Genomic DNA, 56,227 nt, shown 5'->3' on the forward strand with positions numbered 1-56,227 from the left:
TGACGTGCTCCCCAGAAACTCTGCCAATTTGAGCTAGAGTCCGCCTTCGCGAGGAGACGGAAGTGAAGAAGACGAGGTTCAGCGAGGAGCAGATCATCGCGGTGTTGCGCGAGCAGGAGGCGGGGATGAAAACGGCCGATGTGTGTCGCAAGCACGGGATCAGCAGCGCGACGCTGTATGCGTGGAAGGCCAAGTACGGCGGTATGGACGTGTCGCAGGCGCGCAAGCTGAAGGTGCTCGAGGAGGAGAACGGCCGGCTCAAACGGCTGCTGGCGGACGCCATGCTCGACAATGCCGTGTTGAAGGAAGTCGCGGCAAAAAACTGGTGAAGCCCGCCGCTCAGCGGAAGGCTGTCGAGCATGCCCGGCAGCTGTTCGGCATCAGCGAGCGTCGGGCATGTACCATCTTCGGCGTAGATCGAACGTCGGTGCGCTACGCGCCCCGGCGTAGTGATGATGGCGACCTGCGGTCGCGGCTGCGCGAGATCGCGGCTGAACGTCGGCGCTTCGGCTACCGGCGGCTGGGGATCATGCTGGCCCGCGAGGGGCTGGTCATGAACCACAAGAAGCTGCTGCGGCTCTATCGCGAGGAGAACCTGCGGGTCAGGCGCCGGCGTGGCCGCAAGCGAGCGATGGGCACCCGGGCGCCGATGACGCTGCCGCAGGGTCCGAACCAGCGCTGGAGCCTCGACTTCGTCAGCGACACGCTGATCAGCGGCCGGCGCATCCGCATCCTTGCGGTGGTCGACGACTTCACGCGCGAATGCCTGACGCTGGTGGTCGACACCTCATTGTCAGGCGCGCGTGTCGCCCGCGAGCTCGACGCCATCATCGCGGCCAGGGGCGTTCCGCCGCTGATGATTGTCAGCGACAACGGCACCGAACTGACCAGCCTGGCGATCCTGAGATGGACGCAGGAACGACCCGTCGAGTGGCACTACATCGCGCCGGGCAAGCCGCAGCAGAACGGCTACGTCGAGAGCTTCAACGGCCGCCTGCGCGACGAATGTCTCAACGAGACGCTGTTCGTGTCGCTCGGCCATGCCCGCTCGGTGCTGCGGCTCTGGCGCGACGACTACAACCATGTGCGGCCGCATAGTGGTGTTGGCGGGCTGACGCCCGCCGATGCTGCCAGGCGGGTTGTGCAACACCGCCCCGAGGGGCACCATACTAACCCCGGACTCCAGTTATGACTGGTAGAGCTTTGGGGAACACGTCANCCCGCCGATGCTGCCAGGCGGGTTGTGCAACACCGCCCCGAGGGGCACCATACTAACCCCGGACTCCAGTTATGACTGGTAGAGCTTTGGGGAACACGTCACCTTCACCGTCAGCGTGAAGCGGGAAAGACCCTGGTCATACTGGTAATAGGGCAGGTCGAACGTCGCGCCGTCCTTCAGCGGCAACGCGCCAAAGGCCACGCCCCACAGATTGCCCTCCCACACGGGCGCAGGCGCAGTCACGTCGATCGGGATCGCGACGCCCTTGTCCGTGCGTGTGCCCGTGATACGGCCGTCGGCGTACCGTAACCGGACATGCTCCTCGCCGTTGCGGCGATTGTCGAAGCTGATCGGCAGCAGGTCCTTCCGCGACAGCACGAAATGATCGCGCATGTCGAATTTGCCGTCGCCGATGCGCTGATGAACGACCACGTCCCAGGCCGGCTTGCCGCCTGCGGTCGTCGCCTTGATCGTCTGCCGGGTCAGACCCATCGCCTGTCCGCCGCGCGCGATGACGAAACACTGGTCGGCCGGCTTCAGCTTGTGCCCGTCCGGCTTCACCACCATCGGGGCCGCCGCCTGTGCCGCCGCCAGCGCCATCATCATCGCGATCATCCACGTCCCTCCCGAAATACCGGAAGGGACGTGTGTGAGTTACATAGGGCAGTCAAGCGTCAGCGCGTCAGCTTCTTGTACGCCAGTCGCGTCGGACGATCGGCGGCGTCGCCCAGGCGGCGGCGCTTGTCCTCTTCGTAGCTTTCGTAATTGCCCTCGAACCATTCGACGTGGCTGTCGCCCTCGAACGCGAGGATGTGCGTGCAGAGGCGATCGAGGAAGAAGCGATCGTGGCTGATGACGACGGCGCAGCCCGCGAACGTCTCCAGCGCCTCTTCCAGCGCGCGCAGCGTCTCGACGTCGAGATCGTTGGTCGGCTCGTCGAGCAGCAGGACGTTGCCGCCCTCCTTCAGCATCTTGGCCATGTGGACGCGGTTGCGCTCACCGCCCGATAGCTGGCCGACCTTCTTCTGCTGGTCCGCTCCGCGGAAGTTGAACGCGCCGACATAGGCCCGCGTCCCCATCTCCTGCTTGCCGAAGCGGAAGATCTCCAGTTCGTCGGAGATTTCCTGCCAGACGTTCTTGTTGGGATCGAGATCGTCGCGGCTCTGGTCGACATAGCCGAGCTTGACGGTCGAGCCGACCTCGATGGTGCCCTCGTCCGGTGTTTCCTGACCGGTGATGAGCTTGAACAGCGTCGACTTGCCCGCGCCGTTCGGCCCGATCACGCCGACGATACCGCCCGGCGGCAGGGTGAAGTCGAGATTGTCGAACAGCAGCTTGTCGCCATAGGACTTGGTCAGCCCCTTGGCCTCGATCACCTTGCCGCCCAGCCGCGACGGAAGCTGGATCAGGATCGCGGCCTTGCCGGCGACGCGGCTCTCCTGCTTTTCCATCAGCTCGTCGAACGCGCGGATACGCGCCTTGCTCTTGGTCTGCCGCGCCTTGGGGGTCTGGCGCATCCACGCCAGTTCGTCGGCGATCGCCTTCTGCTTGCCGGCCTCCTCGCGCTCTTCCTGTTCAAGGCGCTTGGCCTTCTTTTCGAGATAGCCGGAATAGTTGGACTCGTAGGTGTAGTAACGGCCGCGATCCAGTTCGAGCACCCAGTTGACGACGTTATCGAGGAAGTAGCGGTCGTGCGTCACGAGGATGACGTTGCCGGTATATTCCTTCAGGTAATTTTCCAGCCACGACACGCTTTCGGCGTCCAGATGGTTGGTCGGCTCGTCGAGCAGCAGGATGTCCGGCTTCTCCAGCAGCAGCTTGCACAGCGCCACGCGGCGCTTCTCGCCGCCCGACAGGTTGGTCACCGGCGAATCGCCCGGTGGGCAGCGCAACGCCTCCATCGCCTGTTCCAGCTGGCTGTCGAGCGACCAGCCGTCGACCGCGTCGATCTTGGCCTGAAGCTCGCCCATCTCCTCCATCAGCGCGTCGAAGTCGGTGTCGTCCTGCGGATCGCCCATCTCGGCCGAGATCGCGTTGAACCGGTCGACCAGATCCGCGACCGGGCGGACGCCGTCCTTGACGTTGCCCATCACGTCCTTGGTCGGATCGAGCTGCGGCTCCTGCGCCAGATAGCCGACACGGATACCCTCTGCGGCCCAGGCCTCGCCGACGAAATCGGGGTCCATGCCGGCCATGATCTTCATCAGCGTCGACTTGCCCGATCCGTTCGGGCCGATGATCGCGATCTTGGCCGACGGGATGAACTGCAGGTGGATGTTGTTCAGGACGGGCTTGTTCGCGCCCGGGAAGGTCTTGGTCAGACCCTTCATGACGTAGGTGTACTGGACGGCCATGCTGGCACGCGCTCCGTATTCGAGAAGTGGCGGAAGTGTTGCCCGCGAGATAGCGACGACGCGGGTTTTTGGCAACGCGGGGCGGGTTCGCCCGCCCTACCGCACGCGTTTCACGAACAGCCGTCCACCCTCCCGCGATTCCGACTGGAAGTTCGGCACCGCCTTGATGAGATCGGCGAGGTTCCGGTACCCGTAATTCCGCGCGTCGAAGCTGGACCGGTTGGCGGCCAGCTGCCCCATTGCCGACAGGCTGACGAAACCCTTCTCGTCGCGCTTGGTCGCGTCATAGGCGTCGATCAGGAGTTTGAGCAGGTCCTCGCCCACCGGCGCCTTCGCCTTGGGCGCTGCCCGACCGGCGATGGCGGGGGGCAGGGACTGCTCGATCGGCACGTCCTCCGACGTCGGCAAGGCGGCCGCCGCCGGAGCGGGGCGCTCGGTCAGCAGCGCGCCGACGTCGATGAAGCGCGTGCACGCCTGCCGGAACCCCTCCGGCGTCTTCGATCCGCCAAAACCGTAGACGGGAAGCCCGTCCTGCCGGATCCGCATGGCGAGGGGCATGAAGTCGCTGTCCGACGACATGATTCCGAACCCCTCGACCCGGCCCCGGAACAGCAGGTCCATCGCGTCGATCGTCATCTTCATGTCGGTGGCGTTCTTGCCCTTGGTCAGGTCGAACTGCTGCTGCGGTTCGATGCCATGGCGGATCGCCATGTCCTGCCACGGCTTCAGCCCGGACTTGGTCCAGTTGCCGTAGACGCGCCGGACGTTGACGGTGCCGAGCTCCGCCAGCACCGTCAGCACGGGGTCGAGCGTGGCGGCGGACGCGTTGTCGGCGTCGATCAGCAGGGCGATGTTGCGGGTGGAGGTGTCTTCCATGCCCCCCTTGTCGCCGACCCGGCCCGCCCCGGCAAGCGCAGCCTAACCGGCGTCGCCGCGCCGGTCGGAGGGTCGGGCGACGCCCGCATCGATGTCGTTCTGCCTGGTGGCGCGGGTATGGGTGTCCGCGTCGCCGACATCGTGCGCCAGATCGTCCGCGCTGCCGACGTCACGGGCCAGTGCGCCGCTGCCCTTGCCGCCGGCGGTCGTGCCGCTCGCGGTGCCGCCGCCATCGGAGTCCGCGACAGCCTGTTCGATCAGTTCGTGGTCGTCGGTGTCGCGCGCGGTCGTGGCACGGGGATTCTCGGCCATTTCTCGTCTCCTTCTAGGGAGTCAACGGCCACATCTGTCGCACCGTTCCTCATCCGGACGGATAGGAGAGGGCGATCACCTCATATTCGCGGACGCCCGCGGGCAGCTCGACGCGGCGCAGATCGCCCACCGCCGCACCCCGCAGCGCGAGGGCGAGAGGCGCGTTCCACCCGATGCGGCCCGCCCCCGCATCCGTCTCGTCGTCTCCGACCAGCGTCAGGACGCGTTCGATATCATCCTCGTCCGCGATCGTGATCGTCGCGCCGAACCACGCGCGGCTGCGGTCCTCCTGTCGCGCGGGATCGACGACCTTCGCCGCCTTCATCCGCTTCGCCAGCCAGCCGAGCCGCCGGTCGATCTCGCGCAGACGCTTGCGGCCATAGATATAGTCGCCATTCTCCGACCGGTCCCCATTGCCCGCCGCCCAGCTGATCGTCTCCACCAGCGCCGGGCGTTCGGTCGCGAACAGCTGCTCGTATTCCACGCGCAGGGCGGCGTAGCCGGCGGGTGTGATGTAATTGGGGCGGTCCATGCCGCGTTCCTACGCGGACCGCCGCATTCATCAACCCGGGCGGTTCTTGCCCAGATACCAGCTCAGCCGCGTCGCCCCCCGGCTCTGCGCGCGGGCGGGGTTCATCAGGTCGTACACGACCGCATTCTCCAGCACGCGCTGCACGTAATTGCGCGTCTCGGTATAAGGGATCGCTTCCACCCAATCGACCCACTCGACCGCGCCCGTGCGCGGGTCGCCGAACTGGCGCAGCCACTTGTTCACGTTGCCGCCGCCCGCATTGTACGCGGCGATCGCCAGCGGGTAGCTGCCGTAATTATTGAAGACGCGCTGGAAATAGCTCGATCCCAGCATGATCGACAGGTTCGGGTCGGTCGTCAGTTGGTCGGGCGAATAGCTCAGCCCCATCTTAACGGCCTGCTCACGCGCAGTGGCCGGCATCAACTGCATCAGCCCGCGCGCACCCGCGCCACTGATCGCCGCGCGGTCGAACTGGCTCTCCTGCCGCGCGATGGCGTGGATCAACGTCCACTGACCCTCGTACCCGTTCGGCACCGGCACCGTCGGAAAGCCCGCCGCGGAATATTCCGTCAGCCCATTCTGCATCGCGCTGCGCCCGACCATCACCGCCAGATCGGGGCGCGCGATCTGCCGCGCCAGATCGGCGGCCAGCCAGTGATCGGTGTCGCTGGTCGCGTCCGCCGCGATCTGCCGGACGAAGGCGGTCTGGTCCTTCCAGTCGCCGATCTGGCCCAGGAAGCGCACCGCCTGCACCGTCTCGCGCGCGGCAAAGGCGTTCCGCTCGGCCTGCGCGATCAGCGGCACGGGCGGGGGCGGCGGCGCGACCAGCGACTGGCCGGTCCGCTCCAGCGCCAGTTGCCCGTAATATTGGTCCCGGTACCCCGCCGCCTGCGCGTAGAACCCCGCTGCCTGCGTCGCCAGCCCGGCTGCCTCCGCCGCGCGGCCCGCCCAGTAGAAGCCCTTGGCGCGCGTCTGCGGCGCCATGCTGCCGCGGCCGTACCGCTCGAACAGCGGCATCGCGTCGGCGGGGCGGCCGAGCTGCTTCATCGCCGTCTGCCCGGCGAGCCACACGAGCGAAGTATAGTCGTCGCGCTCGCCATACGGCTTCTTCGACACGTCGGTGCCGGCCGGATAGGCGTCGTCGACCTGCCGCGCGATGTCGTAGGCGACCTGCCACTGATTGTCCGCCGCCGCCCCGCGGGCGTTGACCAGCAGCACCTCGTACCATTTCTCGACATTGCCGGGCCGGGCCGCTAGTGCCGGCCGGGATGCGAGCCAGGGCCGCACGCTGGGGCTCAACGTGTTGCGCAGCCACGTCGCCCGATCCGCGACATAGCCCGGATCGTTGGCGTACAGCGCCTGCGTCGCCGCGGAGATCGCCGCCGCATCGGGAGCCCTGGTCCGGAACGCCAGCCTTGCCGCGAAGATCGGGCGTTTCGCAGCGCTGGTATAGCCGAGCTGTCGCTGCGCCGTGCCGGTCGCGTCCTGCCACAGCAGCGCATCCATCCGCGCGTCGTGATCGTCCGGCGTCAGCGCGCCGGCGAACTGGGTCAGCACCAGCCCCTCGTCCTGCGTCGACAGCGATCCCATCCGCCACGCCGCCTTCGCCGCGGCATTCGCCCCGGCGATATCGCCGCTCGCCGCCAGTGCGCGGGCGAGCGCGACATGGCCCGTCGCCGATTGCGGCGGATAACGACGGAAGAAGGCGACGACATTGCCCGGCGCGGCGTTCTGCGCCTGACGCTCCGCCGCACGGCGGTTCGCCGCCTCGCCGGGCCAGCCCGGATGCGCGGTCAGGAAACTGGCGTAGCTGTCGAACGGCAGTGCATCGGTCTGTTGCAACGCGCGCCACTGGGCCAGCGCCGAGGCAAGGGCGGGGCTGCCGATCGCGGGCCCAACCGGACTTCCCAGCTGTCGCGAAGTGGATGTTGCGCCGGTCGCGGCGGCGGCGCGGTTCGCCGCCTCCACGCTGGCGCGTTCGATCTGTTCCTGCGTCTGGGGCAGGCCGGCGGTGCCGGCGAAAAGGGCGAGGAGGACGGTCGACTTCAGGGATGCGATCATGTGGACAATCTAGTCCCGCAACCCGTATCTGTCCTGAACGAATTGACGCCCCGTGGCGCGAACAAGGTTATTTTCGCATGTTTTCCGGATCGATCCCCGCCCTCGTCACGCCGTTCGATCCGACCGGCGCGTTCGACGACGCGGCATTCCGCGATCTGGTGGAATGGCAGATCGCCGAGGGATCGTCGGGCCTCGTCGCCTGCGGCACGACCGGGGAGGCGGCGACGCTGACCAAGGACGAGCATTTCGAGGTCGTGCGAGTCTGCGTCGATCAGGCGAGGGGCCGCGTGCCGGTGATCGCCGGCGCGGGATCGAACGATACGCGCGTCGCCGCCGCCAACCTGATCGCCGCCAGGGATGCGGGTGCCGACGCCGCGCTGATGGTCCCGCCCTATTACAACCGGCCGGGGCAGGAGGGCATCTTCCGCCATTTCGAGGCGCTGGCGCACGACGTGCCGCTGCCGATCATCCTCTACAACGTCCCCGGCCGCACCGTGACCGACATCCTGCCTGCCACCGTGATCCGCATCGTGCAGGCTTTCCCGACCGTGTTCGTCGGGATCAAGGACGCCAGCGGCGTGTTGCCGCGCGTCACCCAGCACCGGCTCGCGCTCGGGGACGGCTTCGCCCAGCTGTCGGGCAACGACGATCTGGCGCTGCCATACAACACGCTGGGCGGGGTCGGCTGCATCTCGGTCACCGCGAATGCCGCGCCGCGCCTGTGCGCGGAGTTCCAGACGGCCTGCGCCGGGGGCGATCATGCCGCCGCGCTGGCGCTGCACGACCGGCTCTATGCGCTGCACGACGCGATGTTCGTCGATGCGTCTCCCGGCCCGGTCAAGTACGCGATGACGCGGGTGCGCTCCGGCTTCCCGCCGCATCTGCGCCTGCCGATGACCCCGGCGGGCGAGGCGGCCCGATCCGCGATCGATGCCGGGCTGGCCGCGGCCGGGCTCGCATAGTCGAACTCGCCCGGCCGGTCCGCGGACGCCATAACGGCGCGGCACCGGGCCGGAGCGTGCGATCGCCGCTTCCCAGCGGGGCAGGGGCTGCCTACATCGGGACGACATGTCCCGCCCCAAACCCGCCACCTTCGACAAGAAGAAGATCGTCGCCGAGAATCGCAAGGCGCGGTTCGAATACAGCATCGAACAGGTGTTCGAGGCCGGCATCGCGTTGACCGGCACAGAGGTGAAGTCGCTCCGCTTCGGCGAGGGGTCGATCGCCGAAAGCTATGCCGAGGTGAAGGAATCGGAGATCTGGCTGGTCAACGCCAACGTCCCCGAATTCAGCCACGGCAACCGCTTCAACCACGAGGCGAAGCGACCCCGTAAATTGCTCCTTCATGAGCGCGAGATAAACAAGCTCCACGGTGCGGTCGCGCGGGAGGGCATGACGCTCGTCCCGCTCTCCGTCTACTTCAACAGCCGGGGGAGAGCGAAGGTGGAGCTGGCGCTGGCCAAGGGCCGCAAGGATCACGACAAGCGCGCCGCCATCAAGGAGCGCGAGTGGAAGCGAGAGGCCGGGCGCATCATGCGCGAGCGCGGGTGATGGCTCCGCGGCCGGACATGGCTGTTCCGCCCACCATCTGGCAGCGTTCGGCCGCATGGTGCCGCCGCAACCTGCCGACGCGCGAGTCGATGGAGCGCAACCGGATGCTGCGGCCCGTCGCGCACCGGGTCCTCGCGCCGGAGCTCTGGCGCTTCACCCGCCGTTCGGTTCCGCGCGGCGTCGCGCTGGGGATGGTCGCCGGATTTCTGTTCCCGGTCGCGCAGATCGCGATCGCCGCCGTCTTCGCGCTGCCGTTCCGCGCCAATGTGCCCGTCGCGGCGCTGACGACGTTCATCACCAATCCGCTGACCACCCCGATCCTGTGGATCATGGCGTACCAGATCGGCGCGTGGCTGTTGCGGACCGACGTCCCGATCCTGACGCAGCCGGCGGCGGAGGCGGCGACCGGCTGGCTGCAATGGGCGACACAGGCGCTGCACTGGCTGTGGGACAAGGGACCGGCGTTCGGCGTCGGCCTGATCGTGATGACGGCGGGGGCGTCGATCCTTGGCTATGCGCTGTCGGCGCTCGGGTGGCGGCTGTGGATCGCGCGCAAATGGCGGCATCGGCACGACGGCCGCGCGGCGATGTGATTCCCGCCGTTTGACGCGCCGTCATGGAAGAGTAAGACACCGCACATCCACAGCCTTTAAAGGATGTTAGATGCGTAAGCCGTTTGCTGGTTTCGTACTGTTTGCTTCCACGGTGTCTTCCCTCGCCATCGCCCAGACCACGCCGGCCCGTCAGGCCGAGCAGACCCGCACCGTCGCCAGGGCGGCGCAGGGCCCCGTCACCCCCGCCACCGCCGACAAGCCGCAACTCGGCACGTTCGGGTTCGACATGGCCGGCCGCGACCTGTCGGTGCAGCCGGGCGTCGACTTTTTCGATTATGCCAGCGGAACATGGTACAAGAACACCGCCATCCCGGCCGATCGGTCGACCTACGGCATGTTCCACGTCCTGCAGGACCTGTCGCTGAGCCGCACGCGCGGCATCCTGGAAGACGCATCGAAGCGTCCCGGCGACAAGATCGGCGACTATTACGCCAGCTTCATGGATCAGGCGGCGGCCGATACGAAGGGCGTCACCCCCGTCAAGCCGTGGCTGGCCGCCGTCAAGGCCGCGCCGACCAGGGAAGCGCTGCTGCTGGAGATGGCGAAGCTCCAGCGTCAGGGCGTCGGCGGCTTCTTCGGCATGGGCGTCGGCCCGGATGACAAGGACCCGAACACTTACGCGGTCAGCTTCGGACAGGCCGGCCTCGGCCTGCCGGATCGCGATTACTATCTGAAGGATGACGCGAAGCTCGCCGCCGTCCGCACCGCCTATCAGGCGTATGTCGCCAGGATGCTGGGCTTCGCGGGCGAACCGGGGGCGGAAGCGCGCGCGGCTGCGGTCGTGAACCTCGAAAAGGCGATCGCGACCGCGCACTGGACGCGGATCGAAAGCCGCGATGCGGACAAGACGTACAACCGCTGGACCGCCGCCGATTTCGCCGCGAAGGCTCCGGGCATCGCCTGGGGTCCGTACATGACCGCCCTCGGCGTCGCCGGTCGCCCCTATTACATCGTGTCGCAGCCGAGCGCGGTGACGGGGGAGGCGAAGGTCTTCGCCGATGCGCCGCTGCCGGTGCTGCGCGACTACGCCGCGCTGCGCGTCATGCGGGCGTTCGCGCCCTATCTGTCGAACGAGATCGAAAAGGCGAACTTCGCCTTCTACGGAACGACCCTGTCGGGCGCCCCGCAGCAGCAGGATCGGTGGAAGCGCGGCGTCGGCACCGTCTCCGGTGGTCTGGGCGAGGCGATCGGCCAGCAATATGTCGCGAAGTATTTCCCGCCCGAATCCAAGGCGGCGATCGACGCGCTGGTGAAGAACGTGATCGTCGCGATGGGCGATCGCCTCGACAAGCTGGAATGGATGGCCCCCGAGACCAAGGCGAAGGCGCGCCGGAAGCTGGCCGCGTTCACGCCCAAGATCGGCTATCCCGACACGTGGCGCGATTATTCGACGCTTCAGGTCAGGCGCGACGACCTCGTCGGCAACGTCGCCCGCGCCAACGCCTTCGAATATCAGCGCGAACTGGGCAAGCTCGGCCAGCCGATCGATCGCGGCGAGTGGTTCATGACGCCCATGACGATCAACGCCTACGCCAACCCGGTGATGAACGAGATCGTGTTCCCCGCCGCGATCCTCCAGCCGCCCTTCTTCGATCCGAAGGCCGATCCGGCGGTGAACTATGGCGGCATCGGCGCGGTGATCGGGCATGAGATCAGCCACCATTTCGACGATCAGGGCCGCAAATATGACGAGACCGGCAAACTGACCGACTGGTGGACGCCACAGGACGTAAGCCGCTTCAAGGCGTTCACCGACGCACTGGTGGCGCAGTACGACGCCTACGAACCGCTGCCCGGCCAGCACATCCAGGGTGGCCTGACGCTCGGGGAGAATATCGCCGATCTCGCCGGACTGACAGTGGCGCTCGACGCATACCACCGCTCGCTCGGTGGCAAGCCCGCGCCGGTGATCGACGGGACCACGGGCGACCAGCGTTTCTATTACGGCTGGGCGCAGGTTTGGCGCATCAAGTTCCGCGAGCAGGCGCTGCAGCAGACGTTGCTCTCCGATCCGCACTCGCCGGGCCATTACCGCGCGTGGACGGTTCGCAACCTCGATCCGTGGTATGCGGCCTTCGGTGCGAAGCCGGGGCAGGCGATGTACCTGCCGCCGGCCCAGCGTATCCGCATCTGGTGATGGCTCGATCCCCTCCCGCGGGCGTCCGTGGGAGGGGATATGCTTGACGAGTCCCGCACTCCCGCCCGAAGGCTGGTGCAATGACAACCCTCGGCCTGTCTCCCGTTCGTCTTGCGGCCCTGATCGCGGTCGCCGCCGGTATCGCGGCGGCGGTGCTGGTCCTGCTGCTGACCGGAAGCTGGATCGCGGCGGCGGGGTTTCTGGGCGGTGCGGTCGTGCTGGTCGGCATCGTCGCGGCGTGGCGGCTGCTGGCTCCGGTGCGCGAGCCGGACGGCAGGGCGGTCGACTGGAACGTCACGCGCGCGGTGGCCGCCGCCAGCGCCGATGCCGTCGCGGTCACCGACCGGGCCGGGCGTCTGGTCTGCGCCAACGACGCCTACGAATATATCTTCGGCGACTTTCCGACCCCGCCGGCGCTGCCGATCGGGGAAACCGGCGTCGCCGCGCTCAGCCAGGCGGGTCGGCTGGCATGGCGTGACGGCACGGCCACGATCGACCGGCTGGTCGTGGAGGGCAGCGTCCTGATCGCCACCGTGACGCGGGCCGGCGAAGAGGCCGACATGCTCGTCTGGCGCTTCGCGGCGGCACCGGAGCAGGACGTCACGACGACGGCGGAGTCGCTGATCGGTGGCGACACCGGCGACCGTCTCGGCCAGTCGGGGATCATGGCGGCGCTCCTTCACAGCGACGGCCGCGTCCGGGCCGCCAACCGCGCGCTGACGCTGCGCGCGACCGGGGGCGACGCCACGATCCGCCACCGCGATTTCGCGCATTTCCTCATCACCGACAGCCGCGGGCTGCTCCGGTTCGAACGTGAGGGGCTGGAGGGGACACCGCTCCGCCTGTTGCAGGTCCCGTTTCTGGAGGGGGAGGACTCTCCCATCCTGATCGTCCTGCTCGACGATCGCGAGGATGCGCCCGCGATCGGTGCGTCGGCGTCCGCGCATGTGCGCAGTCTGGTGTCGCTGATGCCGTTCGGCATGGCGTTGGTCGATCGCGACGGGCGCTTCCTGCAAATGAACGACTCGTTCGTCCGTGCCGCGTCGGTCGATCCGCAGGCACCGCCGCTGTATCCGGGCGACCTCGTCGTGCGCGAGGACAAGGCTGCGGTGGCCGACGCGATCCGTCGCTTTGCGGGCGGCGCGACGCACTCGGCCGATATGGCGGTGCGGCTGAAGGATCATCCCGACGAACCGGTCGCGCTGACGATCGCCGGCGCGCGGGGGCTGGGCGATGCGGCGGTGTTGCTGAGCCTGAAGGACAATAGCGAGGAAAGCCGCCTGAAGCGCGAGGTGGCGCAGGCGACCAAGATGCAGGCGGTCGGCCAGCTCGCCGGCGGCGTCGCGCATGATTTCAACAACATCCTGACCGCGATCCTCGGCCATTGCGACCTGATGCTGATGCGCCATTCGCCGGGCGACAGCGATTACGACGACATCCAGCAGATCCGCACCAATTCCAACCGCGCCGCCGGCCTGACCCGCCAGCTGCTCGCCTTCAGCCGGCAGCAGACGCTGCGTCCGCAGATCCTGCAATTGCCCGACGTCGTGTCGGAGGTGTCGAACCTTCTGAAGCGTCTGATGGGCGAGACGGTGAAGCTCGACGTGACGCACGGTCGCAATCTCGGGCCGGTGCGCGCCGATCCGGGGCAGCTGGAGCAGGTCGTCGTCAACCTCGCGGTCAATGCGCGGGACGCGATCATGACGGCGCACCCCCGCGGCGGCGGCACGCTGACGATCCAGACGCGGTCGGTGACGGCGGCGGAGGTGCGGGCGATGGGGTCCGACATCCTGCCCGCCGCCGACTACACGGCGCTGTCCGTGACCGATACCGGCACCGGCATCCCCGCCGATATCCTGCCCAAGATCTTCGAACCGTTCTTCACCACCAAGGAACTGGGCAAGGGTACCGGGCTCGGCCTCTCCACCGTCTATGGCATCGTCAAACAGTCGGGCGGCTGGATCTTTGCGGATTCCCGGCCGGGGCAGGGCGCCACTTTCACGATGTACCTGCCCGTCCACACCGCCCCCGAAACCCCGGTGCTGCCCGCCAAGCCGACGCTGCGCGAGACGCCGAAGGGCGAGACATGGGCGCAGGGGACCGTGCTGCTGGTCGAGGACGAGGATATGGTTCGCGCCGTCGCCGAGCGCGCGCTGGCACGGCAGGGCTATACCGTCGTTACCGCCGACAACGGCGAGGTGGCGCTGGAGGTGCTGGCGCGGATCGAGCGGCCGGACCTGCTCATCTCCGACGTCGTCATGCCGACGATGGACGGGCCGACGATGGTCCGTCATGCCCGCGAACGCTATCCGGACCTGCCGGTGCTGTTCATGTCGGGCTATGCCGAGGAGCAATTGCGCAAATCGATCGACCTCGACAACGTCGCCTTCCTGCCGAAACCGTTTTCCGTTCAGCAATTGTGGGAAGCCGCGCGGGACGCGCTCGCTCCGCGTTGACGTGCGTTAATCGGGATTGGGCAAACCATTGCGTCTCCGTCCCGATCGGGGCTAAGGCATCAGGCGATGACTGCCCCGAAGCACATCCTCATCGTTGAGGACGAACCCCTGATCGCCATGATGCTCGAGGATTTCCTCGAGGTGCTGGACCAGAGCGTCGCCGGCAGCTGCGACAGCGTGACCGCGGCACTGGGGCGGATCGACGGGGGCGGCATCGACGCCGCGATCCTCGATGTCAACCTGCGGGGCGGCGAGAAGAGCACACCCGTCGCCGAAGCGCTGGCTGCGGCCGGGATACCGTTCGTATTCGCGACCGGCGGCAGCGACGACAGCGTCGACCAACGCTTCCGCGACCGTCCGGTCCTGCAAAAGCCGTTCACCATGGACGGCGTCGAAAAGGCACTTGCGGCGCTCTGAGGCGATCTGACGGCCGAGGTCGAAACGCCTTCCGCGCTCCGCCCGTACGGCAAAAAGTTCGGCCTCCGGCCGCAAAGGTGCTGGTCGCGAGGTCAGCCGTCGCTCGGGGGAACGGCGACGTCGCGCTATGGCGGGCTTCGGCGGCCGCCCTGCGCGACCGCCCGATTCGTCAAGCTCGCCGCAAGCTGTCGGCCGGCACGATCGTCGTCGCGCCGTCGCCGGTCGTGACCGCGTAGGTGAAGCCGGGTTGCAGCGCGAAGGCGCCCACATCGCCATCGCGGCCGATCGCCAGGAAGCCGACCTGCGCATCCTTCACCGCATCGCCGCGCAGGCGGACGATATGCTCCACCGCCTCGCGACAGGCCGCCGCCGCGCTCATCCCACCGCGCATCGATGCCACCACCCGGGCGGTTCCCGCGATCCGCGTGACCTCCTCGCCGACACCCGTCGCGGTGGCGGCCCCCACGCCCGCCTCCACGAACAGGCCCGAGCCGACCTGCGGACTGTCGCCGACGCGGCCGCGTATCTTGAACGCCATGCCGGACGTGGTGCACGCACCGGCGAACCGGCCGTCCGCGCCGCGCCCGATGATGCCGATCGTGTCGTGGTCCAGCGCCGATCCGCGCGTGCCGCCGATCCGGTTCTCGACGTTCGCTTCGGGCTTGTAACGCGCGGTCTTCAGCCACTCGCGCCAGGCCTTTTCCGATTCCGGAGTCAGCAGGGTCCGGGTCGGAAAGCCCTGTGCCAGCGCGAACTGGCGCGCGCCGGTGCCGACCAGGAACGTGTGCGGCGTCTTGTCCATCACCGCACGGGCGACGGAGACGGCGTGCATCACGTCCTCCAGCGCCGCGACCGCGCCGACATTGCCACGATCGTCCATGATGACCGCGTCGAGCGTCACGTGCCCGTCGCGATCGGGATATCCGCTATAGCCCACGGAATGGTTGGCGGGGTCCGCCTCCGGCACTCTGGCCCCGGCTTCGATCGCGTCCAGCAAGGTCCCGCCGGTCCGCAGTCGCGCGATCGCCGCCGCATTCGCCGCAGCGCCGAAGTCCCATGTCGATACGATCAAGGGGCCGACCGGCGGCATCATGACCGCTCCCGCCCGCGTACCCCCCAGCGTGGCGACCGGGAGCGTACCGGCCGCCGCGACGCCGAACAGGACGCGACGGCGGGCGAACCCGTTCACGGCCGCACGGCCGTCGCTGATACCCTCGAACGGTTCATGACCCCTGTTGTCCCGACCCGTCCTGCTGGTTCGAACCTTGATATCCATCGGCGCTGTCTTTCAAAATAAGGGTTCACTTTACAACAAACTCGGGAAGTTGGGCCACGGTCTGTTGCAGGTGGCAGACGAAAGAAGCTTGCGCGGATCGCCCTCCCGGCGACATAGGCTGTCGCCATGACTCAGTTCGATAAAGCCCGGCTGCCCAGCCGTCACGTCTCCGTCGGCCCGGAACGTGCGCCGCACCGTTCCTATTACTACGCAATGGGAATCACGGAGGACGAGATCGCCCGCCCGTTCGTGGCGCTCGCCTCCGCCGGCAACAACTCCGCACCCTGCAACACCACGCTCGACGCGCAGGCCGATGCCGCGCAGGCAGGGGTGATCCAGGGCGGCGGTCTGCCGCGCCGGTTCAACACGATCACCGTCACCGACGGAATCGCCATGGGCCATCAGGGGATGAAGGCGTCGCTGGTCAGCCGTGAGGTGATCGCGGACTCGGTCGAATTGTCGGTGCGCGGCCACTGTTACGATGCGCTGGTCGGCTTCGCCGGATGCGACAAGTCCCTGCCGGGCATGATGATGGCGATGCTGCGCCTGAATATTCCGTCGATCTTCGTCTATGGCGGCTCGATCCTGCCCGGCCGGTACAAGGACCGCGACGTCACCGTGGTCGACGTGTTCGAGGTCGTCGGCAAATACGCCGCCGGTGCCTGCCCGATCGAGGAAGTCCACGCCCTGGAGAAAGTAGCATGCCCCGGCCACGGCGCATGCGGGGGCCAGTTCACCGCGAACACGATGGCCTGCGTGGGCGAGGCGATCGGCCTGTCGCTGCCGAACAGCAACATGGTGCCCGCACCCTATACCACGCGCGAGCAGATCGCCGTCGCGGCGGGTGCGCAGGTCATGGAACTGGTCGCCCGCAATCTCCGCCCGCGCGACATCTGCACGCGCGAGGCGTTCATCAACGCCGCCCGCGTGGTCGCGGCGACCGGCGGCTCGACCAACGCCGCGCTGCACCTGCCGGCGATGGCCAGTGAGGCGGGGATCGACTTCGACCTGTTCGACGTCGCGGAGGCGTTCAAATCGACGCCCTACATCGCCGACCTGAAACCCGGCGGGCAGTATGTGGCGAAGGACATGTACGAGGCGGGCGGCGTCTATATGCTGATGAAGACGATGCTGGCCGGCGGACTGCTGAACGGCGACTGCGTCACGGTGACCGGCAGGACGCTGAGCGAGAACATCGATCAGGTGACGTGGAACCCCGACCAGAAGGTCATCTATGACGTTAGGACGCCGCTCAGCCCCACCGGCGGTGTCGTCGGCCTGCGCGGCAGCCTCGCCCCCGACGGCGCGATCGTGAAGGTCGCGGGCATGCACCGCCTCCAGTTCGAGGGGCCGGCGCGCTGCTTCGACTGCGAGGAGGACGCCTTCGCCGCGGTCGAGGCCCGCTCGATCGTCGAGGGCGAAGTCGTCATCATCCGCTACGAAGGGCCAAAGGGGGGACCCGGCATGCGCGAGATGCTGTCGACCACCGCCGCGCTCTACGGATTGGGCATGGGCGAGAAGGTGGCGCTCATCACCGATGGCCGGTTCTCGGGCGCGACACGTGGCTTCTGCATCGGCCATGTCGGTCCCGAAGCCGCGGAGGGCGGTCCGATCGCGCTGGTCGAGAATGGCGATACGATCCGCATCGATGCGGACGCGGGCACGATCGACCTGCTCGTCGAGGATGCCATCCTCGCCGAACGCCGCGCGAAGTGGCAACCGCGGGCCAACGACTATCAATCGGGCGTGCTGTGGCGCTACGCCCGCAACGTCGGCCCGGCGTACAAGGGCGCGCTGACCCATCCGGGCGCGCAGGCGGAGACCCATGTCTATGCGGATATCTGACCGCAGCGTCGCAGGAAGTGTCGCCGCACTCCTGCTCACCGCCTGCAGCCAGGGCAGCACCACCGACACGGAGGTACTGGCGAACGCGGAGGCGCAGCAGGGCGTCGCGGCGGCGGAGGACGGCCGTATCCTGTGTGCGCGCGGCGATGCGCCGCTCGCGCGCAGTTGCACGGTCGAACAGACGCAAGGGGAGGCGGGGAAGGATGGAACGGTCCTGACGCTCCGCCACCCCGACGGTGCCTTCCGGCGCTTCACCGTCACGACCGACGGTCGTGGCGTCATTCCGGCGGACGGTGCCGAGGGGGCCAGGGTGACGATCGTCGAGCCCGGCGTGATCGAGGTGAACGTCGCCGGTGACCGCTATCGCCTGCCGGCCACGGTGAAGGCGAACCCGTGATCCCGCTCGCCGGGCGACCGATCCTGACCGCGGCGCAGATGCGCGCAGCGGAGGCGGCGCACGGCGACCTCGCTGGATTGATGGAGCGGGCCGGGGAGGGGATAGCGGCCGTCGTCCACCGGCTCGCCGCCGGTGCGGAGGTGCTTATCCTCTGCGGACCCGGCAACAATGGCGGCGACGGCTATGTCGCGGCGCGCTCGCTGGCGGAGCAGGGGCATGCGGTCCGCGTGGCCGCCGCCGCACGGCCAAATACCGACCTCGCCCGCGCCGCCGCCGATCGCTGGACCGGCGCGGTCGAACGGCTGGCCGATGTCGCGCCGGCACCGATCCTGATCGACGCACTGTTCGGCACCGGCCTGTCGCGCCCGCTGGCCAATGACGTGGCGCATCATCTCCATCGGCTCGCAGCCCCCGCGCGGCTGGCGATCGCCGTCGACCTGCCGAGCGGCGTCGCCACTGACGACGGCGGCGTTCTGAGCAAGCCGCCCTTCGCCGACCTGACGCTGGCGCTGGGCCACGCCAAGCCCGCTCACCTCCTGCAACCCGCCGCGCGCTACAGCCGCAATGTCCGTATCATCGACATCCTCCCTCCCTCGCCCGCTGGCAGGGCGAAGGATGAGGACGGCCGGACGACGGTCCTGTCGCGCCCCGATCTCCCCGACCCCGGCCCCGATTCGCACAAGTTCACCCGCGGCATGGTCGCGGTCGTCGCCGGCGCGATGCCCGGCGCATCCGACCTCGCCAGCCTCGCCGCGATGCGCGCCGGCGCTGGCTATGTCCTCCATCTCGGCGACGCCACGGGCACTCCGCACGCGCTCGTCCGCAAATCGTACAGCGACGCCGCGCTCCACGATCCCCGCATCGGTACGGTCGTCATCGGCCCCGGCCTCGGCCGCGACGACACCGCCCGCGCCCGCCTCGCCGCCGCGCTCGCCAGCGGTCGTCCCCTCGTGGTCGACGGCGACGCTCTCCACCTGTTCGACCCCGACGCACCCCGCCGCGCGCCGGCGATCCTCACGCCGCACGGGGGCGAGTTCGAGGCGCTGTTCGGCCACACCCACGGCAGCAAGATCGACCGCGCCCGCGCCGCCGCCGCCCGTGCCGGCGCCGTCGTCATCTACAAAGGCCCCGACACCGTCATCGCAGCACCGGACGGTCGCGTCGTGGTCGGCGGCGATGCCAGCGACTGGCTGTCCACCGCAGGCACCGGCGACGTCCTGGCCGGCGCGACCGGGGCGATGCTGGCGAGCGGCCTTGATCCGTTCGCTGCCGCCTGCGCCGCGGTGTGGCTGCACGGAGAGGCCGCGCGCCTCTGCGGACGGTCCTTCATTGCCGACGACCTCGCCGCCGCGCTATCGCGCGTCCGATGAGCATCATTCTCCGCGTCGCCGCGCCCGGTGACGGCGTCGCCGACGACGGCCGCCACGCCCCCTTCGCCGCCCCCGGCGACACGCTGACCGATAGTTTCGAGGTCATTCCCGGCCCGCATCATCAGGTGCCGCCATGCCGTCATTTCCCGCAATGCGGCGGGTGCCAGCTCCAGCATCTGGACGAGGAGAGCTATGCCGGCTTCGTCACCGACCGTATCGCGTCGGCGCTGGACGGGCAGGGGCTGAGCGCACCGATCCGCCCCGCGATCGTCTCGCCCCCCAACACCCGCCGCCGCGCGACGCTCCACGCGGAACGCGGCGTGCTCGGCTTCACCGCGGAGGGCAGTCACCGCGTCGTCGACATGCGCGAATGCCATATCCTCGCGCCCGAACTCTTCGCGCTCGTCGCTCCCTTGCGCGCGCTGTTCCAGAAGCTGGGCCTGAAACGCCGCGCCGACGTTCACCTGACGCTCTCCGATCAGGGGCCTGACGTCCTTGTCAACGGCTTCGCGCCGGAAGGGCTGGCCGCCGCCGAGGCGCTCACCGGCTTTTGCGAGCGTCACGGCGTCGCGCGCTTCTGCGTCGATGACGGCCCGGGTGCCGAAGCGCGCTGGGAGCCGCAGCCGGTGACGATCACGCTCGGCGGCATCCCCGTCGCGCTGCCGCCCGGATCGTTCCTGCAAGCCACGCGCGAGGGGGAGGACGCGCTGGTCGCCGCCGTCCGTGAAGCGACGCAGGGTGCGCGGACCGTCGCCGACCTGTTCGCCGGGCTCGGCACCTTCGCGCTCGCACTCCCCGCGAAGGTCTATGCGGCGGAGGGCGCACGCGACGCGGTGATGGGGCTGAAGGCCGCCGCACATGCCCGTCAGCTGCCGGTCTTCACCGAACATCGCGACCTCTATCGCCGGCCGCTGACGGTGGCGGAACTCGACCGGTTCGACGCGATCGTCATCGACCCGCCCCGTGCCGGTGCCCGCGAGCAGGCCGCGGCGCTGGCCGCCTGCAAGACGCCGCGTCTCGCCTATGTCTCCTGCAACCCGGTCACCTTCGCCCGCGACGCGAAGGCGATGGTCGCGGAGGGCTGGCGGATCGACTGGGTCCAGCCGGTCGGCCAGTTCCGCTGGTCCACCCATGTCGAACTCGCGGCCTGCCTGAGCCGCTGATCCGCACCGACAGAGCGCGATCAATGTGTTCGCGCAGACGACTCTACGGGTACACCGCCCCGACGAAGAACAACCCGTCGGGCGGAGCATTCAGCCCCAGCCGCGCCCGGTCCCGCGCTGCCAGCGCCGCTCCGACGTCGTCCGCCGACCACCGCCCCATGCCGACCAGCGCGAGGCATCCGACCATCGACCGTACCTGATGATGCAGGAACGACCGCGCCGCCGCTTGCACCGCCAGCCGCTCGCCGGTCCGCCCGACCGTCAGCACGTCCAGCGTCCGCACCGGGCTGTCCGCCTGACAATGCGCCGAGCGGAACGTGGTGAAGTCATGCCGCCCCACCAGCATCGCCGCCGCCGCGGCCATCGCCCGCTCGTTCAGCGGCTGCGGCACCTGCCACGCCAGCCCGGCCTCCCATGTCAGCGGCGCACGCCGGTTGACGATCCGGTATTCATACGACCGCCCGACGCACGAAAACCGCGCATGCCAGTCGTCCGCGACCTCTTCGCAGGCGAGCACCGCCACCGGATGCGGTCGCAACCGCGCGTTCAACGCTTCCATCAGCCGGAACGCCGCGAACGGCTTCGCGATGTCACAATGCGCACGCATCGCCAGCCCATGCACCCCGGCGTCGGTCCGCCCGGCGGCATGCACCGCCACCGCCTCACCCGTCACCGCGAACGCCGCCGCCTCCAGCGCGCCCTGCACCGACGGCCCATGCGACTGCCGCTGCCACCCCATGAACGGCCGCCCGTCATACTCCACCGTCAGCGCGAACCGCGTCAAAGCCGCGTCCCGGCGGGGACCGGAAATCCGCGCAGCATATCCTCGGCAGAGGTAACGCCACGCCCAGCCCGTTGTACCAGCGTCGGCCGGATCGCACCGGAGCCGCAGGCGATCGTCAGCGCATCGTCCAGTATCGTACCCGGCGTTCCGTGCGACGGGTTCGACACCGCAGCGGCCAGCACCTTGACCCGCTCGCCCGCCACCTCGAACCACGCCCCCGGCGCCGGGTTCATCGCCCGGACCAGCCGCTCGACGTCTACCGCAGGCCGCGCAAAGTCGATCCGCGCCTCCGCCTTGTCGATCTTCGCGGCATAGGTCACGCCGTCCTCCGGCTGCGGCACGGGCGGATGACCGGCAAGGTCGCCCAGCACCGCGATCATCAGCTCCGCGCCCAGCGCCGCCAGCTCCACCGTCAACTCGCCCGCCGTCTTGCCATCGACCGGGGTCCGCCCCTCCAGCCGCACCGGGCCGGTATCCAGCCCGGCCTCCATCTGCATGATCCCGACCCCGGTTTCGCTATCGCCGGCCATGATCGCCCGCTGTACCGGGGCCGCCCCGCGCCAGCGCGGCAGCAGCGATCCGTGCACGTTCAAACAGCCATGCACCGGCGCATCCAGCACCGCGCGCGGCAGGATCAGGCCGTAAGCGGCCACCACCGCGACATCGGCGTTCAGGGCCGCGAATGCCGCCTGTTCCTCCGCACCCTTAAGGCTGGCAGGAGTGAACACGGGCACTGCCGAGCCCTCGGCACGCACGTGTACGGGGGAGGGCACCGCCTGCCGTCCACGACGTCCGCCTGGGCGGGGCGGCTGGCTATAGACGGCAATCACCTCGTGCTCGGGCGCCAGCAACAGCGCGTCGAGGACGATCCGGGCAAAGTCCGGCGTTCCCATGAAAACGATCCGCATGGGCACGCTCTCGACACGCTGGCGGAGGCGGACGCAACCCCCTATCTGTTCCCGACATGGCCTCTCCCGAGATCGAAGCATTGACCCAGGCGCTCGCCCGCCTGCCCGGGCTCGGCCCCCGGTCCGCCCGTCGCGCGGTGCTGCATCTGCTGAAAAAGCGGGAGGCGGCGCTGGGACCGCTGCTGACCGCGCTGACGGCCGTGGAGGAACGGCTGGCGACCTGCTCCACCTGCGGCAACGTCGACACCACCGATCCGTGTACGATCTGCGCCGATCCCCGTCGCGATGCCCGCGCCCTGTGCGTGGTGGAGGAGGTCGCGGACCTTTGGGCGCTCGACCGCTCGCGGCTGTTCCCCGGCCGCTTCCACGTGTTGGGCGGACGCCTCTCCGCGCTGGAGGGTGTCCGCCCCGAGGATCTGTCGATCGACGCGCTCGTCCGCCGGATCGAGGTCGGCGGCATCGACGAGGTCGTGCTGGCGATGAACGCGACGCTGGAGGGGCAGACGACCGCCCACTACCTCGCCGAACGCATCGAGCGCTTCCCCGTCCGCGTCACGCAGCTCGCCCACGGCCTGCCGGTGGGCGGCGAACTCGATTATCTCGACGAAGGGACGCTCGCACAGGCATTGCGGGCCAGACGACCGGTCACCTCCTGAATCCTCCCCGGTACGGGGAGGGGGACCAGCGGAGCTGGTGGAGGGGTAGCTCCAAGCAACTCCGCAGGTGGCTGTGCGTCCACGGATCGCACCGGCACACCTTGACCGGAATCGCACCCCCGAATACCCGCACCGGATGACCGTCCTCACCATTCTCGAAGTCCCCGATTCCGGCCTCCGCGCCATCGCCGCGCCGGTGGAAACCGTCGATGACACCGTCCGCACCCTCGTCGCCGACATGACGGAGACGATGTACGCCGCGCACGGCATCGGCCTCGCCGCGACGCAGGTCGGGATCGAGCGCCGCGTCGTCGTTATCGATCTCCAGTCGGAGGAGGACGAGCAGGGCAAGCCGGTCCGCGACCCCCACGCCTATATCAACCCGGAACTCCTGTCGGTCAGCGACGAGGTCGCCCGCTACAATGAGGGCTGCCTGTCGATCCCCGAACAATATGCCGAGGTCGAACGCCCCGCCCGCTGCCGCGTCCGCTGGCTCGATCTCGACGGCCAGACACATGAGGAGGATCTGGACGGCCTGCTCTCCACCTGCATGCAGCACGAGATCGATCATCTCGACGGCATCCTCTTCATCGACCACATCTCCCGCCTGAAGCGCGACATGCTGATGAAGAAGCTGACGAAGATGCGCCGCAACGGCTGACGCGCTTTTGCGCTGTCGTGGCGTTGGCGTTCCTGCTACGTTCCGATAATGCAGTCTGGCCTTGATCGTGCCGAGCGCGTTCGCAGCAAAGGCTTGTCGGGATGAAAGAAGAGACGATGCGCCGGACCCTCCACTTCCTCCACTTCGGGGCCTGATACGTGACCGCGGACATTCTGATCGTCGGCATCCTCGCCGCGCTCGTCGGCCTCGCGATCGGCTGGATCGTCGCCAGCCGCAGCGTCGCGAAGCTCGCCAGCGACCTCGCCGTCGCCAACACGCGTGCCGCCGATCTCGATATCGTCCGGCAGGCGCGCGACGCGGTGGAGCGGGAGCGGAACGACGCCATGCAGGAACTCGCCTGGCATCGCGCGCAGGCCGCCGAACGCATCGCCGCGCACGAAGCGGTGGTCGAGCAACTGGAGGCGGCGCGCGGCGCGATGCAGGACCTCGCGTCGCTGCGCGCCCAGAGCGAGGAGCGCCAGGCCGCCGCCGAGCAGACGATCCGCCATCTGGTCGAGGCGCGCGAGGCGATGACCGCACAGTTCGGCGCCGCCGCCGCCCGCGCGCTGGAGGGCGCACAGGCGCAGTTCCTCGAACGCGCGCAGGCTCGCTTCACCGAGTCCGAGCACACGTCCGGTCAGCGGCTCGCGGCGTTGCTCCAACCGGTCCACGACCGCCTGCAACGCTATGAGGAGGGCGTCGGCAAGGCGGAGGCGGAGCGGCGCGACGCGTTCGGCAACCTCACCGGCCTGATGGAATCGATGCGCGTCGGGCAGGAAACCGTCCGCAACGAGGCGTCGAAGCTGGTCAACGCCCTGCGCAACGCTCCCAAGGCACGCGGTCGCTGGGGCGAGCAGCAGCTTCGCAACGTGCTGGAGAATTGCGGCCTCGCCGAACATACCGACTTCCAGACCGAGGTGAGCGTATCGGACGGGGAGGGCGGTCGCCTCCGCCCCGACGCGATCGTCCGCGTGCCCGGTGGCAAGTCGCTGGTGATCGACGCCAAGGTGTCGCTCAACGACTATCAGGATGCGTTCGGAGCGGTCGACGACGCCGAGCGGCAACTCGGGCTGGCACGTCACGCCGCCTCGATGCGCGCGCACGTCAACGGTCTGGGCAACAAGAGCTACTGGAACCAGTTCGACGACGCGCCCGATTATGTCGTGATGTTCGTCCCCGGCGAGCATTTCCTGTCCGCCGCGCTGGAGCATGACCCGACTCTGTGGGACTTCGCCTTCGACAAGCGTGTCCTGCTTGCGACGCCGACCAACCTCATCGCCATCGCCCGCACCGTATCGGCCGTCTGGCGGCAGGAGAAGCTGGCCAAGCAGGCGCAGGAGATCGGCGCGCTGGGCAAGGAACTTTACATCCGCCTGTCCAAGATGGGCGAGCATATCACCAAGCTCGGCCGCAATCTCGAAACCGCGAACACCGCCTACAACGCGTTCGTCGGCAGCCTCGAAAGCCAGGTCCTGACCTCCGCCAAGCGGTTCGAGGCGCTGAACATCGACACCGCCGGCAAGACGATCGAACCGTTGCCGCTGGTCGAGAGCAGCCCGCGCCCGCTCGCCAAGCTCATCAGCACGGTGGAATAGGATGGCACGGGGCCGTCACACCACGCTCCCGCCACCTTATCTGAAACGCGTCTGGATCGACCCGGAGGCTCCGGTCGATCGCGCCGCCTACCCGTTCTGTTTGCCGCTGTTCGCGCGCGAAGCGTTCGAATTGCGGTTCGATGCCCCGGTCACGATCCTCGTCGGCGAGAATGGCGTCGGCAAATCGACACTGCTCGAAGGGATCGCGGTCGTTGCAGGGTTCGACGAGGGCGGCGGCGGTCCCGGCTATCGCGCCGTCGACCACAGCACCGCGATCGAACGCGGCGGCGGCGACCTCTCCCGTGCGTTGAAGGCCGCATGGCTGCCCCGGATCGGGCAGGGCTGGTTCTTCCGCGCCGAGAGTTTCTTCACCGTCGCCCGATATCTGGACGATGCGGCACGAGGTAACGGTGCGCCGCCCGACTTCCTGTCCCATTCGCATGGCGAGGGCTTCCTGCGCTTCTTCCAGGAACGCTGCACCCGCCCCGGCCTCTTCATCTTCGACGAACCCGAGTCCGCGCTGTCGCCCAAGCGCCAGTTCGACTTTCTCAAGCTGCTGCGGATCATGCAGTCGCAGGGTCAAACGCAGGTCATCATGGCGACCCACTCGCCCATCCTGATGGCGCTGCCGGACGCCGTCCTGCTCCAGATGTCGCGCGGCGGCCTGGCGCCGGTGCTGCTGGAGGAAACCGACCACTACCGCCTGACCCGGGAGTTCATACTCGACCCGCACGGCATCACCGCGGCGATGCTGGACGAATGAGCCACTACGCTGTTGTTGGACCACGCAGTCATCGCGCGTCAGGCCGGGCTCGTCCCGGCATCCACGTGACCGCAGCTTCACAACCTTGTATGTGTCGGCAGCGATGTACGCCGGGCCAGCCCCGAAATGACCCGCGTTCCGAAACACCACCCCGGCCGGCTACTCACCCTCGCTGCTGCGCCAGCACTTCATATGCCATCACCGCCGTCGCCACCGCCGCGTTCAGGCTGTCCGCCTTGCCCAGCATCGGGATCTTGACCAGCAGGTCGCACGCCGCGGCATAGCCGTCGGGCATCCCCTGAGCCTCGTTGCCCGTCAGCAGAAAGGTCGGCGCTGCATAGCTCGCGGCGCGGTAATCATGTTCGGTGTCGAGGCTCAGCCCGACCAGTTGTCCAAGACCCTTGCGCAACCAGACGAGGAAGTCGCCCCATTCGCACCGCACGACGGGGACCGTGAACAGTGCGCCCATGCTCGCGCGCACCGCCTCGACCGAGAACGGATCGACGCACTCGCCGATCAGGATCAACCCGCCCGCGCCGACCGCATCGCCGGTCCGCAGGATCGTACCCAGATTGCCCGGATCGCGCAGCCGTTCCGCAACCAGCCAGATGCCCGCCCCGGATCGATCCAGATCGGCCAGCCCGATCTCGAACTCGTCGAACACACCGACCACGGCCTGTGGATTGTCCTTGCCCGACAGTTTCGACAGGATGTCCGGCGTCGTCTCGATCGCGTCGCCGCCCGCACGCTCGACCTCCTCGACCAGCGTCCGGACCAGCGGATGCCCCGCGCTCGCCGCGGCGAAGAACAGCATCACCGGCAACCGCCCGGCCTCCCGCGCTTCGGTCAGGATGCGCAGTCCCTCTGCCAAAAAGCGCCGCTGCTCACGCCGATGGCGCTTGTCGCGCAGGTCGCGGACGCTTTTGACGAGCGGGTTGGAATAGGCGGTGATCTGACGCGGCATGACGGTGACGAACGGAGAGGTCAGTCCTCGCCGAACTTGGCCTCGACCAGCTCGGCGAGCTTGCTCACCGATTCCTCGGCACCGTCGCCGGTCGCGCGGATCGTGATGCTGTCGCCCATCGCGGCCCCCAGCATCATCAGGCCCATGATCGACGTTCCGGTCACGGACCCGTCGTCCTTGCAGACATGCACCTCGCATGGCAGCGCCGACGCCAGCGTCACGAACTTCGCGGATGCGCGCGCATGGAGCCCGCGCCGGTTGGTGATCTGCACGGTCCGCTGCACGCTCACGCCGCCGCCTCGCCCAAAACCTCGGAGGCGACCGAAATATATTTCCGCCCCGCCTCGCGCGCCGCGGCGACCGCATCGACCACCTTCATGGATTTACGCGCGGAGCCCAGCCGGATCAGCATCGGCAGGTTCATGCCCGCGATCACCTCGACCCGCCCGCGTTCCATCAAACTGATCGCAAGGTTGGAGGGGGTGCCGCCGAACAGGTCGGTCAACACGATCACGCCCCGGCCAGTATCGACCGCGCCGATCGCCGCGGCGATGTCCGCGCGACGTTCTTCCATGTCGTCGTCCGGGCCGATCGCGATCGTCGCCACGCGCTCCTGCGGACCGACGACGTGCACCATCGCGGTCACGAACTCGTCCGCGAGTCGCCCGTGGGTCACAAGAACCAACCCGATCATAAACTGGCTATTCTATCCTTGCCGACGGACCTTGGACCCTCCAGCGAGTCCTGCGATGCCGCCTCCAAATCACGATGGCGGACCGTGGGCGAAAATCCCCGTCCGCGCAAGAAGCCGCCGATCCGTTCGGCGACATGGACCGACCGGTGTCTCCCTCCGGTACATCCGATCGCGACGGTGACATAGGCTTTCCCCTCCGCCCGGTACCGTGGAATCAGCAGCGCCAGCAGCGCCTCGATGCGCGACATCGCTTCCTCATACGCCGGATCGCCCGCGACATATTCCGCCACCGCCGGGTCCAGCCCGGTGCCCGGCCTGAGCTCCGGCACCCAGTGCGGATTGCGCAGGAACCGCATGTCGAACACCAGATCGGCATCGCGCGGCAACCCGCGCGAAAAGCCGAACGACACCACCGACAGCACCGGCTCGCCGCCCCGCTCGTCGCCGAACAGCCGCCGCACCTGCAATCCCAGCGCATGCGCGTTCAGGCTGGTGGTGTCGATCAGCCGGTTGGCGAAATCGCGCAGCGGCGCGAGCAATTCCCGCTCCTGCGCGATCCCGTCCGATGCCGGCCGGTCCAGCGCCAGCGGATGCCGCCGCCGCGTCTCCGAATAGCGCCGCTCCAGTTCCGCACCGGCGCAGTCGAGGAACAGCATCCCGATTTCCAGCCCGTGATCCTCGCGCATCCGCCCGATCCGGTCGACGATCCGCGCCGGATCGAAATCCCGCGTCCGCGCCCCGATCCCCAGCGCCAGCCGCTGGCGTCGCCCGTCCACCCCCGCGGGCAGCGGCGCGTCGAGCAGCCGGTCGAGCAGCACCAGCGGCAGGTTGTCGACGACTTCCCAGCCGAGATCCTCCAGCGTCTTCAACACCGTGGACTTGCCGGCCCCCGACAGGCCGGTGACGAGCAGCACCTCCTGGCTCATGCCTTCGTACCCCCGCGCAAGGCCATTTCGAGCTTGATCGGCGCACTCGCCTCGAACGGAGCGAGCGCCAGTTCGGGGACCTCGACATCCGCCAGCCTTCGCACCCGCCGCTCCGGCATCCGCAAAACCTCGCCGTCGACCCGGACGATCAGCGCGACCGGCACGTCCTCGACATGCGGCATCGGCACGATGCCCAGCCCGCGCACCTCGATCCGTCCCGCGATCGTCGCCGGTGGCCGCGCCATCAGGCGACCGTCGCGTCGAACGAGAACCGTGTAGTCATCGCTGACCAGCACCGCGCCACGATCAATCAGCCGCAGCGCGAGATCGGACTTGCCGCTGCCCGACCGCCCCTCGATCAGGACGGCGCGGCCGTCGATGGCGACGCTCGTCGCGTGCAGCGTCTCGGACGAGAGCGAAGTCATGGCGGCGTCCCTCAATTCGGCTCGGCGAGCGGCAGGCGGACGACGAAGCACGCTCCGCCGGTACCGTCACCGCGCGCCTCTACCGCGATCGTCCCGCCATGCCCATCGACGATCGCCCGGGCGATGGCGAGGCCCAGTCCCGAATGCTGGCCGAACGCCTCGCTCGGGGGGCGGATCGACTGGAACCGGCGAAAGATCGCCTCGCGCTCCTCCTCCGGCACGCCCGGGCCTTCGTCCTCGACGGTGACGATCATGTCGTCGCCGTCGGCCGCGGCCGCGATCGTGACCAGCCCGTCGTCCGGCGAAAAGGATACGGCATTGTCGAGCAGGTTCTCGAACACCCGTTCCAGCCGCATACCTTCGCCCAGCGCCACCAGCGGTTCGTCGTGATCGTCGAAGCGGAACCGGATGCCGCGCTCCGCGCCGCGCGCCGCGCGCTGGTCGAGCAGGCCGGCGATCATCCGGCCGATATCGACCGGTTCGAACTTCGCACGGCTGAGCTGTGCGTCGAGGCGGGACGCTTCCGAGATATCGGTGATGAGCCGGTCGAGCCGGCGCACGTCGTCCTGCACGATCGCCAGCAACTGCGCCTGCAACGCCGGGTCTCTGACGCTCGCCAGTCCGTCCACCGCGGAACGCAGGCTGGCGAGCGGATTCTTGAGTTCATGCGTGACGTCCGCCGCAAAGGCCTCCGTGGCGTCGATCCTCGCTCTCAGGGCGCTGCTCATGTCCGACAGCGCCCGCGCCAGCATCCCCAGCTCGTCGCGGCGGGAGGGCAGGCGCGGCACCACGACCTCGCGCGCCCGCCCGCGCCGCACGCGCACCGCCGCCCGCGCCAGCCGTCGCAACGGCCGCACGATCGTTCGCGCCAGAAACAGCGACAGCAGCACCGAAACGAGCGTCACCACCAGCAGCACGACACTCAACCGGAACCGCTCGATCCGCACCGTCTGGGTGATGTCGCGTGCGTTGACCGTGGTCAGGACGGCGGTGCCGCGCGTCAACGGCGCGGCGGCGGTGATGACCGGCGTCCGGTCCGGCGCGCGCCAGACGGTGGCTGCGACGCCGGTGCCGGCGAGCGCCATTCTGACTTCGTCCCAGCCGGTCGGTGCGGTGCGATCGCGATACAAGGGAGGGCGGGGCGCGGCGACGACGGTGTCGATCACCCCGTCCAGAAACCGCGCGATCCGCTGGTCGTACCAGTCGCGATCGGGGTCCTGCAGCACGAAGTTGCGCAGTCCCAGCCGGCGGCTGTCCGCGAACGTCCCCTGCGGTCCCACCAGCCGCACCCGCGTGCCCGTCTCCGCCGCCAGCCGCAGTATCAACGCGTCGCGGTCGTCCGGCCGGCCGGCGCGGATCGCCTCCGCGATCAGCCGCGCCTCCCGCGTCGATTGCTCGACCCGACCGTCGACGATGCGGCTGCGATACGAATCGAGATAGAAGAACCCGCCCGCCAGCATCAGCAGCGCGATGATGTTCACCGCCAGGATGCGCTGCGTCAGCGAGATCCGTCCCGACCAGCGCAGCGACAGCTCGTGCGTGTCGTCCGGGCCGTCGCCGTCCATCTCGAAGGGACGGGCGCTATTCCTCGGAGAAGCGATAACCGGCACCGTAGAGCGTTTCGATCGCGTCGAACTCGGGATCGATCTGGCGGAACTTGCGCCTCACCCGCTTGATATGGCTGTCGATGGTGCGATCGTCGACATAGATGTCGTCCTGATACGCGGCATCCATCAACTGGTTGCGCGTCTTCACGATGCCCGGCCGCTGCGCCAGCGTCTCCAGGATCAGGAACTCCGTCACGGTCAGCGTCACCGCCTGTCCGTCCCACGTCGTGCGGTGCCGCGCCGGGTCCATCGCCAGCCGGCCGCGTTCCAGCGGTTTCGCCGCCGCCTCCGCCTCGCCGGTCGGCAGGATCGCCTCCGTCCGGCGCAGGATCGCGCGGATGCGGGCGATCAGCAGCCGTTGGCTGAACGGCTTGGCGATATAGTCGTCCGCGCCCATCGCCAGCCCCAGCGCCTCGTCCAGCTCGTCGTCCTTGCTGGTCAGGAAGATGACCGGCATCGCGCTCTTCTCGCGCAGCCGCCGCAGCAGCTCCAGCCCGTCCATCCGCGGCATCTTGATATCGAAGATCGCCAGATCGGCCGGATTTTCGAGCAGCGCCTTCAACGCCGCCTCGCTGTCCGCATAGACCCGCGTCAGGAAACCCTCTGCCTGAAGCGCGATCGACACCGAAGTCAGGATGTTACGATCGTCGTCGACGAGCGCGATGGTGGCCGTCATGATCCCGCCCGTCCGTCTCAGGGACCTCCCGCCTAGTCCAAAGCGGGACATCGCTCAACATAGGCTAGGCAAGGGGCGTTTGACGGTCCCCCCGGCGCTGCCTATGCGATGACGTCTAGGCATACGTATGCGGCAAAGACCGCGACGTGGTAGGGAAAAGGACAGGATTTTGAACGAACGCATCCCCGATCTGGGTCTGATGGCGCAGGGTATCGAAACCCGGGCGGACCTTCACTGGAACCTCGTGACCGCCCGGCTGGTCGAGGCGTCGGTCGCCTGCAAGGAGGGCAAGCTCTCCGCCGACGGTCCGCTCGTCGTCGAAACCGGCGCGCATACCGGTCGCTCCGCGCAGGACAAGTTCATCGTCCGCGATGCCGAGACGGAGGACACCGTCTGGTGGGGCAAGTCGAACAAGGCGATGACGCCGGAGCATTTCGCCGCGCTGAAGGCAGATTTCTTCACCGCGCTGAAGCGTCGCGAGGATCTGTACGTGCAGGACCTGTACGGCGGTTCGCAGCCGGGCAACCGCGTCCGCGTCCGCGTTCTGAACGAGCTGGCGTGGCACAATCTGTTCATCCGCACGATGCTGGTCCGCCCGGAAGAGCATGAACTGCGCGGCTTCCGGCCCGATTACACGATCATCGACCTGCCCAGCTTCCGTGCCGATCCGTCGCGCCACGGCACCCGGTCCGATACCGTCATCGCGGTCAACCTGACCGAGAAGCTGATCCTGATCGGCGGCACGCGGTATGCGGGCGAGATGAAGAAGTCGGTGTTCGGCCTCCTCAACTATCTGCTGCCGCCCAAGGGCGTGATGCCGATGCACTGTTCCGCCAATATGGGCGCGGACGGCCGCACCGCGGTGTTCTTCGGCCTGTCCGGCACCGGCAAGACGACGCTCAGCGCGGACGCCAGCCGCACGCTGATCGGCGACGACGAGCATGGCTGGTCCGACGACGCGGTCTTCAACTTCGAGGGCGGCTGCTACGCGAAGATGATCCGCCTCTCCGCCGATGCGGAGCCGGAGATCTTCGCGACGACCAAGCGCTTCGGCACCGTGCTGGAGAACGTGGTCATGGACCCGGTCACGCGCCAGCTCGACCTGCACGACAACAGCCTCGCGGAGAACAGCCGCGGTGCTTACCCGATCGACTTCATCCCCAACGCGTCGGACGAGAACATGGGCGGCGTGCCGTCCAACATCGTCATGCTGACCGCCGACGCGTACGGCGTGCTGCCGCCGATCGCCAAGCTGACGCCGGACCAGGCGATGTACCACTTCCTGTCCGGGTACACCGCACGCGTCGCGGGGACGGAGATCGGCGTGACCGAACCGGATGCGACCTTCTCGACCTGCTTCGGCGCGCCGTTCATGCCGCGGCACCCGTCCGTCTATGGCAATCTGCTGAAGGAGCGCATCGCTCGCGGCAACGTCGATTGCTGGCTGGTCAATACCGGCTGGACCGGCGGCAAATACGGCGTCGGCAACCGGATGCCGATCAAGGCCACGCGCGCGCTACTCAACGCCGCGCTCGACGGCAGCCTGAACGACGCCGAGTTCCGCACCGACCCGAACTTCGGCTTCAAGGTGCCCGTCGCGGTGCCGGGCGTCGACGCGGCGATCCTTGATCCCCGCGAGACGTGGGCGGACAAGGCGGCGTACGATGCGACGGCGGCGAAACTGGTCGACCTGTTCGTCGAGAACTTCGCGCAGTTCGCGGAGCATGTCGACGAAGGCGTTCGCCAGTCCGCCCCGAAGATCGCCGCCTGACCCGCGCTTCCCTCCCTCTCCCCTTGGGAGAGGGAGGGAAGCGCGGAGCGCCGGATGGGTGAGGGTCATTGCGACGGAAGCAACTCCACCACCGCGACCCCATTCTCGACACTCACCACCCGCAGCAGCGCGCCGACCGCCGCATCCGGTCCCCGCGCCGGCCAGGAGCCGTCGCCCACGCGCACTCGCCCGTGGCCGTCGGTAAGCGCGACCTCCACCGTCACCACCTCGCCGATCATCCGGGCCGCGCGGTCGTTCAGCCGCACGTCGCCGCCACCGACCGGATAGTCGGTGTACCAGCGCCGCCCGATCAGCACCGTCACCACGCTCCAGACGGCGAAACTGCCGACCTGCGCCGCGCCGGGCAATTCCGGCAGCGCCCATGTCGCGATGCCGGTGATCGCCGCGGCGATCGCGACGAATACGAGGAACACGCCGGGGATCAGCAGCTCGGCGATCCCCAGCACCAGCGCGAGCGCCAGCCACGCACCCGCCGGCCCGCCGACCGCGTCCAGATTCACGGCTTGGGCAGTTCGAACGGCCCCCGCTTGGGCGCGGGCGCCTCCGCCTTGGTGTTGCGCTCGCCCAGCGCGTCCTTCGCCAGTTCGCCGATTCCGCCCAGGGTGCCCATCAACTGCGTCGCCTCGACCGGGAACAGGATCGTCTTCGCGTTCGGGCTGGTCGCGAACTTGCCGATCGCCTCCACGTATTTCTGCGCGATGAAGTAATTGATCGCCTGCGTGCCGCCCGATTCGATCGCGTCCGACACGACCTGGGTGGCCTTGGCTTCCGCCTCCGCCGCCCGCTCACGCGCTTCCGAGTCGCGAAACGCCGACTCGCGGCGACCTTCGGCCTCCAGAATACGCGCCTGCTTCTGGCCTTCCGCCCGCAGGATCTCCGACGCCCGCGTGCCCTCGGCTTCGAGGATGTTGGCACGCTTCTCGCGCTCCGCCTTCATCTGCCGGCCCATCGCAGTGACGATGTCGGCGGGCGGGCGGATGTCCTTGATCTCGACGCGGGTGATCTTCACGCCCCACGGCACCGTCGCGTGATCGACCACCGACAACAGGCGCGCGTTGATCTCGTCCCGCTTCGACAGCGTCTCGTCGAGGTCCATCGACCCCATCACCGTGCGCAGGTTCGTCGTCGTCAGTTGCAACAGCGCCACATACAGGTCCGACACCTCGTACGCCGCCTTCGCCGCATCCAGCACCTGAAAGAATACGACACCATCGGTCGATACGATCGCATTGTCCTTGGTGATGATCTCCTGACCCGGAATATCGATCACCTGCTCCATCATGTTCACCTTGCGGCCGACCCGATAGAAGAACGCAGGGTAGAAGTTGAAACCGGGCGCGGCCGTGGTCGTGTAGCGGCCGAAATGCTCGATCGTGTACTGATATCCCTGCCGCACGATCTTGATGCTCGTGAACAGATACAGAAGCACCAGCAGCAGCCCCAGTGCGGCGACGGTCAGGCCCATCGGTCGATCCCCTCGTTGATGCCGACACCCTAGCGATACAGGCGTCGCGGGGCTACATGGCCCGCAACCCATTTAGCAGGACGCCCATGACCATCCGCCTCGGCCTCACCTTCGACGACGTCCTCCTCGTGCCTGCGGAATCGGACGTGCTGCCGAGCGAGGCGGATACCCGAACCCGCGTGACGCGGGGCATCGCATTGAACATCCCCATACTTTCCGCGGCGATGGATACCGTGACGGAGGCGGACATGGCGATCGTCATGGCCCAGCTCGGCGGCATCGGGGTTCTCCACCGCAACCTGACCGTCGAGGAACAGGTCGCCGCGGTACGTCAGGTGAAGCGCTTCGAAAGCGGCATGGTCGTCAACCCCTACACGATCGCGCCGACGGCGACGCTCGCCGAGGCACAGGCGCTGATGGCGCGCCACCGGATCAGCGGCATCCCGGTCGTGGAAGCCAACGGCCGCCTCGTCGGCATCCTGACCAACCGCGACGTGCGCTTCGCCGAAAACCCGAACCAGCCGGTCGCCGAACTGATGACGCGCGACAATCTCGCAACCGTCTCGACCGGCGTAGGGCAGGAGGAGGCGCGCCGCCTGCTGCATCAGCGCCGCATCGAGAAGCTGCTGGTCGTCGACGAGAATTATGCCTGCGTCGGCCTCATCACCGTCAAGGATATCGAAAAGGCGGTGACCTATCCCACCGCCACCAAGGACGCCGCCGGTCGCCTGCGTGTCGCCGCCGCCACGACCGTCGGCGACAAGGGTTTCGCGCGCACCGAGGCGCTGGTCGATGCCGAATGCGACCTCATCATCATCGACACCGCGCATGGTCATAATCGCGAAGTCGCCGCCGCCGTCGCGCGCGTGAAGAAGCTGTCCAACTCGGTTCAGGTCGTCGCCGGCAACGTCGCGACCGCCGAGGCGACGAAGGCGCTGATCGACGCCGGCGCGGACGGGATCAAGGTCGGCATCGGCCCCGGATCGATCTGCACCACCCGCGTCGTCGCCGGCGTCGGCGTGCCGCAGCTGACCGCCGTGATGGACTGCGCCGAGGAAGGCGCGAAGGCCGGCGTGCCGGTGATCGCCGATGGCGGCCTGCGCACCTCGGGCGACCTCGCCAAGGCGCTGGCGGCCGGGGCGTCCACCTGCATGGTCGGATCCTTGCTGGCGGGCACCGAGGAAGCGCCCGGCGAGACGTTCCTGTATCAGGGCCGCGCCTATAAATCGTATCGCGGCATGGGTTCGGTCGGCGCGATGGGCCGCGGCTCGGCAGATCGATACTTCCAGGGCGACATCAAGGACCAGATGAAGCTGGTGCCGGAGGGGATCGAGGGTCAGGTCGCCTTCAAGGGGCCTGCGCGCGACGTCATCCATCAGCTCGTCGGCGGCGTGAAGGCGGCGATGGGCTACACCGGATCGCGCACCATCCCCGACCTCCAGAGCCGCGCACAGTTCGTCCAGATCACTGGCGCGGGCCTGAAGGAAAGCCACGTCCACGACGTGACGATCACGCGAGAGGCCCCGAATTATCCGACGCGCTGATGCGGCGTGGGCGATCGGCGCTGTCCTGCACGGTGCCGATCTGTCACGGGATGCGGCCGCCCCACACCCCATCGCGAAACGTCGCGTTGGACCAACCTTAGGCTAACCTCCGATGACCCCCGCCGCCAGAACGCAGGCCGCGATCGACCTGCTCGATCAGATCATCACCGCCGCGCGCGAGGGCGGTGCGGCGGCCGATACGATCGCGACGCGCTTCTTCGCCCAGCGTCGCTATGCCGGATCGAAGGACCGCCGCGCCGTCCGCGAACTGGTCTACGCAGCGATCCGCCACGCCGGCGAGCTTCCGGTGAGCGGCCGCGCCGCCATGCTCGCGCTCGCCGACGATGACCCGGCGCTTGCCGAAACCTTCGACGGCTCGCCCTACGGCCCCGCGCCGATCGACGCGAACGAACCGCGCGCCGCCACCGGCGTTGCGCCCGCGTGGCTGGAGGCATTGCTCGCCAAATCCGACGTGCCGCTGCAATCGCTGGTCGACCGCGCCCCGCTCGACATCCGCGCCAACAGCCTGAAGCCCGCCCCCGATCTGGCCGACGCCGTCGAACTCCGCGTCACGGGCGGCTGGCGATTGCCTTCCGGCACCAATGTCGAACAGCTCCCCGCCTTCGCCGAGGGGGCGATAGAGGTTCAGGACGAGGGCAGCCAGATCGTCGGCCTCGCCTTGCCCGCGCAATCCGGCATGAACATCGTCGATCTGTGCGCGGGCGCTGGTGGCAAGACCCTCGCGCTCGCGGCGCGGATGAACAACGAGGGCGTCCTGATCGCCTGCGACACCGACCGTACCCGCCTCTCGCGCCTCGCGCCGCGCGCGGATCGCGCCGGCGTGTCGATCGTCCGCACCCGCCTGCTCAACCCCGGTCAGGAAGCCGACATGCTGGCCGACCTTTCGGAACAGGCGGACGGTGTGCTGGTCGATGCGCCCTGTTCGGGCACCGGAACGTGGCGGCGCAACCCGGAGGCACGCTGGCGGCTGACGCCGGATCGTCTTTCCAAGCTACAGGCGTTGCAGGCGCACGTCCTCGATCTCGGCGCGGCGCTGGTGAAGCCGGGCGGCCACCTCGTCTACATCGTCTGCTCGCTGCTCGACGAGGAGGGCGCGGGTCAGGTCGATGCCTTCCTGTCGCGTCACCCCGGCTGGACCGTCGACCTGCTCGGCCTGCCCGCCGGCCGTCCGCGCGGGGAGGGGCTGCGGCTCGATCCCGCCACCGACGGGACCGACGGATTTTTTGTCGCGCGCCTTCGGGCCGCGTGGTAGCCGTCATCACAATGTCGCCGTCGGAGACGATCATGCGTGTTTCGTGCCTCGCCCTTGCCGGATTGCTGGCAACCGTGAGCCTGTCCACCTCGCTCAGCGGCCAGCGGCCGGACGACCAGATCGACGCGCGCTCGATGCAGTTGCTGACGGAGGGGCGCGCCGCGAAGGCTGCGGGCAATCTCGACGGCGCGACCGATCTGCTGGAGACGGCCGTCGCGGTCGATCCGCGCAACCGCGCCGCGTTCGTGACACTGGCCGAGGTCGCCGATGCGCGCGACCTGCCGGGCAAGGCGATCCGCCTCTACCGCGAGGCGCTGCTGCTGGAGCCGAACGATCGCGTGGCCCTCGCAGGGCAGGGCGCTGCACTGGTGCACAAGGGCGCCCTGACGCAGGCGCGCGCCAATCTCGCCAGGCTCAGGACGCTCTGCAAGGGCCAGTGCCCCGAGGCGACGACGCTGGCCGCAGCCATCCAGAAGGGGCCGCCGATCACGACCGCGCAGGTCGATCCGAAGCCGGGCGTGTCCAAGGAGTAACCGGGTCGGGCGTTCACCCCAGAACCCGCGCGACCTCCACGAACTCCGCCACCGACACCGTCTCCGCGCGTCGTGTGGCCTCGATCCCGACCGTCTCCAGCGCATCGAGCGCACCCGGCACCCCTTTCAGACTCTGGCGCAGCATCTTGCGCCGCTGACCGAACGCGGCGGCGGTTACTCGCTCCAGCGTCGCCAGCCTGACGCCGGCCGGCGGTTCGGACGGTACGATGTGCACGACCGCCGACATGACCTTGGGTGGTGGCGTGAACGCCGACCGATGCACCGGCATCGCGATCCGCGGCACGCTGCGCCACTGCGCCAGCACGGCCAGTCGTCCGTAAGCGGGGCTGTCGACACCCGCGACGATCCGGTCCGCGACCTCCTTCTGGAACATCAGCGTGCAGCTTCGCCACCACGGCTGCCATTCCGCCGAAAGCCACCCGATCAGCAGTGCGGTGCCGACATTATAGGGCAGGTTGCTGGCGATGTGCGGCTTGCCCTCGAACAGGGACGGCATGTCGATCGCCAGCGCATCGCCCTCGATCACGCGCAGCCGCCCTGGGAAAGCCTCGCCCAGTTCGGCCAGCGCCGGCATGCAGCGCGCATCCCGCTCGATCGCCGTCACCCGCGCGCCCGCCTTGAGCAGCGCCCGCGTCAGCCCGCCCGGACCCGGCCCGACCTCCAGCACCTCGGCATCGGTCAGGTCGCCCGGTACCGCGGCGATACGGTCGAGCAACTGCCCGTCGAACAGGAAATTCTGCCCCAGCGCCTTCGACGCCGACAGGCCGTGGCGCGCGATCACCTCGCGCAGCGGCGGCAACGGAGTGACGGGGTTCACGCCCCGAACGCGGCGCGGCGGTCCGCGGCCTCCGCTGCCATCGCGATCGCCGCGATCATCGCGCCCGGCTCCGCCCGGTCCTGTCCGGCGATGGCGAAGGCGGTGCCGTGGTCGGGCGAAGTCCGCACGATCGGCAGGCCCAGCGTCATGTTGACGCCGTCATCGAAGAACAGCGTCTTGATCGGCACCAGCGCCTGATCGTGATAACAACACAGCGCCGCGTCGTAGCGTGCCCGCGCCCTCGGGTGGAACAGCGTGTCGGCGGCAAAGGGGCCGGTCACGTCCAGCCCCTCCGCGACGAGTTGAGCGATTGCCGGCTCCAGCACCTCGATCTCTTCCCGCCCCAGCGCGCCGCTCTCGCCGGCATGGGGGTTGAGGCCCGCAACCGCCAGCCGCGGACGCTCGATCCCGAAATTGCGCATCAGCCCACGCGCCGTCGCCCGCGCCTTGGCCAGCACCAGCTCCACCGTGACGAGGGCAGAAACGGCCGACAGCGGGACATGCGTCGTCATCGGTACGACCCGCAGATCCGGCCCGGCGAGCATCATCACTGCGTTCTCGCCCGCGATGCCGCAGCGTTCGGCGACGAACTCGGTCTGGCCGGGATATTCGAAGCCGATCGAGTAAAGGTGGATCTTCGCGACCGGTCCGGTCACCAGCGCCCGCGCTGCGCCGGATCGCGCCAGCCCGACCGCCAGCTCCAGCGATTGCAACGCGCACCGTGCACCCTCGATGTCGGGCACGCCCGGCACGATCTCCCCGGCATCGTGCACCGTCAGCACCGGCAGCGCGCGATCGAAGACATCGATCGCGGCGCGCGGATCGTCGATCTCGACGATCGGCCCGGCCCACACGCGAGCGACGGACCGGGCATCCCCGACCGCGAAGAACGGCGGCAGGCTCCGCGGCGCACGCGCATCCCACGCTTTGGCGACGATCTCCGGCCCGACGCCGGCCGGATCGCCGATCGACACCGCCAGCGGCATCATGCCCGCCGCCTCAGCGATATTCGACGATGGCGTCACGGCGAAGATCGCGCAGCTTCTGCTGGGCGCGCAGGTTGACCCGCTGCGTCTGGAGCTGGTTCTCGACCTGATCGCTCGACGGCAACTGGCCGCTCTTGGGATCGTCGCGACCGCACAGCACCAGCGCGCGGACGCCTTCGCTCGGTGATCCGAACGGCGGCGTCGACTGCCCGATCTGCAGCTTCAGCATGATGTCGCCCAGCTGCGGCGGCAGGTCGCGGATGCGCACCGTGTCGTTGTCGACCACTTCGGCCCCGACGCCCGCCGCGATCTTCGCGACCGATCCGCAACCCTGGATATTGGTGAGCGCCTTGGTGAAGGCCTCCGCCCGCTGTGTCGCCTGCGCCTGGTTCGTGCCCTGGGGAAAGCGGATCGTCAGCTGCTTCAGGCTGAGCCGCGCGTCGCGCGGATCGGCGGTCAGCACCTGACGCTTGTCGGTCAGGTAGATGATCGACACGCCGCCGGGAATCTCGATCGGCCCGGCGACCTGACCGACCTGCATCTGCTGCGCCGCCGTCGCCAGTTCCGCCGGCAGCACGGCCGCCCGGACCCATCCGAGATCGCCACCGACCGCCCGCGTCGAGGCTTCCGAAAACTGGCGCGCGAAATAGTCGAAGGGCTGCTGTCCCTTCTGGATCTCCGCGATCATCGCCCGGGCGTTGGCGACGACCTGCTGTCCGGTCGCATCGTTCGCGGAAAGATAGATCTCGCGAAGATTATACTCCTCGGTGCCCTTGCTGGCTTCCAGACGATCGAGGATCGCCTTCACCTCCTGATCGCCGATGTTGACGAACGGCTCGACCTTGCGGCGCAGGAAGCGTTGCCACGCGAGTTCGCCCTCGATCTGCCGCTTCAGCGACCGCTCGGACGATCCCGCCGCGCGCAACGCGCCGTTCAGCTGCTGCGGGCTTTGGTTGAAGCGATTCGCCACCCGGTCGTAGCTCTGGTCGATCTCGGGCTTCGTGACGACGATGTCGTTGGTCCGCGCTTCCTGGATCTGGAGCGTTTCGTCGATCAACTGACGCAGGATCTGAAGCTTCAGCCGCTCCAGCTCCTCGCCCTTCGGCATCTCCAGCTTGTTCGCGAAGATCACCAGCGCGACCCGCTGATCGACGTCGGTGCCGGTGATGACCGTGTTGTTGACGATCGCGGTCGGCTTGCGGACGTTCGGGTCCAGCTTGCCGAAGATCTGAAGGTTGGCCGGGATGTCCAGCGCGGCCTGCGGCACGCTGTTGTCCTCCACGGTCTGCGCGATCGCGCCTGCGGCCACGGCGGCAATGCCCATCAGGCTGCCCGCCAGGAGGGTCCAACGACGATGCTGATTCACTCGGCCTACCTGTCCCACTTGCGCGATCATCTGGAAAAGACGACGCTGCTACCCCGGCGTTACTGAACCCGCGCTTAGCGGCCGAGGTTCGTCAACGCCAGCGTCAAGAGGAAGTTGTTCCCCTTGCGCGCATCGCCGATCTGCCGGTAATCGCGCCGCCACGTCACGCCCAGCCGGATACAGTCGTCCTCGTACTGCACGCCCAGCCTGTGCCGGATCGGATCGAACCCGTCCGCCAGCGACAGTACATCCTCGTCCCGGTTGGTGAGATCGACGATCGCCGATCCGAAGACCGACCAGAAGCGCGCGATCTGCACGCGTCCCCCGACGCGAACCTCTTCGCGGTCGCGCAGATCCTCGGTCTGGTCGATGTCGCGATTGAGCTTCAGATAGCCCACCAGCGCATAGGTCGACCGGCTGCCGACCGTCGCGTCGACCTCGTTGCGGCGGACGCGGAAGCTGTCCTTGTCGAGGCGGTAGCGATGCACCAGCGACACGAAATCGCGGAACCGCACTTCCGTTCGTCCCGTATAATCGGAGAACCGGTCGCTGAGGCCGGTGCCGTCGGGCAGGATCGTCGCCCGCGTCGACAGGCGGTAGCTCTGCCCGACGACCGCATCCAGGCTGAACCCCGGCAGGTCGAGCGCATAGTCGGCGCCGTACGTGGCGCGCGACGAGTCCTCGAACCGGTCGTAACCTGGAAAACGGTTGAGCGCGAACAGGTTGGTATCGTCCAGATCGACCGCGCGCGAATCCTCGTTGGGGATCGACAGGTTCTTGACCCGCGGCGCGGCGACGAGCTGAACCCTTGGCGTCAGCCGCTGCGTCCCGCCGAGGAAACTGCCGACGAACGGCCATTTCATGTCCGCCGCCAGCGCCCCGATCGCCCGGCCCTGAAAACCCTCCGTCCCGCGATAGGTGACGACGGCGGTGGAGAGCGTGTCGTTGGCGTTGTACGCATCGCCGCGGGCGAAGGCCGTGAACGTCACTTCCTGACCCCAGTTGGTCAGACGACGCAGGTCCCAGCGCAGGCTGGCGAAGGCGCGCTGCGTATCCTGCCCGTCGGTACGCGTCAGCGCGAGGCTGTTGACCTGCAACTCCACGCGTCCGCCCAGCAGCGGATCGGCGAAGCGGCGGCGATAGTCGATCTCGGGCAGGGCGATCGGCTGCAAGCCCTGTTTGTCGTTGACGCGCAGCGTCTGCACCGCCCAGCCGCTGATCGAGAAATAGCTGTCCGTCCCGATCCGCTGCAACGTCGCCGTGTTGCGCAGCCGATCGTCGCGCGAGATGTCGTAGCGGCGCAGGAAAGTGCGGTCGGTCGCCAGCCGCAGCGATCCGCTGGCGCTCCATTCCGGCGTGAACTGGTATCTGGCGACACCGTCGATATAGCCGCGGAGCGCCATCTCGGTGTCGCTCGGGTCGACGGTGTTCAGGTCGTCGCTGCGCCGGCTTTCGGTGACATAGCCGTGCAGCCGGAACGCCCCGCGCCCGGACAGTTGCGAGTAATCCGCCTCCGCCATCGGCAGCACGCTGGAATAGATATGCGGCGTCAGCGTCAGGCCGCGATCGGGCGCAAGCTTGATGAAATAGGGGGTCGCCAGCTCCAGCCCGTTGACCCGGCTGTAGCTGAACTGCGGGCTCAGCAGCCCGCTGTCGCTCGACCCGCCGACCGGATGCGAGAAGCGCGGCAGCGGCAGCGCGGGCAGGCCGAACAGGTCCAGCCGTCCGCCGGCATAATAGACGCGCTGCCTGTCCGGCCGGTACGTCACCTTGATCGCGGTGATTTTCCAGCTCGGCTCCTTGGGGCAGCCTTTCGACGTCTCGACCGCGCAGGGCGTGTAGGCGGCGGTCTCCAGCGTCACCGTGCCGTCTTCGGACCGGGTTCCCTTCACCGCCGCCAGCCGTCCGCCCTGTTCCAGCACGACCAGCATGTTGTCGACCACGCCATCCTTCAGCGTGTCGGTCAGGTCGATGCGGTCGCCATAGGCGATGTCGCCCTGCGGATTGGTGACGGCGATGTTGCCGGTCGCCACGACCTTGCCGGTCTTGCGGTTCCAGACGACCTGATCGGCGCGCAGCCGCTGACCCTGCCGGATCATGCGCACGTCGCCCTTCGCGGTGACGATGTCGCCTTCGGAGTCATATTCCAGCGCACCGGCGGCGAACTGGACCTGATCGTCGGCGGCCGGGGGCGCGCCGGCGATCGGTCCGGCTCCGGGTGGCGCGACGGGGCGATCCTGAAGCTCCTGCGCGACGGCGCTGGTGGCCAGGCCGATCGCACAGGCCATCACGGCACAGCCGGCGAACAGGTCGATACGCGGCAAGAAACCCGTCCCCTTCAACACGTCGGCGCCGGCCGCCCTGAATGGCCGCCCTGAATGGCCGCGACGCGATCAGCGCCTATCGCACCCCGTCCGCTCCCGCAACGCTGCGCTTGCCATCCAGGTGCATCGTCCTAGATGTGACGTTCATAATCCGAGGACTTCATGCAGATCCATTTCGCGCCCGCCGCGGCCGCCGACGCCGCCATTCTCGTCATCCCGGTCGAGAAGGATGCGCTGGCGCGAACCCGGTGGAGCGGCGATGCGACCCGCCGCGTCGCCGAAGCGGCGGCGACGGCATCGCGGTTTTCCGGTGAGGCCGGGTCGACCGTCGAGCTGTTCGTCGGCGAGGGCGAGGGCGAGGGCGAGGCGGTCCGCCACATCCTGCTGGTCGGCGTCGGCAACCACGAGGGCGGCTGGCGCAAGGCGGGCGGCGCGATCGTGGCGAAGCTGCTGACCTCCGGCGCGACCGGGGCGACCGTCGACCTTTCGACGCTCGCCAACGCACCGTCGCCCGCCGCCGTGGCGAAGCTCGCGGGGACCGCAGCGCAGCGCGCATGGCGGCACGACGTGTACCGCACGAAACTGGCGGAGACGTCCAGACCGACACTCGTATCGCTCACGATCGCCGGCGCGCCGGACGGCACCGATGCCGCGTGGCTGCATCAGGACGCGCTGACCCGGGGTCTGGCGCTCACCCGCACGCTGGTCGCGGAGCCGGCGAACATCATCTATCCCGAGACCTTCGTCGAGCGTGTCCGCGCCGATGTCGAAGGGCTGGGGCTGGAAATTACCGTCCTCGACGAGGATGCGATGCGCGAGCTGGGCATGGGATCGCTGCTGTCGGTCAGCCTCGGCTCGGCCCGCGAAGCCCGCGTCCTCGCGCTGCGCTGGAACGGGGCAGGGGAGGGCGACCCCGACCTCGCGCTGGTGGGCAAGGGCGTGACGTTCGACACCGGCGGCATCTCGATCAAGCCCGCCGCCGGCATGGAGGACATGAAGTGGGACATGGGCGGCGCGGGTGCCGTCGTCGGCGCGATGCGCTCGCTCGCCACGCGCAAGGCGAAGGCGAACGTGGTCGGCGTCTGCGGACTGGTCGAGAACATGCCGGACGGCCTTGCGACGCGGCCGGGCGACGTCGTGACGTCGATGTCCGGCCAGACGATCGAGGTGCTGAACACCGACGCCGAGGGCCGGCTGGTCCTGGCGGATGCGATCACGTGGACGCAGCGGACGTTCCGCCCGAAGACGATTGTCGATCTCGCGACGCTGACCGGTGCGATGATCGTCGCGCTGGGCAACGAATATGGCGGGCTGTTCTCGAACGACGACGATCTTGCCGCGCAACTCGCCGCCGCCGGCCTCGCGACCGACGACAAACTGTGGCGCTTCCCCTTGTCGGCGACCTACGACAAGCTGATCGACAGCCCGATCGCCGACATGAAGAATGTCGGTCCGCGTGGCGGCGGGTCGATCACTGCGGCGCAGTTCATCAAGCGCTTCATTGATGACGGCGTGAAGTGGGCGCACCTCGATATCGCCGGAATGGTCTGGTCCGACAAGCCCGGTCCCGGCTATGACAAGGGCGCGACCGGCTACGGCGTGAAGCTGCTCGACCGCTTCGTCGCGGACAATTTCGAGAAGTGAGGCCACGCTAGCGCGGACGGGAGGGGGATAATCCTCCCACCCGTTCGTGCCGGGCGAAGTCGAAGCACCGCTTCCCGCCACGTCGCACCCCCGCTAGACCAGCCGACATGCAGGTCGACTTCTACCATCTCACCGCCACCCCGCTCGACCGCGCCCTCCCGCAGATCGCGGAGAAGGTGGTGGCGGGTGGCGGTCGCCTGCTGATCGTCGCCGGCGAACCGGCCCAACGCGAGGCCCTCGACCGCCTGTTGTGGAGCTATGCGCCCGCCAGCTTCCTTCCCCACGCGCAACTGGGTCAGGGCGACGACACCGTGCAGCCGGTGCTGATCGCCCCCGACGTCAACGCCGCCAACCGTGCCCGCAACGTGGCGCTGGTCGACGGCGTGTGGCGCGACGACGCGCTCGATTTCGACCGCGCCTTCCACTTCTTCGACGACGATCGCATCCGCGAGGCACGGCTGGCGTGGAAAGCGCTCGCCGACCGCGACGGTGTCCAGCGCCGCTACTGGAAGCAGAACGACGCCGGCCGCTGGGAACAGGCAGCCTGACCAGCCGGCGTTGTTGCCTTCCGCCCCGCCCGCGACTAGGGGCGACGCGACTTTCCTCCCCATCAGACAGGAGCCCGTGACCGTCATGGCCGCGAACCGTACCTTTTCGATCATCAAGCCCGACGCCACGCGTCGCAACATCACCGGCGCCGTCACGAAGATGCTGGAGGAAGCCGGCCTGCGCGTCGTCGCGTCCAAGCGCATCCAGATGAGCCGCGAACAGGCCGAGGGCTTCTACGCCGTCCACCGCGAGCGTCCGTTCTTCAACGATCTGGTCGAATTCATGATCTCCGGCCCGGTCGTCGTGCAGGTGCTGGAGGGCGAGAACGCCATGCAGCGCAACCGCGACATCATGGGCGCGACCAACCCCGCCAATGCCGAGCCGGGCACGATCCGCAAGGAACTCGCCGAGTCGATCGAGGCGAACACGGTGCATGGTTCGGATTCGGACGAGAATGCCGAGATCGAGATCGCGTATTTCTTCAAGCCGGAAGAGATCGTCGGCTGATGGCTTGGCGGCTGCGGCGGGCGGAGACCGGCGACGCGCCGGCCCTGTCGCTCGTCGCGGCCGCAAGTTTTCTGGAGACGTTCGCCGGCATTCTGGCCGGCGACGACATCGTCGCGCATGTGACGAACAAGAGCGCACCAGTGGCTTTCGCCGACTGGATCGCCGATCCCGCCAGCATCGTGATGATCGCGACGCATCCGGATGGAGGCGCGCCCGTCGGATACACCGTCCTGACGACGCCTGACGATGTCGGCGAAACCCGGCCGGGCGACGTCGAACTCCGCCGCATCTATACGCTGTCGATCGCGCGCGGCACCGGCTTGGGCGCGGCGCTGATGGCCCACGCCATCACCGACGCGAGAGGGCTGGGCGGTTCCCGCATGCTTCTGGGCGTCTTCGCAGGCAATCATCGTGCCCGCGCCTTCTACGAACGACACGGTTTCTCGGTCATCGCCGATCGCCGGTTCAGGGTCGGGGTCACATGGCATGACGATCGGGTCTACGCCCGCGACGTGTGAGCCCCCCTTGCGGCCGGCCCCGGCGTCAGATGGCGGCGTGGCTTCCCGAACATGCGGTCAATTCGAGAAGGGGAAAATGCTCGTAGTGGCCGATCTTCGCCTGAACCATCGGATCGAGCACGGTGATCGCGGCGATGTCGTGGCTTTCGGGGATGGAGTAGATCGCCATCCCGTACGATCCCGTCGGATCCAGTACGGGTCCGCACGCGACGATCACGTTCCGACTGAACAGATCGGACTGCCACGCCCGCTGATCCATCAACAGACCGGCTTCTTCGGCCGTCAGCGTGTCCATGAAATCGGGGCGAGGGGGAATATACTTGCAGAAGTAGTTCCTCATAGACTCTCCTGATGGATCGTCGGGCACCGGCTTTCGCCAGCGTTCCAACCCGACCTGTGGGTGATGGTTATTCGTCGTTCGCCGACATAGGTGTTGTAATGATTGACAAATCTTTGTGAAATCCCACGACGACCGGCGTCGGACGATTTGTCGCGCGCCATTATGGGCCGATGAGTCCCGGCGGAGCGGCAAAGCGCGATAATGCTACCGGGATCACGGCGAACCGCTGGATTTTAGCAGTCCATCAAGATCGGCGGCGCGATAATGCTAGCGAGCGCGAATCGACATGTTGCAGGAAGGTGACATGCCAAGGGCGAAAGAATGTCGCTGATGCACGAAGAACAGCCCGGTCGCGAGACCCGCGACACCAGGACCTTCGCGGGGTCCACCATCGGTGACGGCTCTCCCGATCCGGCGCGATGGCGACCGCAGACGCATTTCCGTCACGCCGTCACGACCGGGGGGCAACTGGAATTGCTGAACGAGGCAGGCGGAATTGCCGTCGATTTCGAGCCGTTGCCGCAGAGTCCGATCCATTTCGCCTTCGCGGGCAGCCAGAGCGAAACGCTCAGTATCTGGACGACCCGGTCCGACCACGGTTTCATCAGCCGCCCCAAGATTTCGGCGGATCTCATCACCCTGCGATTCGTGCGGACGGGCTTCATGCTGCGGGACGATGCCCATGGCGACGGCACCGTCGTCGGCTTCGATCAGGCGCTATGCGTGTCGTTCGACGCGATGCGCCGCGAACAGGCGTCACCGGGATTCTCGGCCACCACCGCGACGATGAGCCGCGACGCGATCGTTCACGCGTGCCGCACCCTCAGCGGGTCGGAGGCGGCGATCCTTCCGCAATTCCGGCCGGTGGTCGAAACGGGCAATGCCGGTCTGGCTGCTTTGCGACAGACGCTGAACATCCTGTGGTATCAACTCGGCCAACGGCGCGACGACGATCTGATGATCCCCCTGCTGGAGGAACTCCTCGTCTATCAGTTTGTCAGTGCCTGGCCCTCGATCGGTACCACGATCGCGCCGAACCCGGTGGACGTCTCGATCAGGCCGATCAAGACGGCGCTCGACTTCATCGAAGGCAATCTGCGCAGGACTTTATCCATTTCCGATATCGCAGCCGCGGCGGGTTTGACGGCGCGTGCGTTGCAGACCGGGTTCAAGCGCCACGTCGGGTGCAGCCCGGTGCAACATCTGATCGCTCGCCGGCTGGACCGTGTCCACGCCGCCTTGCAGACCGATGACGACCTGTCGGTTGCGCAAGCCGCATCGACCTGGGGCTTCGCTCATATGAGTGATTTCAGCCGGCGTTATCGGGAGCGCTACGGATGCCTGCCGAGCGATACGAGGCGCAGGTCCAAGGTGTAAACCGGCAGAGCGCGGCGGCGGCGGGATCGGCTTTACAGCTTCTCGCGCGCCCAGAGCGTGTCCAGTCGCGCCTGATTACCGCCCCGCTCGCGCAGCCGCATGCCCTGCAGGCGCAACGTCCGGCCACGCAGCATCCGGCCCTCGGTCTTCCATATCAGGTCATAAATCGCCGTAGAGGTCCGCGCCGTGTCGCCGTCCCAGTAGCGGACCGTCAGCAGCACCGGCAGCCGCCCGGCGCGATCGTCCGCGCCACCGTCGGTCAGCTTCAGGATCGGCGTCTCGATCGCGTCGATGCCGATCGCGATGTCCGCCACCGGCCGTTCCGGCGCGATACCCAGCGCCTTCGGAAACACCACCGCCAGATCCTGAAGATCGTGTTTCTCGTCCTTGATCGCCAGTCGCTGGCCATCGCTCTCGACCGTGGCCACAAGATCGACGCGCGACCGCTCGCGCGCTTCGGTCGAGTGTTCCGCGACGCGCGCTGCCTGATCGGCTTTCCGGTCGGCCCAGCCGGTGTAGAAGGTCAGCCCGGCGATCACCACGCCCGCCACCGCGACGACCTCCGCCAGCGTCACCCAACGGCGGCGGGTCGCCTGTTCGGACGTCTCGCTCATCGCCCGCCCGCCTCCAGCAGTCGGGCGGGGGCCGCGAGTTCCCAGCTTCGGGCGATCCGATCCTCGACCAGCGGCCAGTCGACATCGCCCGACAGCGTCATGCCGACCCAGCCCGATGACGCGAGATACGCGGGACGCGAGTAGATGTCGGGGGCAGCCTCCAGCAGCATCGCCTGCTCGTCCTGGTCGCTGGTGCGGACGCAGACGACGTGGCGCCCGTCGCCGTGATGATCGTCGCGAACCTGCGCGAACTGATTCTCGCCCACGAAGAATGTCGGCTGGCCGTGGCTGGGCCGCTCTTCGGTTTCCGGCAATTTCAATGCTGTATCACGAATGCGATCGAGAGGCGTCATCACATACTCCGACAGGATGCGCGGGTATAACGCATGTTCGGCGGTCAGGACCCGCGCCGCCAGCGTCTCCGTGTCGTCCCCCGGCAGAATCGCGACGCGCGACTGTCCCAGCACCGCGCCGCCATCCAGCTCCTCGGTCACGACATGGACCGAGCAACCCGCATGGGCATCGCCGGCCGCGATCGCGCGGGCATGCGTGTCGAGACCCTTGTAGAGCGGCAGCAGGGACGGATGGATATTGACGATCCGCCCCCGCCAGCGCGCGACGAAGTCGTCGGAGATCAGGCGCATGTAGCCCGCCAGCGCGATCGTCCCGACCTCCGCCTCGCGCAGCGCCGCATCCAGCTGCGCCTCGTATCGGGCCTTGCCGATCCCCCCGGGGCTGAGCGCGAACGTCGCCAGCCCGCGCGCCCGCGCCCAGCCCAGACCCGGCGCATCCGGCTTGTCGGAGGCGACCAGCACCACCTCGTATCCGCGCGCCTGTTCCACCAGCGCCATCATGTTCGATCCCCGGCCGGAGATCAGGATGGCGACGCGCTTGCTATTGGACATGACCCGCCGTCCAGTCGGCGCGCGCGCTCCACGTCCCGGCCGACCCGCGGACGGTGCAGCCGCGCTGGCCCGCCTCGATCCGGCCGATCGTCGCCACCGTTTCGCCCGCCCCGGTCAGCGCGGCTGCCACCGCATCGGCCTCGTCCGCCGCCACAACCACCGCCATGCCGATTCCGCAATTGAAGGTCCGCGCCATCTCCTCCGGCTCGATCGCGCCCTGCGCCTGCAGATACGCCATCAACCGCGGCTGCTCCCACGCATCCGCGTCGATCACCGCATGCGCCTCCGCCGGCAGGACGCGCGGGATATTCTCCAGCAACCCGCCGCCGGTGATATGCGCCAGCCCCTTGATCCGCCCCTCGCGCAATAACGGCAACAGGCTGGCGACGTAGATCCGCGTCGGTGCCATCAGATGGTCGATCAACAGCCTGTCCGCATCGAACAGCGCCGGCCGGTCGAGCTTCCAGCCCTTGTCCGTCGCCAGCCGTCGTACGAGCGAGAAGCCGTTGGAGTGGACGCCGCTCGACGTCAGGCCCAGCACCGCGTCGCCCGCGCCGATCGTCGCGCCGGTCAGCAGACGGTCGCGCTCGACCGCACCGACGCAGAATCCGGCCAGATCATAGTCGCCCGGCGCGTACATGCCCGGCATCTCCGCCGTCTCGCCCCCGATCAGGGCGCAGCCCGCCTGACGGCACCCCTCCGCGATCGACGCGATCACGCGTTCGGCGATCCCGGACTCCAGCTTGCCGCTGGCGTAGTAATCGAGAAAGAACAGCGGCTCCGCGCCCTGGACGATCAGGTCGTTGGCGCACATCGCGACCAGATCGACGCCGACGCCCTCATGCCGGTCCCATTCGATCGCCAGCTTCAGCTTGGTGCCGACCCCGTCGTTCGCCGCCACCAGCAGCGGATCGACGAAGCCCGCCGCCTTCAGGTCGAAAAGGCCGCCGAACCCGCCCAGATCGGCATCGGCACCGGCGCGGCGGGTCGACCGGGCAAGAGGGCCGATGGCGCGCACCAGCGCATTACCGGCGGCGATCGACACGCCGGCATCGGCGTAAGTGTAGGAGGGTTGCTCGCTCATAGATTGCGCCTAGCCACATCGCGCTTGGATTTCCACGCTCGCTTCTGCAAAAGGCGCGGCATCATGCGCCGCTCCTCCGCCCCTTTCGCCGTAGCAGCGTTCGCCGTAGCCGCGGTCGCCGTTACCCCGGCGACGGTCGCGCAGATCGAAGGTTCGGGCCGCGGCGTCGCCCCGGTCGACAGCGCCGGCGCGTTCGAGGTGGCCGGCGTCACCGTCGATGTCGCGGCCGGTTCCGCGGAGGCGGCACGGCTCGGCGGCTGGCGGCTCGCCCAGCGCAAGGCCTGGGTGCAGCTTTCGCGCCGGCTTGGCGGTGGCGGCGGGCTGGTGTCGGACGGCACGCTCGACCAGCTCGTCTCCGGCATCGTGGTCGAGAACGAGCAGATCGGCCCGACCCGTTACATCGCCCGGCTGGGCGTGCTGTTCGATCGCGGTCGCACGGGGTCGGTGCTCGGCATCGTGACCTCGGCCGGGCGATCCACGCCGATGCTGGTGATTCCCGTCATCTGGTCCGGCGGGGTGGGGCAGGTCTTCGAACAGCGAACGCCCTGGCAGGAGGCGTGGGCGCGGTTCCGCACCGGCAACTCTGCCGTCGACTATATCCGCCCGGCCGGAACCGGCGTCGACCCGCTGCTGCTGAACGCCGGTCAGACCCGGCGACCCGGCCGCGGCTGGTGGCGGACGATCCTCGACCAATATGGCGCGTCCGACGTGCTGATCCCGACCGTCCGGTTGACGCGGCAATATCCGGGCGGCCCGGTGATCGGCGCGTTCGAGGCGCGGCATGGCCCCGACAATGATGTGATCGGGCGGTTCCTGCTGCGCGTCGGCACCTCGGCGGGCGTGCCGCAACTGCTCGATACGGGCGTGCAGCGACTCGACGCCATCTATCAACAGGCGCTGCGCAGCGGTCGTCTGGAGCCGGACGTCGCGCTGTCGCCGCCGCCCCGGCCGGAAGCGACGGAAACGCCCGCGCCGACCGGCGATCTCGACACGATCATGGCCAATCTCGGCGCGCCCACCGCCGGGTCCGCGACCGTCACGATCCAGTTCGACACGCCCGGCACCGCCAGCGTCGCGAATACCGAGGCACTGGTTCGCGCGATCCCGGGCGTGCGCTCCGCCGCGACGACCAGCCTCGCGCTCGGCGGCGTATCGTTGATGCGGGTCGTGACCGACGGCGGCGCGGCGGCGCTGACGGCGGCGCTGGAGGCGCGTGGCTATCAGGTGCAGGGCGCGGGCGACACGCTCCGCATCCGGCGCGCGCCTCAGGTCACGCCGCCCGATCTGCCTGCGGAAAGCCAGACGGCCGGGTGACGCGTGGCGCGTAGCCTTTTCCCCAGCCAGATGGCGTTGCCGCTGGCCTTGCCCGCCGATCCCCGCGACGAATCCTTCCTCGTCACACCGTCCAACGCCCGCGCCGTGCATCTGCTGGAACGCTGGGGATCGTGGCAGGTCCGCGTGGCGATGCTGACGGGTCCGCGCCGCTCGGGCCGCAGCACGCTCGCCCGCCTGTTCGCGGCGAAGAGCGGCGGGACGATCGTCGACGATGCTCATGCCGTGTCTCAGGAGTCGCTGTTCCACGCCTGGAACGACGCGCAATCCACCGGTCGGCCGCTGTTGCTCGTTACCGACGCGCCGCCACCGGTATGGGAGATCACGCTGCCCGATCTCCGCTCCCGACTGGCGGCCAGCGTCCTTGCCGAGATCGGCGCACCGGACGACGCCCTCGTCCGGTCGCTGCTGGATTATCGCCTCAACCGCCTCGGCCTCGACGCGCGACCCGATCTGGTCGACTGGCTCGCCACCCGGATCGAGCGTAGCCATCTGGCGGTCGAGCGTACCGTCGACGCACTGGATCAGGAATGTGCGGAACGCCGCAAGCGCCTGACCATTCCCCTTGCCCGATCCACCCTGATCGACGCCGGCCTGATCGCCGGCAAACCGGAGACGCCATGACCCGCCCAGCGCATATCGTGACGATTGCGGAGGCCGATGACGACGCCTTCGTCGCGGAACCCAACGACCGGTATTTCAACCGGGAATTGTCGTGGCTCGCCTTCAACCGCCGCGTGCTGGAGGAGGCGTGCAACACCGCGCATCCCCTGCTGGAACGGCTGCGATTCCTGTCGATCTGCGGGTCGAACCTCGACGAGTTCTTCATGGTCCGGGTCGCGGGTCTGAAGGGGCAGCAGAAACAGGACGTGGAACGTCGCTCCGCCGACGGCCTGACCCCGGGGCAGCAACTCGGGGCGATCGTGGCCGAAGCCGACCGGCTGATGGAAAGCCAGCAGGCGGTCTGGGGCGACCTGCGCGTCCTCCTCGACCAGGCCGGGCTGTTCATCCTCCGCCGCGATGCGATCGACGGCGAAGCCGACGAATGGCTCGCCACGCATTTCCGCGAACAGATCTTTCCGATCCTGACGCCGCAGGCGCTCGACCCCGCGCATCCCTTTCCGTTCATCCCCAACAAGGGGCTGTCGGTGATCTTCGATCTGGAACGGCAGTCGGACAAGGAGCCGATCCGCGAGATCGTCATGCTGCCCGCGACGATGCCGCGCTTCGTCCGCCTGCCGGGCGAGGACGCGCGCTACGTCTCCGTCGAGACGATCGTCAAGCGGTTCGCACCGGTCCTGTTCCCCGGCTACGAGGTTCACGGTGCCGCCGCGTTCCGCGTCCTGCGCGACAGCGACATCGAGATCGAGGAGGAAGCCGAGGACCTCGTTCGCTACTTTGCGAACGCGATCAAACGCCGCCGCCGGGGTCGCGTCATCCGGCTGGAGCTGGAAACCGGGATGCCCGACGCGCTGGAGGCGCTGCTTAAGGACGAACTGGGAGGCAGCGACACGATCGTCACCGAAAGCGGCAATCTGCTCGGCCTCTCCGACCTCGACATGCTGGTCGATGAGGATCGGCCGGACCTGAAATTCACGCCGTTCACGCCACGCTTTCCCGAACGAATCCGGGAGTTTGGTGGCGATTGCTTCGCCGCGATCAGAGCCAAGGACATCGTCGTTCATCACCCCTACGAGACGTTCGAGGTCGTGCTGGCCTTCCTGAAGCAGGCTGCGAACGATCCCGATGTCGTCGCGATCAAGCAGACGCTCTACCGCGCCGGCAAACAGTCCGCCGTCATCAATGCGCTGATCGCCGCGGCGGAGGCGGGCAAGTCCGTGACCGCCGTCGTGGAGTTAAAGGCACGCTTCGACGAGGAACAGAACCTCGTCTGGGCGTCCGCGCTGGAGCGGGCCGGGGTGCAGGTCGTCTACGGCTTCATCGACTGGAAGACCCACGCGAAAGTGTCGCTCGTCGTCCGGCGGGAAAGCGGCGGATTCCGCACCTACTGCCACTTCGGCACCGGCAACTATCATCCGGTTACAGCAAAAATATACACCGACCTCAGTTACTTCACGGCCGATCCTGTGATCGGACGCGATGCCGCGCAGATGTTCAACTACGTCACCGGCTATGTCGAACCGCAGGATATGAAGATCGTCAGCCTGTCGCCGGGCAATCTACGCCAAAGGCTGCTCCGGTTGATCGACGCCGAAATCGAACATGCGCAGGCAGGCCGCCCCGCGTCGATCTGGGCGAAGATGAACAGCCTCGTCGATCCCGCATTGATCGACAAACTGTACGAGGCATCGGGTGCCGGCGTCGAGGTGGACCTCGTAATCCGGGGCATCTGCTGCCTCCGCCCGCAGGTGCCCGGACTGTCCGAGAACATCCACGTCAAGTCGATCATCGGCCGCTTTCTGGAACATAGCCGGATCTGCGTGTTCGGCAACGGCAAGAAACTGCCCAATGACGGGGCGAAGATGTACATATCGTCCGCGGACTGGATGCCGCGCAACTTCGACCGGCGGGTCGAATATATGCTGCCGATCACCAACCCGACCGTGCACGACCAGATCCTCGATCAGGTGATGGTCGCCAATCTGCTGGATAACGAGCAAAGCTGGATACTGGGGCCGGACGGCGACTATACGCGGGTCGATCCCGGCGACAAGCCGTTCAACCTGCATCGTTATTTCATGACGAATCCGTCGCTGTCGGGGCGCGGCGCGGCGCTGGAGAAGGTGCCGACGCTCTCGCTCCGGGCGGCTCCATGAACATCTTCGGCAAGCGCGCCGACGCCTCTCGCACGGCGATCATCGACATCGGGTCCAACTCGGTTCGCCTCGTCGTCTATCAGGGGCCTGCGCGCCTGCCCGCAACCTTGTTCAACGAAAAGGTCATGGCCGGTCTTGGTCGCGGTCTCGCACAGACTGGCCGCATGGAGCCGTCCGCCCTCGCCGCCGCCCGCACCGCACTGGCGCGCTTCGCCGCGGTCACGCGCGAGATGGAGGTCGCCACCGTCCGCACCGTCGCGACTGCGGCCGTGCGCGATGCGGAGAACGGTCCCGAACTGATCGACGCCGCCACCGCGCTCGGCCTGACCGTGGAGATCCTGTCGGGCGAACAGGAGGCCCTGGGGGCCGGGCAGGGGGTGCTGTCCGGCATCCCCACCGCCGACGGCATCGTCGGCGATCTCGGCGGCGGCAGTCTTGAGCTGGTCCGCGTCCGCGCCGGCAAGGTGGAGGACCGCGTCTCCTTCCCGCTCGGCGTCCTGCGGATCGCGGGAACGCGCGGCAAGTCGCTGGACAAGCGGGTGTCCGACCTGATCGGAAAAGCCGGCTGGCGCGGCCGGGGCCGGGGCACGCCGCTGTATCTCGTCGGCGGGTCGTGGCGCGCGCTCGGGCGATTGCACATGGGGCTGGCGGGCTATCCGTTGCCTGTCGTCCATCAATATTGTCTCGCGCCGGCGACGGTCGCCCAGCTTGCCGCGCAACTGCCGCTGATGACCAAACAACAGCTACGCGACATCCCCGGACTGTCCTCCGGTCGCGCGGCCACGCTACCCGATGCGACCGCGTTGCTCGACATCGTCCTGCGCGAACTCGGTTCCGCCGGCACAGTCATCTCCGCCTTCGGTCTGCGCGAGGGGTTGTTGTTCGGGATGCTCGACGCACCGACGCGGGCGCTCGATCCGCTGATCGTCGCCGCCCGCGAGGAGGGGCGTCTGCTCGGGCGTTTTCCGGAGCATGGCGACCTCCTCGATCGCTGGATCGCGCCGCTGTTCGCCCACGAAGCGCCGTCTCAGGCGCGCATCCGGCACGCCGCCTGCCTGCTCGCGGATGTGGGCTGGCACGCCAATCCCGAATTCCGCGCCGAACGCGGGGTCGAGGTCGCGCTGCACGGCAACTGGGTCGCGATCGACGCCAGGGAACGCGCGCAACTGGCGCAGTCGCTGTTCACCAGCCTTGGCGGCGGCACCCTGTCGCCCGATCCG

The 56,227-nt window shown here is 68.2% G+C and carries 54 protein-coding genes (1 of these 54 cut by a window edge); 28 read left to right on the plus strand and 26 right to left on the minus strand.

The genetic code is table 11. The features are described 5' to 3' along the window. The first annotated feature begins 62 nt into the window (after window positions 1-62). Window positions 63-1,192, plus strand: a protein-coding gene (locus ASG07_RS05260; protein ID WP_156361756.1) for an IS3 family transposase whose coding sequence is annotated in 2 segments (ribosomal slippage) — window positions 63-315 and window positions 315-1,192 — 1,131 coding nt in all. Because the reading frame shifts where the segments join, the coding sequence is not laid out codon by codon here. A gap of 96 nt (window positions 1,193-1,288) precedes the next feature. Here the strand turns inward: ASG07_RS05260 and ASG07_RS05265 are convergent. The 6 genes from ASG07_RS05265 to ASG07_RS05290 form a co-directional block, all read right to left on the minus strand. Beyond that, window positions 1,289-1,834, minus strand: a complete 546-nt coding sequence (locus ASG07_RS05265) for a DUF3108 domain-containing protein (RefSeq protein ID WP_055843278.1) — start codon at window positions 1,832-1,834, stop codon at window positions 1,289-1,291. 59 nt (window positions 1,835-1,893) lie between these two features. Next, window positions 1,894-3,573 carry an energy-dependent translational throttle protein EttA gene (gene ettA / locus ASG07_RS05270; protein ID WP_055843281.1) on the minus strand — a complete coding sequence of 560 codons (1,680 nt, stop codon included), beginning with the start codon at window positions 3,571-3,573 and terminating at the stop codon, window positions 1,894-1,896. Between the two features lie 96 nt (window positions 3,574-3,669). Next, the gene (locus tag ASG07_RS05275) at window positions 3,670-4,449 is read right to left on the minus strand and encodes an NYN domain-containing protein (RefSeq protein ID WP_055843283.1); all 780 of its coding nucleotides are present in this window, start codon (window positions 4,447-4,449) and stop codon (window positions 3,670-3,672) included. Between the two features lie 42 nt (window positions 4,450-4,491). Then, window positions 4,492-4,761, minus strand: coding sequence for a hypothetical protein (locus ASG07_RS05280; RefSeq protein ID WP_055843285.1), 270 nt, complete (start codon window positions 4,759-4,761; stop codon window positions 4,492-4,494). A 49-nt stretch (window positions 4,762-4,810) separates the two neighbouring features. Then, the gene (locus ASG07_RS05285) at window positions 4,811-5,293 is read right to left on the minus strand and encodes a GreA/GreB family elongation factor (RefSeq protein ID WP_055843287.1); all 483 of its coding nucleotides are present in this window, start codon (window positions 5,291-5,293) and stop codon (window positions 4,811-4,813) included. A 30-nt stretch (window positions 5,294-5,323) separates the two neighbouring features. Further along, a complete protein-coding gene (locus ASG07_RS05290; protein WP_055843289.1) occupies window positions 5,324-7,354 on the minus strand; it encodes a lytic transglycosylase domain-containing protein in 2,031 nt (676 codons plus the stop codon). Between the two features lie 77 nt (window positions 7,355-7,431). Between ASG07_RS05290 and dapA the strand changes: the two genes are divergently transcribed. From dapA to ASG07_RS05320, 6 genes are all read left to right on the plus strand, one after another. Next, window positions 7,432-8,316, plus strand: a complete 885-nt coding sequence (dapA, locus tag ASG07_RS05295; protein WP_055843291.1) for a 4-hydroxy-tetrahydrodipicolinate synthase — start codon at window positions 7,432-7,434, stop codon at window positions 8,314-8,316. A gap of 106 nt (window positions 8,317-8,422) precedes the next feature. After that, the gene (gene smpB / locus ASG07_RS05300; RefSeq protein WP_055843293.1) at window positions 8,423-8,905 is read left to right on the plus strand and encodes an SsrA-binding protein SmpB; all 483 of its coding nucleotides are present in this window, start codon (window positions 8,423-8,425) and stop codon (window positions 8,903-8,905) included. 17 nt (window positions 8,906-8,922) lie between these two features. Beyond that, complete coding sequence (locus tag ASG07_RS05305; RefSeq protein ID WP_055843934.1) at window positions 8,923-9,498, plus strand: DUF2062 domain-containing protein; 576 nt, start codon at window positions 8,923-8,925, stop codon at window positions 9,496-9,498. A 70-nt stretch (window positions 9,499-9,568) separates the two neighbouring features. Continuing rightward, entirely contained in the window at window positions 9,569-11,656 is a 2,088-nt protein-coding gene (locus ASG07_RS05310; RefSeq protein WP_055843295.1) for a M13 family metallopeptidase, read from the plus strand. Window positions 11,657-11,736: 80 nt separating this feature from the next. Further along, window positions 11,737-14,112 carry a hybrid sensor histidine kinase/response regulator gene (locus tag ASG07_RS05315; protein WP_055843297.1) on the plus strand — a complete coding sequence of 792 codons (2,376 nt, stop codon included), beginning with the start codon at window positions 11,737-11,739 and terminating at the stop codon, window positions 14,110-14,112. 66 nt (window positions 14,113-14,178) lie between these two features. Then, window positions 14,179-14,529: a response regulator gene (locus ASG07_RS05320; RefSeq protein WP_055843299.1), complete on the plus strand. Its 351-nt coding sequence runs from the start codon at window positions 14,179-14,181 to the stop codon at window positions 14,527-14,529. A 169-nt stretch (window positions 14,530-14,698) separates the two neighbouring features. On the opposite strand, the gene ASG07_RS05325 is transcribed toward ASG07_RS05320, so the two are convergent. Continuing rightward, window positions 14,699-15,718 carry a N(4)-(beta-N-acetylglucosaminyl)-L-asparaginase gene (locus ASG07_RS05325; RefSeq protein WP_443024590.1) on the minus strand — a complete coding sequence of 340 codons (1,020 nt, stop codon included), beginning with the start codon at window positions 15,716-15,718 and terminating at the stop codon, window positions 14,699-14,701. Between the two features lie 213 nt (window positions 15,719-15,931). Between ASG07_RS05325 and ilvD the strand changes: the two genes are divergently transcribed. Genes ilvD through ASG07_RS05345 form a run of 4 tightly spaced genes read left to right on the plus strand, consistent with a single transcriptional unit; the run spans window position 15,932 to window position 20,580 of the window. After that, on the plus strand, window positions 15,932-17,650 hold the full coding sequence (gene ilvD, locus ASG07_RS05330; protein ID WP_055843301.1) for a dihydroxy-acid dehydratase: 1,719 nt from the start codon (window positions 15,932-15,934) through the stop codon (window positions 17,648-17,650). Next, window positions 17,637-18,047, plus strand: a complete 411-nt coding sequence (locus tag ASG07_RS05335) for a hypothetical protein (RefSeq protein ID WP_082474567.1) — start codon at window positions 17,637-17,639, stop codon at window positions 18,045-18,047. Before ilvD ends, ASG07_RS05335 begins: the two co-directional genes overlap by 14 nt. After that, window positions 18,044-19,417, plus strand: a complete 1,374-nt coding sequence (locus ASG07_RS05340) for a bifunctional ADP-dependent NAD(P)H-hydrate dehydratase/NAD(P)H-hydrate epimerase (RefSeq protein ID WP_055843303.1) — start codon at window positions 18,044-18,046, stop codon at window positions 19,415-19,417. Before ASG07_RS05335 ends, ASG07_RS05340 begins: the two co-directional genes overlap by 4 nt. Continuing rightward, on the plus strand, window positions 19,414-20,580 hold the full coding sequence (locus ASG07_RS05345; RefSeq protein ID WP_055843306.1) for a class I SAM-dependent RNA methyltransferase: 1,167 nt from the start codon (window positions 19,414-19,416) through the stop codon (window positions 20,578-20,580). Before ASG07_RS05340 ends, ASG07_RS05345 begins: the two co-directional genes overlap by 4 nt. Window positions 20,581-20,623: 43 nt before the next feature. Here the strand turns inward: ASG07_RS05345 and truA are convergent, their stop codons facing one another. Continuing rightward, complete coding sequence (gene truA, locus ASG07_RS05350; protein WP_055843307.1) at window positions 20,624-21,364, minus strand: tRNA pseudouridine(38-40) synthase TruA; 741 nt, start codon at window positions 21,362-21,364, stop codon at window positions 20,624-20,626. Then, complete coding sequence (gene fmt / locus ASG07_RS05355; protein WP_055843310.1) at window positions 21,361-22,272, minus strand: methionyl-tRNA formyltransferase; 912 nt, start codon at window positions 22,270-22,272, stop codon at window positions 21,361-21,363. The genes truA and fmt overlap by 4 nt, the downstream gene beginning before the upstream one ends. Window positions 22,273-22,328: 56 nt before the next feature. Between fmt and recR the strand changes: the two genes are divergently transcribed. The 4 genes from recR to ASG07_RS05375 all read left to right on the plus strand — a co-directional run bounded on the left by recR (window position 22,329) and on the right by ASG07_RS05375 (window position 25,947). Then, entirely contained in the window at window positions 22,329-22,928 is a 600-nt protein-coding gene (gene recR / locus ASG07_RS05360; protein ID WP_055843312.1) for a recombination mediator RecR, read from the plus strand. A gap of 136 nt (window positions 22,929-23,064) precedes the next feature. Further along, entirely contained in the window at window positions 23,065-23,589 is a 525-nt protein-coding gene (gene def, locus ASG07_RS05365; RefSeq protein ID WP_055843314.1) for a peptide deformylase, read from the plus strand. 158 nt (window positions 23,590-23,747) lie between these two features. Then, entirely contained in the window at window positions 23,748-25,184 is a 1,437-nt protein-coding gene (gene rmuC / locus ASG07_RS05370; RefSeq protein WP_055843316.1) for a DNA recombination protein RmuC, read from the plus strand. A 1-nt stretch (window position 25,185) separates the two neighbouring features. Next, window positions 25,186-25,947, plus strand: coding sequence for an AAA family ATPase (locus ASG07_RS05375; protein WP_055843318.1), 762 nt, complete (start codon window positions 25,186-25,188; stop codon window positions 25,945-25,947). 163 nt (window positions 25,948-26,110) lie between these two features. Here ASG07_RS05375 and ASG07_RS05380 read toward each other — a convergent pair whose 3' ends face one another. Genes ASG07_RS05380 through ASG07_RS05410 form a run of 7 tightly spaced genes read right to left on the minus strand, consistent with a single transcriptional unit; the run spans window position 26,111 to window position 31,239 of the window. Continuing rightward, on the minus strand, window positions 26,111-26,911 hold the full coding sequence (locus ASG07_RS05380; protein ID WP_055843320.1) for a TrmH family RNA methyltransferase: 801 nt from the start codon (window positions 26,909-26,911) through the stop codon (window positions 26,111-26,113). Between the two features lie 20 nt (window positions 26,912-26,931). Then, complete coding sequence (locus tag ASG07_RS05385; protein WP_055843322.1) at window positions 26,932-27,201, minus strand: HPr family phosphocarrier protein; 270 nt, start codon at window positions 27,199-27,201, stop codon at window positions 26,932-26,934. After that, window positions 27,198-27,605, minus strand: coding sequence for a PTS sugar transporter subunit IIA (locus tag ASG07_RS05390; protein WP_055843324.1), 408 nt, complete (start codon window positions 27,603-27,605; stop codon window positions 27,198-27,200). The genes ASG07_RS05385 and ASG07_RS05390 overlap by 4 nt, the downstream gene beginning before the upstream one ends. Beyond that, complete coding sequence (gene rapZ / locus ASG07_RS05395; protein ID WP_055843326.1) at window positions 27,602-28,531, minus strand: RNase adapter RapZ; 930 nt, start codon at window positions 28,529-28,531, stop codon at window positions 27,602-27,604. Before rapZ ends, ASG07_RS05390 begins: the two co-directional genes overlap by 4 nt. Further along, window positions 28,528-28,956, minus strand: coding sequence for an HPr kinase/phosphorylase (locus ASG07_RS05400; protein WP_055843327.1), 429 nt, complete (start codon window positions 28,954-28,956; stop codon window positions 28,528-28,530). The genes rapZ and ASG07_RS05400 overlap by 4 nt, the downstream gene beginning before the upstream one ends. 11 nt (window positions 28,957-28,967) lie before the next feature. Beyond that, complete coding sequence (locus tag ASG07_RS05405) at window positions 28,968-30,521, minus strand: sensor histidine kinase (protein WP_055843329.1); 1,554 nt, start codon at window positions 30,519-30,521, stop codon at window positions 28,968-28,970. A gap of 16 nt (window positions 30,522-30,537) precedes the next feature. After that, the gene (locus tag ASG07_RS05410) at window positions 30,538-31,239 is read right to left on the minus strand and encodes a response regulator transcription factor (protein WP_055843331.1); all 702 of its coding nucleotides are present in this window, start codon (window positions 31,237-31,239) and stop codon (window positions 30,538-30,540) included. A gap of 127 nt (window positions 31,240-31,366) precedes the next feature. Here ASG07_RS05410 and ASG07_RS05415 point away from each other — a divergent pair, with 127 nt between their 5' ends. Further along, window positions 31,367-33,010 (plus strand): phosphoenolpyruvate carboxykinase, encoded by a 1,644-nt coding sequence (locus tag ASG07_RS05415; protein WP_443024591.1) that lies wholly within the window; start codon window positions 31,367-31,369, stop codon window positions 33,008-33,010. 65 nt (window positions 33,011-33,075) lie between these two features. Here ASG07_RS05415 and ASG07_RS05420 read toward each other — a convergent pair whose 3' ends face one another. Together ASG07_RS05420 and ASG07_RS05425 are read right to left on the minus strand one after the other, a co-directional pair. Next, window positions 33,076-33,531 (minus strand): NfeD family protein, encoded by a 456-nt coding sequence (locus tag ASG07_RS05420; protein WP_055843335.1) that lies wholly within the window; start codon window positions 33,529-33,531, stop codon window positions 33,076-33,078. Further along, on the minus strand, window positions 33,528-34,496 hold the full coding sequence (locus ASG07_RS05425) for an SPFH domain-containing protein (RefSeq protein ID WP_055843337.1): 969 nt from the start codon (window positions 34,494-34,496) through the stop codon (window positions 33,528-33,530). The genes ASG07_RS05420 and ASG07_RS05425 overlap by 4 nt, the downstream gene beginning before the upstream one ends. A gap of 86 nt (window positions 34,497-34,582) precedes the next feature. Between ASG07_RS05425 and guaB the strand changes: the two genes are divergently transcribed. The 3 genes from guaB (at window position 34,583) to ASG07_RS05440 (ending at window position 37,846) form a co-directional block, all read left to right on the plus strand. Continuing rightward, the gene (gene guaB / locus ASG07_RS05430) at window positions 34,583-36,040 is read left to right on the plus strand and encodes an IMP dehydrogenase (protein ID WP_055843339.1); all 1,458 of its coding nucleotides are present in this window, start codon (window positions 34,583-34,585) and stop codon (window positions 36,038-36,040) included. Window positions 36,041-36,152: 112 nt separating this feature from the next. Next, window positions 36,153-37,313, plus strand: a complete 1,161-nt coding sequence (locus ASG07_RS05435; protein WP_055843341.1) for an RsmB/NOP family class I SAM-dependent RNA methyltransferase — start codon at window positions 36,153-36,155, stop codon at window positions 37,311-37,313. Between the two features lie 32 nt (window positions 37,314-37,345). Next, window positions 37,346-37,846, plus strand: a complete 501-nt coding sequence (locus ASG07_RS05440) for a hypothetical protein (protein ID WP_201780966.1) — start codon at window positions 37,346-37,348, stop codon at window positions 37,844-37,846. Window positions 37,847-37,859: 13 nt separating this feature from the next. Here ASG07_RS05440 and rsmA read toward each other — a convergent pair whose 3' ends face one another. From rsmA to ASG07_RS05460, 4 genes are all read right to left on the minus strand, one after another. Next, window positions 37,860-38,684 (minus strand): 16S rRNA (adenine(1518)-N(6)/adenine(1519)-N(6))-dimethyltransferase RsmA, encoded by an 825-nt coding sequence (rsmA, locus tag ASG07_RS05445; RefSeq protein WP_055843343.1) that lies wholly within the window; start codon window positions 38,682-38,684, stop codon window positions 37,860-37,862. After that, complete coding sequence (pdxA, locus tag ASG07_RS05450; protein WP_082474569.1) at window positions 38,681-39,673, minus strand: 4-hydroxythreonine-4-phosphate dehydrogenase PdxA; 993 nt, start codon at window positions 39,671-39,673, stop codon at window positions 38,681-38,683. Before pdxA ends, rsmA begins: the two co-directional genes overlap by 4 nt. A gap of 10 nt (window positions 39,674-39,683) precedes the next feature. Next, window positions 39,684-40,994 carry a peptidylprolyl isomerase gene (locus tag ASG07_RS05455; RefSeq protein WP_055843345.1) on the minus strand — a complete coding sequence of 437 codons (1,311 nt, stop codon included), beginning with the start codon at window positions 40,992-40,994 and terminating at the stop codon, window positions 39,684-39,686. Window positions 40,995-41,110: 116 nt separating this feature from the next. Continuing rightward, window positions 41,111-43,324: an LPS-assembly protein LptD gene (locus ASG07_RS05460; RefSeq protein WP_055843940.1), complete on the minus strand. Its 2,214-nt coding sequence runs from the start codon at window positions 43,322-43,324 to the stop codon at window positions 41,111-41,113. Window positions 43,325-43,522: 198 nt separating this feature from the next. Between ASG07_RS05460 and ASG07_RS05465 the strand changes: the two genes are divergently transcribed. The 4 genes from ASG07_RS05465 (at window position 43,523) to ASG07_RS05480 (ending at window position 46,578) form a co-directional block, all read left to right on the plus strand. Continuing rightward, a complete protein-coding gene (locus ASG07_RS05465) occupies window positions 43,523-45,004 on the plus strand; it encodes a leucyl aminopeptidase (RefSeq protein ID WP_055843347.1) in 1,482 nt (493 codons plus the stop codon). A gap of 107 nt (window positions 45,005-45,111) precedes the next feature. Further along, window positions 45,112-45,552, plus strand: coding sequence for a DNA polymerase III subunit chi (locus ASG07_RS05470; protein WP_055843349.1), 441 nt, complete (start codon window positions 45,112-45,114; stop codon window positions 45,550-45,552). Between the two features lie 85 nt (window positions 45,553-45,637). Next, window positions 45,638-46,060: a nucleoside-diphosphate kinase gene (gene ndk / locus ASG07_RS05475; protein ID WP_055843352.1), complete on the plus strand. Its 423-nt coding sequence runs from the start codon at window positions 45,638-45,640 to the stop codon at window positions 46,058-46,060. Further along, entirely contained in the window at window positions 46,060-46,578 is a 519-nt protein-coding gene (locus tag ASG07_RS05480; protein ID WP_055843355.1) for a GNAT family N-acetyltransferase, read from the plus strand. Before ndk ends, ASG07_RS05480 begins: the two co-directional genes overlap by 1 nt. 25 nt (window positions 46,579-46,603) lie before the next feature. Here ASG07_RS05480 and ASG07_RS05485 read toward each other — a convergent pair whose 3' ends face one another. Continuing rightward, window positions 46,604-46,918 (minus strand): hypothetical protein, encoded by a 315-nt coding sequence (locus ASG07_RS05485; protein WP_055843357.1) that lies wholly within the window; start codon window positions 46,916-46,918, stop codon window positions 46,604-46,606. A 330-nt stretch (window positions 46,919-47,248) separates the two neighbouring features. Between ASG07_RS05485 and ASG07_RS05490 the strand changes: the two genes are divergently transcribed. Then, window positions 47,249-48,295 (plus strand): helix-turn-helix domain-containing protein, encoded by a 1,047-nt coding sequence (locus ASG07_RS05490; protein WP_168377310.1) that lies wholly within the window; start codon window positions 47,249-47,251, stop codon window positions 48,293-48,295. 32 nt (window positions 48,296-48,327) lie between these two features. On the opposite strand, the gene ASG07_RS05495 is transcribed toward ASG07_RS05490, so the two are convergent. The 3 genes from ASG07_RS05495 to purM are packed head-to-tail and all read right to left on the minus strand — an operon-like array spanning window position 48,328 to window position 50,898. Continuing rightward, window positions 48,328-48,909, minus strand: a complete 582-nt coding sequence (locus ASG07_RS05495; RefSeq protein ID WP_055843362.1) for a hypothetical protein — start codon at window positions 48,907-48,909, stop codon at window positions 48,328-48,330. Then, window positions 48,906-49,814 (minus strand): phosphoribosylglycinamide formyltransferase, encoded by a 909-nt coding sequence (gene purN, locus ASG07_RS05500; RefSeq protein WP_055843363.1) that lies wholly within the window; start codon window positions 49,812-49,814, stop codon window positions 48,906-48,908. Before purN ends, ASG07_RS05495 begins: the two co-directional genes overlap by 4 nt. Then, on the minus strand, window positions 49,804-50,898 hold the full coding sequence (gene purM, locus ASG07_RS05505; RefSeq protein WP_055843365.1) for a phosphoribosylformylglycinamidine cyclo-ligase: 1,095 nt from the start codon (window positions 50,896-50,898) through the stop codon (window positions 49,804-49,806). The genes purN and purM overlap by 11 nt, the downstream gene beginning before the upstream one ends. 63 nt (window positions 50,899-50,961) lie before the next feature. Between purM and ASG07_RS05510 the strand changes: the two genes are divergently transcribed. The 4 genes in view from ASG07_RS05510 to ASG07_RS05525 are tightly spaced (at most 30 nt apart) and all read left to right on the plus strand, a layout consistent with a single transcriptional unit that may run on beyond the window. Further along, a complete protein-coding gene (locus tag ASG07_RS05510) occupies window positions 50,962-52,212 on the plus strand; it encodes a hypothetical protein (protein WP_055843367.1) in 1,251 nt (416 codons plus the stop codon). 30 nt (window positions 52,213-52,242) lie between these two features. After that, a complete protein-coding gene (locus ASG07_RS05515; protein ID WP_055843369.1) occupies window positions 52,243-52,854 on the plus strand; it encodes an HdaA/DnaA family protein in 612 nt (203 codons plus the stop codon). Further along, complete coding sequence (locus tag ASG07_RS05520; RefSeq protein WP_055843371.1) at window positions 52,851-55,007, plus strand: RNA degradosome polyphosphate kinase; 2,157 nt, start codon at window positions 52,851-52,853, stop codon at window positions 55,005-55,007. The genes ASG07_RS05515 and ASG07_RS05520 overlap by 4 nt, the downstream gene beginning before the upstream one ends. Beyond that, window positions 55,004-56,227, plus strand: the 5' portion of a protein-coding gene (locus ASG07_RS05525; protein WP_055843373.1) for a Ppx/GppA family phosphatase. 243 nt of this gene lie beyond the right edge of the window; the window shows 1,224 of its 1,467 coding nt (coding positions 1-1,224); the start codon lies at window positions 55,004-55,006; its stop codon lies off the right edge, out of view. The genes ASG07_RS05520 and ASG07_RS05525 overlap by 4 nt, the downstream gene beginning before the upstream one ends.

Source organism: Sphingomonas sp. Leaf343 (genome assembly GCF_001423765.1).
Lineage (GTDB): Bacteria > Pseudomonadota > Alphaproteobacteria > Sphingomonadales > Sphingomonadaceae > Sphingomonas.

Coding starts and splice junctions, on each gene's coding strand:
- pdxA (WP_082474569.1), bottom strand. CDS start 39,673: ATGATGCCGCTGGCGGTGTCGATCGGCGATCCGGCCGGCGTCGGGCCG.
- def (WP_055843314.1), top strand. CDS start 23,065: ATGACCGTCCTCACCATTCTCGAAGTCCCCGATTCCGGCCTCCGCGCC.
- fmt (WP_055843310.1), bottom strand. CDS start 22,272: ATGCGGATCGTTTTCATGGGAACGCCGGACTTTGCCCGGATCGTCCTC.
- ASG07_RS05520 (WP_055843371.1), top strand. CDS start 52,851: ATGACCCGCCCAGCGCATATCGTGACGATTGCGGAGGCCGATGACGAC.
- ASG07_RS05410 (WP_055843331.1), bottom strand. CDS start 31,239: ATGACGGCCACCATCGCGCTCGTCGACGACGATCGTAACATCCTGACT.
- ASG07_RS05495 (WP_055843362.1), bottom strand. CDS start 48,909: ATGAGCGAGACGTCCGAACAGGCGACCCGCCGCCGTTGGGTGACGCTG.
- ASG07_RS05310 (WP_055843295.1), top strand. CDS start 9,569: ATGCGTAAGCCGTTTGCTGGTTTCGTACTGTTTGCTTCCACGGTGTCT.
- ASG07_RS05455 (WP_055843345.1), bottom strand. CDS start 40,994: ATGGGCATTGCCGCCGTGGCCGCAGGCGCGATCGCGCAGACCGTGGAG.
- ASG07_RS05465 (WP_055843347.1), top strand. CDS start 43,523: ATGCAGATCCATTTCGCGCCCGCCGCGGCCGCCGACGCCGCCATTCTC.
- ASG07_RS05280 (WP_055843285.1), bottom strand. CDS start 4,761: ATGGCCGAGAATCCCCGTGCCACGACCGCGCGCGACACCGACGACCAC.
- ASG07_RS05490 (WP_168377310.1), top strand. CDS start 47,249: ATGCACGAAGAACAGCCCGGTCGCGAGACCCGCGACACCAGGACCTTC.
- ASG07_RS05400 (WP_055843327.1), bottom strand. CDS start 28,956: ATGACTTCGCTCTCGTCCGAGACGCTGCACGCGACGAGCGTCGCCATC.
- ASG07_RS05320 (WP_055843299.1), top strand. CDS start 14,179: ATGACTGCCCCGAAGCACATCCTCATCGTTGAGGACGAACCCCTGATC.
- ASG07_RS05265 (WP_055843278.1), bottom strand. CDS start 1,834: ATGATCGCGATGATGATGGCGCTGGCGGCGGCACAGGCGGCGGCCCCG.
- ASG07_RS05480 (WP_055843355.1), top strand. CDS start 46,060: ATGGCTTGGCGGCTGCGGCGGGCGGAGACCGGCGACGCGCCGGCCCTG.
- ASG07_RS05305 (WP_055843934.1), top strand. CDS start 8,923: ATGGCTGTTCCGCCCACCATCTGGCAGCGTTCGGCCGCATGGTGCCGC.
- ASG07_RS05390 (WP_055843324.1), bottom strand. CDS start 27,605: ATGATCGGGTTGGTTCTTGTGACCCACGGGCGACTCGCGGACGAGTTC.
- ASG07_RS05485 (WP_055843357.1), bottom strand. CDS start 46,918: ATGAGGAACTACTTCTGCAAGTATATTCCCCCTCGCCCCGATTTCATG.
- ASG07_RS05405 (WP_055843329.1), bottom strand. CDS start 30,521: ATGGACGGCGACGGCCCGGACGACACGCACGAGCTGTCGCTGCGCTGG.
- ASG07_RS05435 (WP_055843341.1), top strand. CDS start 36,153: ATGACCCCCGCCGCCAGAACGCAGGCCGCGATCGACCTGCTCGATCAG.
- purM (WP_055843365.1), bottom strand. CDS start 50,898: ATGAGCGAGCAACCCTCCTACACTTACGCCGATGCCGGCGTGTCGATC.
- guaB (WP_055843339.1), top strand. CDS start 34,583: ATGACCATCCGCCTCGGCCTCACCTTCGACGACGTCCTCCTCGTGCCT.
- ASG07_RS05380 (WP_055843320.1), bottom strand. CDS start 26,911: ATGCCGCGTCAGATCACCGCCTATTCCAACCCGCTCGTCAAAAGCGTC.
- ASG07_RS05460 (WP_055843940.1), bottom strand. CDS start 43,324: ATGGCCTGTGCGATCGGCCTGGCCACCAGCGCCGTCGCGCAGGAGCTT.
- ASG07_RS05315 (WP_055843297.1), top strand. CDS start 11,737: ATGACAACCCTCGGCCTGTCTCCCGTTCGTCTTGCGGCCCTGATCGCG.
- ASG07_RS05345 (WP_055843306.1), top strand. CDS start 19,414: ATGAGCATCATTCTCCGCGTCGCCGCGCCCGGTGACGGCGTCGCCGAC.
- purN (WP_055843363.1), bottom strand. CDS start 49,814: ATGTCCAATAGCAAGCGCGTCGCCATCCTGATCTCCGGCCGGGGATCG.
- ASG07_RS05425 (WP_055843337.1), bottom strand. CDS start 34,496: ATGGGCCTGACCGTCGCCGCACTGGGGCTGCTGCTGGTGCTTCTGTAT.
- ASG07_RS05375 (WP_055843318.1), top strand. CDS start 25,186: ATGGCACGGGGCCGTCACACCACGCTCCCGCCACCTTATCTGAAACGC.
- ASG07_RS05440 (WP_201780966.1), top strand. CDS start 37,346: ATGCGTGTTTCGTGCCTCGCCCTTGCCGGATTGCTGGCAACCGTGAGC.
- ASG07_RS05275 (WP_055843283.1), bottom strand. CDS start 4,449: ATGGAAGACACCTCCACCCGCAACATCGCCCTGCTGATCGACGCCGAC.
- rapZ (WP_055843326.1), bottom strand. CDS start 28,531: ATGAGCCAGGAGGTGCTGCTCGTCACCGGCCTGTCGGGGGCCGGCAAG.
- recR (WP_055843312.1), top strand. CDS start 22,329: ATGGCCTCTCCCGAGATCGAAGCATTGACCCAGGCGCTCGCCCGCCTG.
- ASG07_RS05515 (WP_055843369.1), top strand. CDS start 52,243: ATGGCGTTGCCGCTGGCCTTGCCCGCCGATCCCCGCGACGAATCCTTC.
- ASG07_RS05285 (WP_055843287.1), bottom strand. CDS start 5,293: ATGGACCGCCCCAATTACATCACACCCGCCGGCTACGCCGCCCTGCGC.
- ASG07_RS05510 (WP_055843367.1), top strand. CDS start 50,962: ATGCGCCGCTCCTCCGCCCCTTTCGCCGTAGCAGCGTTCGCCGTAGCC.
- ASG07_RS05470 (WP_055843349.1), top strand. CDS start 45,112: ATGCAGGTCGACTTCTACCATCTCACCGCCACCCCGCTCGACCGCGCC.
- smpB (WP_055843293.1), top strand. CDS start 8,423: ATGTCCCGCCCCAAACCCGCCACCTTCGACAAGAAGAAGATCGTCGCC.
- ndk (WP_055843352.1), top strand. CDS start 45,638: ATGGCCGCGAACCGTACCTTTTCGATCATCAAGCCCGACGCCACGCGT.
- ettA (WP_055843281.1), bottom strand. CDS start 3,573: ATGGCCGTCCAGTACACCTACGTCATGAAGGGTCTGACCAAGACCTTC.
- dapA (WP_055843291.1), top strand. CDS start 7,432: ATGTTTTCCGGATCGATCCCCGCCCTCGTCACGCCGTTCGATCCGACC.
- ASG07_RS05290 (WP_055843289.1), bottom strand. CDS start 7,354: ATGATCGCATCCCTGAAGTCGACCGTCCTCCTCGCCCTTTTCGCCGGC.
- ASG07_RS05415 (WP_443024591.1), top strand. CDS start 31,367: ATGCGGCAAAGACCGCGACGTGGTAGGGAAAAGGACAGGATTTTGAAC.
- ASG07_RS05335 (WP_082474567.1), top strand. CDS start 17,637: ATGCGGATATCTGACCGCAGCGTCGCAGGAAGTGTCGCCGCACTCCTG.
- ilvD (WP_055843301.1), top strand. CDS start 15,932: ATGACTCAGTTCGATAAAGCCCGGCTGCCCAGCCGTCACGTCTCCGTC.